Source organism: Rhodococcus sp. 14C212, assembly GCF_011058195.1.
Lineage (GTDB): Bacteria > Actinomycetota > Actinomycetes > Mycobacteriales > Mycobacteriaceae > Rhodococcus > Rhodococcus aetherivorans.
On the sequence record NZ_JAALEH010000045.1, the window covers coordinates 1 to 44,372 of the forward strand.

Annotated in this window: 34 protein-coding genes; 16 read left to right on the forward strand and 18 right to left on the reverse strand. The window is 70.9% G+C overall.

What is annotated here, in order from left to right:
* Window positions 1-518: 518 nt before the first annotated feature.
* Together G6038_RS18815 and G6038_RS18820 are read right to left on the reverse strand one after the other, a co-directional pair.
* Complete coding sequence (locus tag G6038_RS18815) at window positions 519-884, reverse strand: Lsr2 family protein (RefSeq protein ID WP_165039315.1); 366 nt, start codon at window positions 882-884, stop codon at window positions 519-521.
* Window positions 885-1,051: 167 nt separating this feature from the next.
* Window positions 1,052-1,330 carry a hypothetical protein gene (locus tag G6038_RS18820; protein WP_346772858.1) on the reverse strand — a complete coding sequence of 93 codons (279 nt, stop codon included), beginning with the start codon at window positions 1,328-1,330 and terminating at the stop codon, window positions 1,052-1,054.
* Window positions 1,331-1,506: 176 nt separating this feature from the next.
* Here G6038_RS18820 and G6038_RS18825 point away from each other — a divergent pair, with 176 nt between their 5' ends.
* The 5 genes from G6038_RS18825 to G6038_RS18845 all read left to right on the forward strand — a co-directional run bounded on the left by G6038_RS18825 (window position 1,507) and on the right by G6038_RS18845 (window position 14,273).
* Window positions 1,507-2,523, forward strand: coding sequence for an ABC transporter substrate-binding protein (locus G6038_RS18825; protein WP_165039316.1), 1,017 nt, complete (start codon window positions 1,507-1,509; stop codon window positions 2,521-2,523).
* A 75-nt stretch (window positions 2,524-2,598) separates the two neighbouring features.
* Window positions 2,599-11,967 carry a non-ribosomal peptide synthetase gene (locus tag G6038_RS18830; protein ID WP_165039317.1) on the forward strand — a complete coding sequence of 3,123 codons (9,369 nt, stop codon included), beginning with the start codon at window positions 2,599-2,601 and terminating at the stop codon, window positions 11,965-11,967.
* A gap of 4 nt (window positions 11,968-11,971) precedes the next feature.
* Window positions 11,972-12,211 (forward strand): phosphopantetheine-binding protein, encoded by a 240-nt coding sequence (locus G6038_RS18835; RefSeq protein ID WP_165039318.1) that lies wholly within the window; start codon window positions 11,972-11,974, stop codon window positions 12,209-12,211.
* Between the two features lie 7 nt (window positions 12,212-12,218).
* Complete coding sequence (gene entS / locus G6038_RS18840) at window positions 12,219-13,469, forward strand: enterobactin transporter EntS (protein ID WP_165039319.1); 1,251 nt, start codon at window positions 12,219-12,221, stop codon at window positions 13,467-13,469.
* 240 nt (window positions 13,470-13,709) lie between these two features.
* On the forward strand, window positions 13,710-14,273 hold the full coding sequence (locus G6038_RS18845) for a dihydrofolate reductase family protein (RefSeq protein WP_165039320.1): 564 nt from the start codon (window positions 13,710-13,712) through the stop codon (window positions 14,271-14,273).
* A gap of 419 nt (window positions 14,274-14,692) precedes the next feature.
* On the opposite strand, the gene G6038_RS18850 is transcribed toward G6038_RS18845, so the two are convergent.
* Window positions 14,693-14,836 carry a hypothetical protein gene (locus tag G6038_RS18850; RefSeq protein ID WP_165039321.1) on the reverse strand — a complete coding sequence of 48 codons (144 nt, stop codon included), beginning with the start codon at window positions 14,834-14,836 and terminating at the stop codon, window positions 14,693-14,695.
* A 500-nt stretch (window positions 14,837-15,336) separates the two neighbouring features.
* Between G6038_RS18850 and G6038_RS18855 the strand changes: the two genes are divergently transcribed.
* The 5 genes from G6038_RS18855 to G6038_RS18875 all read left to right on the forward strand — a co-directional run bounded on the left by G6038_RS18855 (window position 15,337) and on the right by G6038_RS18875 (window position 19,136).
* Window positions 15,337-15,768 carry an SRPBCC domain-containing protein gene (locus tag G6038_RS18855; RefSeq protein WP_165039322.1) on the forward strand — a complete coding sequence of 144 codons (432 nt, stop codon included), beginning with the start codon at window positions 15,337-15,339 and terminating at the stop codon, window positions 15,766-15,768.
* Window positions 15,765-16,088, forward strand: coding sequence for a metalloregulator ArsR/SmtB family transcription factor (locus G6038_RS18860; protein WP_165039323.1), 324 nt, complete (start codon window positions 15,765-15,767; stop codon window positions 16,086-16,088). The genes G6038_RS18855 and G6038_RS18860 overlap by 4 nt, the downstream gene beginning before the upstream one ends.
* 193 nt (window positions 16,089-16,281) lie before the next feature.
* On the forward strand, window positions 16,282-17,847 hold the full coding sequence (locus G6038_RS18865; RefSeq protein WP_165039324.1) for an alpha/beta hydrolase: 1,566 nt from the start codon (window positions 16,282-16,284) through the stop codon (window positions 17,845-17,847).
* 185 nt (window positions 17,848-18,032) lie between these two features.
* Entirely contained in the window at window positions 18,033-18,266 is a 234-nt protein-coding gene (locus tag G6038_RS18870; protein WP_165039325.1) for a hypothetical protein, read from the forward strand.
* 177 nt (window positions 18,267-18,443) lie between these two features.
* Window positions 18,444-19,136 carry a GTP pyrophosphokinase family protein gene (locus G6038_RS18875; protein ID WP_165039345.1) on the forward strand — a complete coding sequence of 231 codons (693 nt, stop codon included), beginning with the start codon at window positions 18,444-18,446 and terminating at the stop codon, window positions 19,134-19,136.
* A 152-nt stretch (window positions 19,137-19,288) separates the two neighbouring features.
* On the opposite strand, the gene G6038_RS18880 is transcribed toward G6038_RS18875, so the two are convergent.
* The gene (locus G6038_RS18880; RefSeq protein WP_165039326.1) at window positions 19,289-20,119 is read right to left on the reverse strand and encodes a siderophore-interacting protein; all 831 of its coding nucleotides are present in this window, start codon (window positions 20,117-20,119) and stop codon (window positions 19,289-19,291) included.
* A gap of 29 nt (window positions 20,120-20,148) precedes the next feature.
* Entirely contained in the window at window positions 20,149-21,585 is a 1,437-nt protein-coding gene (locus G6038_RS18885) for an MFS transporter (RefSeq protein WP_165039327.1), read from the reverse strand.
* 109 nt (window positions 21,586-21,694) lie between these two features.
* Here G6038_RS18885 and G6038_RS18890 point away from each other — a divergent pair, with 109 nt between their 5' ends.
* A complete protein-coding gene (locus G6038_RS18890; RefSeq protein ID WP_165039328.1) occupies window positions 21,695-22,588 on the forward strand; it encodes a phosphoribosylaminoimidazolesuccinocarboxamide synthase in 894 nt (297 codons plus the stop codon).
* On the forward strand, window positions 22,585-24,726 hold the full coding sequence (locus tag G6038_RS18895) for a S9 family peptidase (RefSeq protein ID WP_165039329.1): 2,142 nt from the start codon (window positions 22,585-22,587) through the stop codon (window positions 24,724-24,726). Before G6038_RS18890 ends, G6038_RS18895 begins: the two co-directional genes overlap by 4 nt.
* Window positions 24,727-24,811: 85 nt before the next feature.
* Here the strand turns inward: G6038_RS18895 and G6038_RS18900 are convergent, their stop codons facing one another.
* Together G6038_RS18900 and G6038_RS18905 are read right to left on the reverse strand one after the other, a co-directional pair.
* Entirely contained in the window at window positions 24,812-25,501 is a 690-nt protein-coding gene (locus tag G6038_RS18900) for a response regulator (RefSeq protein ID WP_165039330.1), read from the reverse strand.
* Window positions 25,498-27,054: a sensor histidine kinase gene (locus tag G6038_RS18905; RefSeq protein ID WP_165039346.1), complete on the reverse strand. Its 1,557-nt coding sequence runs from the start codon at window positions 27,052-27,054 to the stop codon at window positions 25,498-25,500. The genes G6038_RS18900 and G6038_RS18905 overlap by 4 nt, the downstream gene beginning before the upstream one ends.
* Window positions 27,055-27,246: 192 nt before the next feature.
* On the opposite strand from G6038_RS18905, the gene G6038_RS18910 reads away from it, so the two are divergent.
* The gene (locus G6038_RS18910; RefSeq protein ID WP_165039331.1) at window positions 27,247-28,653 is read left to right on the forward strand and encodes a cation:dicarboxylase symporter family transporter; all 1,407 of its coding nucleotides are present in this window, start codon (window positions 27,247-27,249) and stop codon (window positions 28,651-28,653) included.
* 46 nt (window positions 28,654-28,699) lie between these two features.
* Here G6038_RS18910 and G6038_RS18915 read toward each other — a convergent pair whose 3' ends face one another.
* From G6038_RS18915 to G6038_RS18940, 6 genes are all read right to left on the reverse strand, one after another.
* Entirely contained in the window at window positions 28,700-29,788 is a 1,089-nt protein-coding gene (locus G6038_RS18915; RefSeq protein WP_165039332.1) for a nucleoside hydrolase, read from the reverse strand.
* 132 nt (window positions 29,789-29,920) lie between these two features.
* A complete protein-coding gene (locus tag G6038_RS18920) occupies window positions 29,921-30,526 on the reverse strand; it encodes a TetR family transcriptional regulator (RefSeq protein WP_165039333.1) in 606 nt (201 codons plus the stop codon).
* Between the two features lie 94 nt (window positions 30,527-30,620).
* Window positions 30,621-31,538: a LysR substrate-binding domain-containing protein gene (locus tag G6038_RS18925; protein ID WP_165039334.1), complete on the reverse strand. Its 918-nt coding sequence runs from the start codon at window positions 31,536-31,538 to the stop codon at window positions 30,621-30,623.
* Window positions 31,539-31,548: 10 nt separating this feature from the next.
* Window positions 31,549-33,138: an alkyl hydroperoxide reductase subunit F gene (gene ahpF / locus G6038_RS18930; RefSeq protein WP_165039335.1), complete on the reverse strand. Its 1,590-nt coding sequence runs from the start codon at window positions 33,136-33,138 to the stop codon at window positions 31,549-31,551.
* Between the two features lie 136 nt (window positions 33,139-33,274).
* Window positions 33,275-33,838, reverse strand: a complete 564-nt coding sequence (gene ahpC / locus G6038_RS18935; RefSeq protein ID WP_165039336.1) for an alkyl hydroperoxide reductase subunit C — start codon at window positions 33,836-33,838, stop codon at window positions 33,275-33,277.
* Between the two features lie 197 nt (window positions 33,839-34,035).
* Window positions 34,036-35,112 carry an alkene reductase gene (locus G6038_RS18940; RefSeq protein WP_165039337.1) on the reverse strand — a complete coding sequence of 359 codons (1,077 nt, stop codon included), beginning with the start codon at window positions 35,110-35,112 and terminating at the stop codon, window positions 34,036-34,038.
* 113 nt (window positions 35,113-35,225) lie between these two features.
* Between G6038_RS18940 and G6038_RS18945 the strand changes: the two genes are divergently transcribed.
* Window positions 35,226-35,972 carry a Mut7-C RNAse domain-containing protein gene (locus G6038_RS18945; RefSeq protein WP_165039338.1) on the forward strand — a complete coding sequence of 249 codons (747 nt, stop codon included), beginning with the start codon at window positions 35,226-35,228 and terminating at the stop codon, window positions 35,970-35,972.
* 5 nt (window positions 35,973-35,977) lie between these two features.
* Here G6038_RS18945 and G6038_RS18950 read toward each other — a convergent pair whose 3' ends face one another.
* On the reverse strand, window positions 35,978-36,682 hold the full coding sequence (locus tag G6038_RS18950; protein ID WP_206025113.1) for a GAF and ANTAR domain-containing protein: 705 nt from the start codon (window positions 36,680-36,682) through the stop codon (window positions 35,978-35,980).
* A gap of 201 nt (window positions 36,683-36,883) precedes the next feature.
* On the opposite strand from G6038_RS18950, the gene G6038_RS18955 reads away from it, so the two are divergent.
* Window positions 36,884-38,995, forward strand: a complete 2,112-nt coding sequence (locus tag G6038_RS18955) for an NAD(+) synthase (protein ID WP_165039340.1) — start codon at window positions 36,884-36,886, stop codon at window positions 38,993-38,995.
* Here the strand turns inward: G6038_RS18955 and G6038_RS18960 are convergent.
* From G6038_RS18960 to G6038_RS18970, 3 genes are all read right to left on the reverse strand, one after another.
* A complete protein-coding gene (locus G6038_RS18960) occupies window positions 38,992-40,224 on the reverse strand; it encodes an aminotransferase class I/II-fold pyridoxal phosphate-dependent enzyme (RefSeq protein ID WP_165039341.1) in 1,233 nt (410 codons plus the stop codon). The two genes, G6038_RS18955 and G6038_RS18960, sit on opposite strands and share 4 nt — an antisense overlap.
* Before the next feature lie 243 nt (window positions 40,225-40,467).
* Window positions 40,468-41,136: an NAD(P)H-binding protein gene (locus G6038_RS18965; protein ID WP_165039342.1), complete on the reverse strand. Its 669-nt coding sequence runs from the start codon at window positions 41,134-41,136 to the stop codon at window positions 40,468-40,470.
* Complete coding sequence (locus G6038_RS18970; RefSeq protein WP_346772859.1) at window positions 41,133-42,056, reverse strand: EamA family transporter; 924 nt, start codon at window positions 42,054-42,056, stop codon at window positions 41,133-41,135. Before G6038_RS18970 ends, G6038_RS18965 begins: the two co-directional genes overlap by 4 nt.
* A 78-nt stretch (window positions 42,057-42,134) precedes the next feature.
* On the opposite strand from G6038_RS18970, the gene G6038_RS18975 reads away from it, so the two are divergent.
* Window positions 42,135-43,016 (forward strand): LysR substrate-binding domain-containing protein, encoded by an 882-nt coding sequence (locus tag G6038_RS18975; RefSeq protein WP_165039343.1) that lies wholly within the window; start codon window positions 42,135-42,137, stop codon window positions 43,014-43,016.
* 385 nt (window positions 43,017-43,401) lie between these two features.
* On the opposite strand, the gene G6038_RS18980 is transcribed toward G6038_RS18975, so the two are convergent.
* Window positions 43,402-43,998 carry a maleylpyruvate isomerase family mycothiol-dependent enzyme gene (locus tag G6038_RS18980; protein ID WP_165039344.1) on the reverse strand — a complete coding sequence of 199 codons (597 nt, stop codon included), beginning with the start codon at window positions 43,996-43,998 and terminating at the stop codon, window positions 43,402-43,404.
* Window positions 43,999-44,372: the final 374 nt, after the last annotated feature.

Genomic DNA, 44,372 nt, shown 5'->3' on the forward strand with positions numbered 1-44,372 from the left:
GGGGCGCGGGTGGTGCTGCGCACCCGCCCCGCCGCGGCGCGGGTGGTGACCTGGATTTCCGGTGTCGCGATGATCGGAATCGGTGCGGTACTGCTGATCCAGCGGGTGGTCGGATAGGCCTCGGCGACAGCACGCGTTCACGTGCGGTCCGGAACGGCGCGTGCGCGCGCCGCCGACCATTCCCGGGGAAACGGCGCCTGCAGCGTGCCCGTCGTCTTCTCGGAGTGACAGATCGAGCGAGAGCCTACAGTTGCAGGTTCCGAGACGTGTTGTCACTCTCCGAATTTCGCGTCACTCGCATCTGATCGAGACCAGGACGTTCGGCGCGCGTGATCTACGAACGCTACCGGCGCATTCGCGATGACTCGGACCGACACCTCCCATAGCGCGCTCACCCGAGGGTGCAGTGGACACGTGCTAATCGACAGCCCGCGGTTGTCCCGCGGACAGCGGGTGTCCATGGGCCCTGTTCACGGCGGCCGGAGAGTCTGCAGGGTGGAGTCACTCGGCGACGGCGGTCAGCGGTGGGCCGCTTCGAACTGGTCGATGACGTGCTGGGGGATGCGGCCGCGGTCGGAGACTTTGTAGCCGTGTGTCTTGGCCCAGGCGCGGATGGCGGCGAGTTGTTCTTTCGCGCCTGCGACGGTCTTGCGGCGCTTACGGGGTCCGGTGGTGGGGGGCCGGCGGGTCGCGTCGCGCTTTTGGCGCTGGGCGATGGTGATCCAGTGAGTGAGGTCTTGGCGGAAGGCGTCGGCGTTGGCCGGCCGCAGGTCGAGTTCGTAGGTGACTCCGTCGACGGTGAATTCGAAAGTTTGCGCCAGGCCGTCGTCGATCGGTTTGCCGTCGAGATCGTCGTAATAGGTGACAATGGTGCGTAGTGCCACAATCCCCGTCCTTTCCTATCCATCGTATCCACTTGTCACCGTATCGATATCCGACTCTCTTACTCGAACAGCCGGTGCCAGTGCACATCCTGGATCCTGTCAGGGGTGCAGTACGGGCCGGGGAAGAGACGTCGGTATCGACAGGGACGAATGGACTGTCCACGATGTTAGTCCACTCCGGTCTCGGCGTGCGGTATGTCCGATGTGGTGGGGCACGCACTGTGCGTTCCGGTCGGTTCGGTGTGCCGCGGCGGCGAGGCCGGAGTGTGGGATCGGGTGGTGCGGAGCGCGCGGCGGCACTGGTCGAACATCGCGGCGCGGTGCTCGGCGCCGGCGATCGTCCGGCGCTGCCGGTGGGCGACGTCGCGGCCGCTCCAGCGGGTGGTGTCGATGCCGGCAAAGGTGAGCGCGTCGCAGATCGTGCCGATGTGGTGGTGCGGTGTCAAGGCCGGTGCTGTGGCGACGAGGGTGGCGGGGGAGCTGAGGGCCCAGACGGACGCGGCGCGGTGTCGGGGGGCGCAGTGGTCCAGAGACGTAGCGCTTGGCGCGCACACTGAGTTCGGTTAGCCTAACCAATCAGGTCCGGGCGGGTGCCCGGCGAACAGACATGTGGGAGTACGCGATGCGGGTTGAGGGACGGGGCCGGCTGCGCCGCGCAGCGGTGTTCGGCGCGACGGCGATGCTGGCCGTGGGCCTGGTGGGGTGCGGCAGCGACAGTGGCTCCGGCGAGGAGCCGGCCGCGGACGCCACGCGCACGTTCGAGGCGCAGAACGGGCCGATCGAGATCCCGTCCGATCCGCAGCGCATCGTCGCTTGCGGCTACGCGGTGCTGCCGCTGCTCCAGGCCGACGCGAATCTCGCCGCCGCCTGCGAATGGACCCGCGAGCTGGACAACATGGACGCGGAGACCAAGGCCGCGTACGAGGCCCTGCCCAAGGTGGCGCCGGACGGAGCCGTGAGCGAACTCGACTACGAGGCCGTCGCCGCCGCCGCGCCCGACCTGATCATCATGGGCGTGCCCGCGCGCGTGCAGTCGCAGCTCGACACGGCCAAGCTCGAGGCCCTCGCTCCGGTGGTCTTCCTCGGCCTGACCAACCCCGGTGACTGGCGCGGCCTCGGTGAGCAGTACGCCGACGCCGCGAACGTGTCCGACGCCTACGGCGAATACAAGGAGCAGTACGAGGCACGCGCCGCGGAGATCGCGGGGAAGTACCGCGCCACCCTCGGGAACCTGACCTTCACCGGCGTCTGCAACGTGTGCGGCACCGAGCCCGGTGAGTTCTTCCGCGAGTACGCCTCGTCGTACACCACCAACCTGTTCGAGGACCTCGACCTGCAGTTCCCCGGTCGGCCCGCCAACCCCGAGGACGTGCACGGCGAGTACCTCTCCGTCGAGGAGATCGGCCGGAATCTCGGGAACGTCGACGTCATCGTCTACGGCGTCGAGGCCGACGGCTCGGTCTTGCCCGAGCTGCAGGAGCTGATGGCCTCCCCGCTGTGGCAGTCCCTGCCCGCCGTCCAGGCCGGAAATCTGGTTCCGGTCAAGCATTCCCACGCCGCCACCTACGAGACCGCGCTGCTCGCACTCGATTCCATCGACGAGGCGCTCGCCGCGCTGCCCGCGAACCGGCAGCAGTAGCCCTCCCGGCACCCACGGCCCCCGCGTCGGTGACCGGGGGCCGTGCTCGTCGCACACCCGCTCCGATAGGCAGACATGACCCGCACCTCCGCGCTCGAAGACATCGTTCCCCTCTCGCCGCTGCAGCAGGGCCTGCTCTACCTCAGCACCGTCGCCGCCCCGGACGACGACACCCGCGCCGCCGGAGCCGCCGAACCGGACGCCTACACGGTGCAGTCCGTGCTGCGCCTGACCGGACGGGTGGACGAGGACACCCTGCGGACCTCTGCGCAGGCGCTGCTGGACCGGCACCCCGCCCTGCGCACGTGCTTCCGCCCGCGCAAGGACGGCCGCACCGCCGGGCTCGTCGTGCGCGGTGTCGAAGCCTCCTGGCGCAGCGTCGAGCTGACCGGTCTCGCGGTGGACGTCGCGGAGCGTCACCTCGCGGACCTGCTCGCCGAGGATCTGCACGACTGGTTCGACCTCACCCGGCCACCGTTGATCCGCTGGTTGTTCGTGCGGCTCGGGCCCGACGACGTGCGGCTGGTGCTCACCGCCCACCACATCGTCGTCGACGGCTGGTCCACCCCGATCCTGGTGCGCGAACTCCTCGAGATCTACGCCGCGGGCGGTGCCGCCACCGGTCTGGTTCCGGTCCGGCCCTACCGCGACTACCTCGCCTGGCTCGGCAGGCAGGACCACGACGCCGCCCGCGCGCTGTGGCGCGAGTCCCTCGACGGACTCACCGAGCCGAGCCTCGTCGCCCCGCCCGGCGCCACCCGCGCCACCACGCCGACCGCCGCCGTCGCCGTCGAGGTGCCGGCCGGACTCGGCGACCGGCTCACCGGCCTCGCCCGCGACGCCGGAGTCACCCTCAACACCGTCCTGCAGACCGGCTGGGCGCTGCTGCTGTCCGGGCTGCTCGGCCGCGACGACGTCGTCTTCGGCGCCACCGTCTCCGGGCGACCGCCGGAACTGACCGGCGTCGAATCCATGGTCGGCTTGTTCATCAACACCGTGCCCGTGCGGGTGCGCCTGGACCCCCGCGCCACCGTCGCCGAGCTGCTGCGGCGCGTGCAGCTGGCGCAGTCCCGCACCGTCGACCACCAGTACCTCGGCCTCGCCGAGGTGCAGCGCGAGGTGGGACTGGGGGAGCTGTTCGACACCCTCACCGTCTTCGAGAGCTATCCCGTGGACCGGGACGCGCTCGACCGTGCCCAGCGCGCGGGTGGGGTCACGATCGCCGCCGTCGAGGGCCGCGACGCCACCAACTATCCGCTCGTGCTCACCGCGGGCGTCGCCGGCACCCTCGTCATGACCCTGGACTACCGGCCCGGTGTGTTCACAGCGGACGACGCCGCCGCCCTCGCCGACCGCCTCGTCCACATCCTCGACACCCTCGCCGCCGCACCGGACCGCCCGGCCGCCGCGTTGGACCTGCTCACCGGCACCGAACGCGCTCGCGTCCTCGGCGCGTGGTCCGTCGCGCCGGCCGCGCCCTCGGACGGCACCGTCGCGGCGCTGCCTGCCTCGGCGGGTCCGGACACCCTCGCGGTGGTGTGCGGCGCCGAGGAGCGCACCTTCGCGGAGCTCGGGGCGAACTCGGCGCGGCTCGCGCGCCTGCTGATCGGGCTCGGTGTCGGGCCCGACGTGCTCGTGGGCCTGGCCCTGCCACGCTCTGCCGCCACCGTGGAGGCCGTCCTCGCGGTGCTCGCCGCCGGGGGTGCCTACCTGCCGCTCGACCCGTCGTACCCGGCGGAGCGGTTGGCGCACATGGTCGCCGACGCCCGTCCCGGCGTCGTGCTCACCACCGGCGCCGTCGCCGCGGAACTCGGAGCGTGCCTCCCGGGCAGTGGTGCGCACGTCGTCGTGCTGGACGATCCGGACGTGCAGGCCCGGCTCGCCGCGCTGCCCACCGCCGCGGTCACCGACGCCGACCGTCGCCGGCCGCTCCGCCCCGGCCACACCGCGTACGTCGTCTACACCTCCGGCTCCACCGGTCTCCCCAAGGGCGTCGTCGTCACCCACGCCAATCTCGCCGATCTCCTTGCCGCACAACGAGAGACGATCATGCGGTCGGCGTCGGGCGCGTGGCGGGTGCTGCTCACCTACCCGTTCGCCTTCGACTCGGCCGTCGCCGCCCTGACCTGGCTGCTGTCCGGGCACACCCTGCACGTGCTGCCCGACGAGCACCGCAGCGACACCGCGTTCGTCGTCGACTACGTGCGGACCCACCGCATCGATCATGTCGACTGCGTGCCCGTGCTGATGAGCGGGCTGCTCGACGCCGGTCTGCTCGACGGGGACCGCCACCGGCCCGCCAAGGTCACCGTCGGCGGCGAGGCCGTCGGGTCGGCGCTGTGGCAGCGGCTCCGCGCCGCGGACGGCGTCGAGGCCTACAACTGCTACGGCCCCACCGAATGCACCGTCGACGCCGCATACACCCGCATCGGCGGCGACACCGTCACCATCGGCGGCCCGACCCCCGGCACCCGGCTGTACGTGCTGGACCGGTGGTTGCGACCGGCACCGCCCGGTGTGGCCGGGGAACTCTACGTCGCCGGCGGCGGTCTCGCCCGCGGCTACCTGGGACAGCCCGGCCGGACGGGGGAGCGGTTCGTCGCCGACCCGTTCACCGGGGACCGGATGTACCGCACCGGCGACATCGTGCGGTGGCTACCGGACCCAATCGACACCGTGCGGTGGCTACCGGACCCAATCGACACCGTGCGGTGGCTGCCGGACCCAATCGACACTGTGCGGTGGCTGCCGGACCCAATCGACACTGTGCGGTGGCTGCCGGACCCGGTCGACACCGAACGCGGTGCCCTCGAATACGTGGGCCGCGACGACGACCAGGTCAAGATCCGCGGGTTCCGCGTCGAACTCGGCGAGATCGAGGCCGCGCTGGGTGCCGTGCCGGGGGTGCGTGCCGCCGTCGTCGTCGCGCACACCGATGCCCGCGACGTGCGACGCCTGGTCGGCTACGTCACCGGAACGGCCGAGCCCGTCACCGTTCGCACCGCCGTCGCCGCCCACCTGCCCGAGTACATGATGCCGGCCGCGATCCTGCGCGTTCCGGAACTGCCGACCACCGCGAACGGCAAAGTGGACCGGAAGGCCCTGCCCGAGCCGGACTTCGGTGCCCTCGCCGGATCCGGTGCGCCCCGCACCGCGACGGAGGCGGCGCTGTGCTCCGCGTTCGCGGAGGTCCTCGGCCTCGACCGCGTCGGCGTCGACGACGACTTCTTCACCCTCGGCGGCGATTCCATCGTCTCGATCCAGCTGGTGTCCCGCGCCCGCGCCGCCGAGGTCCGGATCACCGCGCGCCAGGTGTTCGAACTGCGGACCGTCGCCGCGCTCGCCGCGACCTGCGACGCCGACACCGGGGACGAGCAGCCGGCGCGGCCCGCCGTCGCGGCCACCGGCCCGGTGCCGCTCACCCCGATCGTGCGCGAAATCCTCGACCACGGAGGGGATCTGCGGCGCTTCACGCAGGCCCGCCTGCTGATCGCTCCGCCCGGGCTCACCGAGGCGCACCTCGTCGCGGCCGTCGACGCACTGCTGCGCACCCACCCCATGCTCCGCTCGCGCCTCACCGTCGCCGACGGAGACGCGGACTGGGTGGTGCCCGAGGGTATTCCGGACGCCGCGGCGGCGGTGCGCCGGGTCGACGCGGCCGGTCTCGACGACCCGCGGTGGCGTGCGCTGTTCGAGGCCGAACGCGACCGCGCGCTGGCGGACCTCGACCCCGCGGCCGGGCGGATGATCCGCGTGGTGCTCCTCGACGTCGGCCCCGAGGCGACGGGCCGCGTGTTCGTCGCCGTGCACCACCTCGTCGTCGACGGTGTGTCGTGGCGGATCCTCGTGCCCGACCTCGCGGCCGCCGTCGATCGGGCGCGACGTGGCGCCACGCCGGACCTCGAGCCGGCCGGCACCTCCTTCCGGGACTGGGCGCTCGGGCTCACGGAAGCCGCCACGTCCGAACGCATTACGCAATCTCTGCCGCGCTGGCAGGAGATCGCCGGGACCACCGAACCGCCGCTGGGCGCCCGCCCGCTGGATCCGGCGCGCGACACCGTCGCCACCGCGCGCTCGCGCGAGGTTCGGGTACCCGTGGCGGTCACCGAGCAGATCCTCACGACCGTGCCCGCCGCGTACCGGGCGGGCGTCGCGGATGTGCTGCTCACCGCCCTCGCTCTGGCCGTGACGTCGGTGCGCGGCGGCGACGTGCTGCGCGTGCACCTCGAGGGCCACGGCCGCGCCGAGCACGCCGTGCCCGGCGTCGACCTCACCCGCACCGTCGGCTGGTTCACCACCCTGTACCCCGCCGTGCTCGACGTGTCCGGAATCGACCCGCACGACGCCCTCGCCGCAGTCGGCACCGCTCTCGCCCAGGTCAAGGAGTCGCTGCGGGCGCTGCCCGACGACGGCATCGGATTCGGGCTGCTGCGCCGGCTCGCTCCCGAGGGAACGCGGCACTTCCCGGGGTACCGGGCCCCCGACGTGATGTTCAACTACCTCGGCCGGATGACGCTCGGGGAGAACACAGGTCAGGCGTGGTCCGCCGCGCCGGAGGCGGGCGTCCTCGGCGGTGCCGTCGATCCCGGCACACCCCTCGACCACGTCCTCGACGTCAACGCCGTCACCGAGGACGGCCCCCGCGGCCCCGAGATCGTCTGCGAATTCACGGCGGCGGGCGTCCTCGACGAGGAGACTGTCGCCCTCGTCGCCGACCGGTGGGTGGAGGCGCTCGCCGCGCTGGCCCGGCACGCCGGCACCCCCGGCGCCGGCGGACCCACTCCGTCGGACCTGACCTTCCGGGGCCTGTCGCTGCCCGAACTCGCCTCGCTCACCACCGAACTCGGCCCGATCGACGACGTCGTGCCGCTCACGCCGCTGCAACGCGGCATGCTCTTCCTCGCCGGCCTCGACGACGGCACCGGCACCGACGTGTACTCGATGCAGACCGTCCTCGATCTGCGCGGCGATCTCGACCGGGACACGTTGCGGCGCAGCGTCGTCGCGCTGCTGGACCGGCACGCGACCCTGCGCACCGGATTCCGCACCACCGCGGCGGGCGACCCGATCGGCGTCGTCCTCCGGGACCCCGGCCTGCGGTGGACGGACGTCGATCTCACTCACGACCCCACCCCCGTGGCCGAATGTCACACCGCTTCGGTCGGATCGACGCGATGTGACATTCGGCCCGTCGAGGAGCGCAGCGACGACCTCGTCGCCGGGGACCGCGCCACCCGGTTCGACGTCGCGGCCGCGCCACTGGTGCGGTTCACCCTCGTGCGCGTCGCACCGGACCGGCACCGGCTGATCTTCGCCGCCCACCACCTGCTGCTCGACGGCTGGTCGTCGCCGCTGCTGATGCAGGAACTGTTCACCCTCTACGGGGCGGGCGCCGACCCGGCGTCGCTGCCCGCGGTCCGTCCGTTCACCGACTACCTCGTGTGGCTGGGCGACCGCGACACCGACGAGGGGTTGCGCCGCTGGACCGAGGCGCTCACCGGCGTCGAGGAACCCACACTGCTCGCCCCCGCCGGCTCGTCGCTCGACGCCACGCTGCCCGCCGAACTCTCCGTGCCGGTGCCGGCCGGCCTGGCCGCGCGGCTGCAGCGCCGCTGCCGCGACCTCGGCGTTACCGCGAACACCGCGGTGCAGGCCGCGTGGGCGGTGCTCCTCGGCGCCCGGCTCGACCGCACCGACGTGACCTTCGGCGCCGTCGTCTCCGGACGCGTCCCGGACGTCCCCGGCATCGAGACGATGATCGGCCTGTTCATCAACACCGTGCCCGTGCGCGTCGCGCTGCGCCCCGGCGAGCCCGCCGACGAACTGCTCCGGCGAGTCCAGGACGAGCAGAACCGGCTCCTGGACCACCAGTACGTCGGCCTCGCCGACGTCCAGCGCGCCGTCGGCGTCGGCGAGCTGTTCGACACCCTCATCGTGTTCGAGAGCTACCCGATCGACACCGACGCCCTCACCCGCGCACAGCGTTCCGGTGGTCTCGACGTCACCGACGTCCGCGGCCACGACGCCACCAACTTCCCGCTGGTGCTCGTCGTCGCCCTCGATAGCGAGCTCGCCCTCACCCTCGAGTACCAGCGGGCGTTGTTCACCGGCACCGAGGCCGGTGAGCTCGGCCGCCAGCTCGTGCGCCTCCTCGACCAGTTCGCCGGGGAACGGTCGCTGTGCGTCGCCCGGCTCGACGTCCTCGGTCCGGCCGAGCGAGGGCGGTTGCCCGAACTCTCGTCGACCGCCCCGGCCCCGCCGAACGGGCACCGCACCGTGCCCGACCTGCTCGCGGCGCAGATCGCCCGCACCCCGGACGCAGTCGCCGTCGTGTGCGGCGCCGTGCGGCTCACCTTCGCCCAGCTCGGCGCCGCGTCGGCACGTCTGGCACGACGGCTGATCGACGAGGGCGTCGGGCCCGAGACACTGGTGGCCCTGGCCCTGCCGCGCTCGGCGGACATAATGGTCGCGCTCTGCGCCGTGCACGCCGCCGGGGGCGCCTACGTGCCGATGGACCCGTCGTACCCCACGGACCGCCTCGCGCACATGGTCGGCGACGCGCGGCCGCGGGTCGTGCTCACGAGCGGCGCCGTCGCGCAGACGCTGCGACCGGTACTCGGTGGAGTGCCGGTGCTCGACCTCGACGACGAGACGGTCCGTGCCGACCTCGGGGCCCGCCCGGCCGCGCCCGTCACCGACCACGAGCGCACCGCGCCGCTGCGGCCGGAACACCCCGTGTACGTCATCTACACGTCCGGCTCCACCGGGTTGCCGAAGGGCGTGGCGGTCACCCACGCGAACCTGCTCAACCTGTTCGACAGCCACCGCGCCGACCTGTACGTGCCCACCGTGGCGGCGGCGGGCCGGACGAGCGTGGGCGTCGGGCACGCCTGGTCGTTCGGGTTCGACGCCTCGTGGCAGCCGATGCTGTGGCTGCTCGACGGCCACGCCGTGCACGTGTTCGACGAGGACACCGTGCGCGACCCCGAGGCGATGGTCGGCTACGTCGCCGAACACACACTCGACTTCCTCGAGGTCACCCCGTCGTTCCTCGACCGCATGGTCGCCGCCGGGCTGTTCGCCGGCGGACATCAGCCCGCCACTGTCGGATTCGGGGGCGAGGCCGTCAACCCGGCGCTGTGGCGGCGGTTGCGCGAGCTGACCGACGGACGTGCCTTCAACCTCTACGGGCCCACCGAGTGCACCGTCGACTCGCTCGTCGGACAGGTCACCGACGCCGACACCCCGTGCCTGGGCCGGGCCGTGCACGGCGCCGCCGCCTACGTCCTCGACCGGATGCTGCGCCCCGTGCCGGTCGGCGTCGCGGGTGAGCTGTACGTCGCCGGGGCCGGCGTGGCCCGCGGGTATCTCGGCCGTCCCGACCTGACCGGCACCCGTTTCCTGCCCGACCCGTTCGGTCCGCCGGGAACCCGCATGTACCGCACCGGCGACGTCGTGCGCCGGGTCCCGGCCGGCGACGGCCGGGTCACCCTCGAGTTCCTCGGCCGCGGCGACGACCAGGTCAAGATCCGCGGCTTCCGGGTCGAGCTCGGCGAGGTCGAGGCGGCCCTGACCGCGGTGCGCGGGGTGCGCGACGCCGTCGCCGTCGCCCACTCCGACGACCGCGGCGTACGCCGGCTCGTCGGCTACGTCGTGCCCGACGGCGACGTAGACCCGGCAGTCGTGCGGGCCGTGCTCGCCGAGCGGCTTCCGGACTTCCTGGTGCCGGCCGCGGTGCTCGTCCTGGCCGCATTCCCCGTCACCGCCAACGGCAAGGTGGACCGGAAGGCGCTGCCGGAGCCGGACTTCGGTGCGCTCGTCGGCTCGGGTGAGCCGCGCACCGAGCGGGAGGCGGTGCTGGCGGAGGTGGCCGCCGAGGTGCTCGGTCTCGACCGGGTGGGCATCGACGACGACTTCTTCGCCCTCGGCGGCGACTCGATCGTCTCCATCCAGTTCGTCTCCCGCGCCCGGGCCGCCGGGCTCCGGCTCACGGCCCGGCAGGTGTTCGAGCTGCGCACCGTCGCGGCCCTGGCCGCGGTCGACGAGTCGGACACGGCCCCGGCGGCGGTGCCCGCGGTCGCCGCGACGGGCGACGTGCCGATCACCCCGATCGTGTGGGAGGCCCTCGCGTGGGACGGCGACCTCGCGCGGTTCTCGCAGGCGCGGTTGCTCGTCGCGCCCGTCGGCCTCACCGTGGACACGCTCGGGAAGGCCGTCGCCGCGCTGCTCGACACCCATCCGATGCTGCGGTCCCGGTTCGCCGTCGCCGACGGCCGACCCCGCTGGACCGTCCCCGAGGACGCACCGGGCATCGAGACACTGGTGCGCCGCGTCGAGGTCGACGACGAGCGGTGGGCGGACCGGTTCGCCGACGAACGCGAAATCGCCTACGGCGCCCTCGATCCGGAATCCGGAGTGATGGTGCAGGCGATCTGGTTCGACTTCGGGCCGCACCGTCCCGGTCGCGTGTTCGTCGCCGTGCACCACCTGGTGATCGACGGTGTGTCGTGGCGGATCCTCGTGCCCGATCTCGCCGACGCCGTCGAACAGGCCGGACGCGGCGAGACCGTCGCGCTGACGTCGCCCGGCACGTCCTTCCGGGCGTGGGCGACCGGCCTCGCGGAGGCCGCGCGCTCCGAGCGGATCAGGGCCTCGCTGCCCGCCTGGCAACCCGCGGTCGACGCGGTCGAACCACCCCTCGGCGTCCGGGCCCTCGACCCGGCACGCGACACGGTCTCGGCGCTGCGCTCGACGCACGTGCGGGTCCCCGTGCCGGTCACCGAGGACGTCCTCGCCTCCGGGGCCGTGAACGACGCCCTGCTCGCGGCACTCGCCGTGGCGGTCGCCTCGGTTCGCGGCGGCGACGTCGTGCGCGTCGAACTCGAGGGTCACGGCCGCGAGGAACAGGTCGTGCCCGGAGTCGACGTCGCGCGCACCGTCGGGTGGTTCACGTCGATGTTCCCGGTCGCGCTCAACCTGGCCGGTCTCGACCCCGAGGACGCCCTTACCGGCGCGGCCGCCGCGCACGAGGCGCGCGCACGAGTCGCGCACGCGCTGAACGCCGTGCCCGACAACGGCATCGGCTTCGGACTGCTGCACCGCCTCGCGCCGGACCACGCCTTCGACCGCTATCGGCGGCCCCAGGTGGTGTTCAACTACCTCGGCCGGATGACGCTCGGCGAGGACACCGGCGCCCCGTGGTCGGGCGCACCCGAAGCCGTCGCGCTCGGCGGTTCCGTCGACCCGGCCACGCCGCTCGACCATGTTCTGCACGTCGACGCCGTCGTCGAGGACACCCCGGAGGGTCCCGTGCTCGACTGCGAATTCGCCGCCCCCGCCGAGGTGCTCGACGAGCACACCGTCGCCGTCGTGGCCCGGCGCTGGGTCCAGGCCCTCACCGCGGCTGCCCGCATCCCCGAACCCGTTGCACCCGAGAAGGAGTGACCTCATGTCAGCACAGTCCGGCATCCTGGACCGCGAGACGATCCGCACCGATATCGCACGGCTCCTCGAGATCGAGGCCGACGAACTCGACCCCGCGCTCAGCCTCGTCGACCAGGGCCTCGACTCGGTGCGCCTGATGGCGCTCGTGGAGCAGTGGCGCGGCGCCGGCGCGGATGTCGACTTCGTCTCGCTGGCCACCGAACCGCAGCTCGAGGCGTGGTACGACCTGCTCGCCCCGCGGTGACCCGGCCGTGGCCCTGATCGACAAGCTGGTCCTCGACGTCGACCCCCTGCGCACCAGCCGCGAATTCCGCTACATCTTCACCGCCCGGGTCGTGTCGCTGTTCGGTATCGGCTTCCTCGTCGTCGCCGTGCCGCTGCAGGTGTACCGGCTCACCGGGTCCACCGCGCAGGTCGCCGCCGTGTCGGCGGTGCTCGGCGTGACCACGTTCGCCGCCACGTTCGTCGGCGGGGTGCTCGCCGACCGCTACGATCGCCGGCGCGTCATCGCCGTAGCCCGGGGCACCGCGGGCGTGGCGTTCGCGGTGCTCGCGCTCAACGCGTTTCTGCCCGACCCGAAGATGTGGGTCGTCTATGTGGCGGCGGTGATCGACGGCGTATGCGGCGGCATCTCCGCGACCGCGCTCATGGCCGTCACCCCCAGCCTGCTGCCCCGGGAGAAGATGGCGGCGGCCGGTGCGCTCATGGCCCTCACCGGCGACCTGGGCGCGATGGTCGGACCCGCACTCGGCGGGGTCGTCATCGCCGCCGGCGGAGTCGGCGCGGCCTACGCTCTCGCGGCATTCGCCACCGCCGTGACCACGTTCTGCATCACCCGGCTGCCGTCGCTGCCGCCGATGCACGTCGCCGACGAGTCGCCGCTGCGCTCGGTGATCAGCGGCTTCCGCTACGCGGCGGGGAACCGTGTCATCGGCGGCGTGCTCGTCTGCGGATTCGTGACGATGCTGCTCGCCGGCTGGTCGGTGCTCGTCCCCGAGTACGCCACCGAGGTGCTCGGCGCGGGACCGTCGGTGGTGGGGTTGCTCTACACCGCCCCGGCGGTCGGCGCGGTGATCGGCTCGCTCACCAGTGGCTGGACCGGTCGCCTCCGCCGGTCCGGGCAGGTGGTCTTCCTGCTCATGGCCGTCTCCGCGGCCGGGCTCGTCGGGGCGGGCCTCACCGCGACCGTCGCGGTGACGCTGCTGGGCCTGGCCGCGCACGGCTTCGGCGACGCGCTCACCGACATCGTCCGGTACGCGACGGTCCAGAAGCACACCCCCGACGAGTACCGCGGGCGCATCGCCGCGGTGTGGGCGGCGCAGGTCACCGCCGGTGCCTCCGTCGGCGCGGTGGTCGCGGGCGCGGTGGCGACGCTGGTGCCGATCTCGGCGGCGCTGCCCGCGTACGGTGCCGTCGGGCTGGTGATCACCACGCTGCTGTGGGCCACCTTGCGCACGCTGCGCCGGCTCGACGAGGGGACCTCGCTCGAGCGCGTCGCCTGAGCTTGCCCGAACGCCGCGGGCCGGTTCCGCCGAGTCGAACACGATGACCCTGCGGAGGTTCTTGCCGGGGTGCGAGGGCATGCTCGTCGCCACACCGGCCTGCCCGGCACCGCGGTCTCCGAACGCGGACCGTGAGCCCGCCCGCGCGCCGCGATGAATTCGGGCGACCCGGCCGGTCTGTATCCACGACACTACAACCGGCCCACACGGGGCGGGCGGACGACGAGAAGCGAGGATGTCATGGGTAAGGTCACGGTCACCGAGTTCGTCTCGGCGGACGGCGTCATGGAGAACCCCGCGTGGACGTTCCCGTACTGGAACGACACGATCGCCGCGTTCAAGGACGCCGAACTGAACGAGGCGGACGCGTTGCTCCTCGGCCGCACCACCTATCAGGAGTTCGCTGCCGTCTGGCCCGATCATCCCGGGGAGGACGACGCCTCCAAGGCGCAGATGAACGACATCCCCAAGCATGTGGCCACGACCACGCTCACCGAACTGGAATGGAACGCCACCCGCATCGAGGGGGACGTCGCACAGGGGATTCGTGCCCTCGAGGCCGAGAAGAACCTGCTGGTCATGGGCAGCGGCAGCCTTGTGGGTTTCCTGCGCCGCCACTCTCTCGTCGACGAGTACCGGCTCGCCGTCTACCCGGTGCTGGTCGGTTCCGGCCGGCGCCTGTTCGACCCCGCTGACGTGCAGGCGACCCTCGACCTCCGCGACTGCACGGTGCTCGACAACGGTGTCCTGCTGCTCGTCTACACCGTGGTCTCCGACGCCGTAACCCTTCCGGACTTCGACTGAGGCCCGTACCCGGATCGGGCCCGGCCGAGCGGCCGTCGCCGGTCGTCTCGCGCAGCCACGGCGGTATTCGATGGTTCAGCGCGAACCTCGTGATCGGTGTGGTGCTCAGACGTGGGCATGGCCCATAGCTCGGCAAGGGAGGAACGGCGCGGGCGGGTCACCATGTAAGCGATATTGTCGGCAATGTCCTCAGGGTGCAGCGGCTCGGGGATGGCGGGCGAGGCGGCGAGTTCGTTCTTGATTTTCTCGTTGTTGTGCGAGACGGGCTCGGTGTGGACCGTCCCAGGTTCGAGCACGCCAGACCTTTCTCCCGAGTTCGTTCAGAAGTGATCGCTCCGGACTCCGACGTCGTAAGCAGATCCTCGCGACCGCCGGGCCGCTTTTCAGTCATCAGAACCCGCGCCACTCGTCGCCGAAAGTCACAGGTCTCCACCTGGACTCTGCGCGGTTCCGAAGTCGTCGATCACGTCGCCCGTCGTCGCGAGATCGTCGAGGTCGCCCGGAAGGTGATCGCCGAACGAGGACTCGACGGGACCGACATGCGTGACCTGTCGCGCGTGCATGTTCGGCAACAGTGCACTCTCGCAGTACTTCCCGACGAAGAACGACCTCCTGCGCAGATGGCTGCCGTTCCGATCCCCGTGCGCCTACCCCCGAGGTCCAGCGGCAGATCGTCAGCTGCGCAAGCCCGGGACTACGGCACCTGGTTCGCCACCTCGTGGGGCGCTCACGCCTGGGCCGCGAAGCGCGGCGCGTTCGATGCGGCCTGCCGGAGGGCGCCGGCCGCGTCATAGTCGAGATCGGTTGCGGGACCGGCCGGCTCGCGTGCCCCGTGCCCGGCGCGCTGGCCGTGTGCTCGGGGTGGACCTGTCGGCGGGCATGCCGGCCGACGCGGCCGGCCGGGTCGTGCGCGCCGACGCCGCCCGCCTGCCCGTGCCCGATGCCGTTGCCGATGCTGCCGTCACCGTCGCGGGGACCCGATTTGTGCAACTGGGGGGTTGCAGTCGGGGAAGAAAGGTGCAACCCTGGAGTTGCACAATCCCTACCCGGACTGGAGGCAATCATGGCCCCGCTCGACATCACCCGCACCATCGACATCGCGGCACCGGCCACCAAGGTGTGGTCCGCCCTGACCGAACCCGAACTGATCGCGCAATGGTTCGGCGACAGAATCGAATTCGACGCATCGCCCGGAGGTACCGGCACGTTCGGCTGGACGGGCCACGACGCCGGTCCCTTCCGGGTGCTGGTCGAACACGTGGACGAGCCGAAGACACTGATCTACCGCTGGGCACGTGACGCGAACGTGGACCCGGTACCGGGCAACTCCACAGTGGTGCGGTTCGACCTGGCCGAGACCGACGGCGGCACCCGGCTGACCATGGTGGAGACCGGCTTCGAGGAACTCGGCGACCCGCAGTCGGCCCACGACGACAATGTCGACGGCTGGCGTGCCGAACTCGGCGATCTGGTGGAGTTCCTGGAATCCCGGTGAACGATGTACCGAAGGGTGTTCCGGCGGTGCTCGCGGTCCTGGCCGACGAGACCCGCTGGAACATCCTCGCCGCGATCGGCGCCGAGGACCTGTCCGCCAGTGCACTCGCGGGGCGGCTGCCGGTCAGTCGTCAGGCGATCGCCAAGCACCTGACCGTGCTGGCCGACGCCGGGCTCGTGGAGTCGGTTCGGATCGGACGGGAGATCCGCTACCGGGCGGTCGGTGCCCGGCTCGGCGAACTGGCCGGCGAGCTGGAATCGATCGGACGGCAGTGGGACCGCCGGCTCGAAGCGATCAAGCGCATCGCCGAACGGCCCTAGCCGCACGGGCGGCCGGAGCGCGGCGATGCCCGAGCGGCGGCGCGCTTGGCGAGGACAGTGGAGCGCCGTCCCGAGGGGTCGGCCATCGACACCCTCGGGGTGGTGGTGCCGGTCGCCGCCGGCACCGACCCTGTAGTGGTCCGAGGAGAGATTCGCCTCTCCGATCGAGTACCACTGGAGGGCAGGTCGATTCATGGCGGCGAGTGGAGAGCGCAGGACCCGGGACCGGGTCCTGCGGTTCGTGACCGCAACGGGAGCGGCGACGGCACTGATCGTGGGCGGGTTCACGTCTCCGGTCGGCGCGGCCGGCTTCGCCTCGGCGGCGGGGGAGATCCCGCCGGGTCTCGAGCCCTTCTACACCCAGCAGCTCCGGTGGGGCTCGTGCGACGGCTACAGCACCGACGGATCGGACCTGGCCGGGGCCGGGCTCGAGTGCGCGCGGGTGACCGTGCCGATCGATTACGAGAACCCCCAGGGCGATACCGCGCAGATCGCCCTGTCCCGATCACGGGCGACGGGGGAGAAGGTCGGGTCACTGCTCGTCAACCCGGGTGGACCGGGAGCGTCCGGCCTCGGGATGGCCGTCGTCGGCGCCGGCACCGAGCTCGCCGAGCGGTTCGACGTCGTCGGATTCGACCCGCGCGGCATCGGTGCGTCGACACCGCAGATCGACTGCCTGACGCCCGAGGAGACCGACGCGTGGCGGCAGGACCCCGCGGTGGACATGACCCCCGAGGGGATCGCCCGGGCGGAGCAGAACCGCCGGGAGTACGCGGCGCGCTGCGCCGAACGAACGGGCACCGACGTGCTGGCGCACGTGGGCACCCGCGACGTGGTGCGGGACATGGACGTCATCCGGGCCGCTCTCGGCGACCCGAAGCTGAACTACCTCGGCTACTCCTACGGAACCCGGCTCGGTTCGGCCTACGCGGAGGCGTTTCCCGGCAACGTCCGGGCGATGGTGCTCGACGGGGCGCTCGATCCTCAGCAGGACCCGGTCGAGGAGGCGGTGCGGCAGGCCGCCGGTTTCCAGCAGGCTTTCGACGCGTTCGCCACGGAGTGCGCGACCCGCGAGGACTGCCCCCTCGGCACCGATCCCGCGGTCGCAGTCGAGCGGTTCCGCTCGCTGGTCGGTCCCCTGATCGACCGGCCCGCCGCGACAGAGGATCCGCGGGGGCTGAGCTACCCGAACGCGATCAGCGGAGTCATCGCGACCCTGTACTCGCCGGAGGGCTGGGAATACCTGCGGGACGGGCTCGCCGAACTGGCGCAGGGCCGGGGCGACACACTGCTGGTGCTGGCCGACATGTACGAGGGCCGGTTCGCCGACGGCTCGTACTCGAACTCCGCCGAGGCGATGGCAGCGGTGCGGTGCGTCGACGACGCCGCCGTGACCGACCCGGCCGTGGCCGGCGAACTCGACACCCGGTCCCGGCAGGCGGCCCCGTTCCTCGACGACGGCCGCGGCACCGGCAACGCGCCGCTCGGTGCGTGCGCCTTCTGGCCCGTGCCGCCGACGGGAGATCGGCACGCCGTGGAGGTCGACGGCCTGCCCCCGATCGTCGTCGTCTCCACCACCGAGGATCCGGCGACGCCGTATCAGGCGGGTGTGGACCTGGCGAAGCAATTGGACGCGGTGCTCGTCACGTACCGCGGAACCCAGCACGGCGTGGTGCTGAGCGGCCAGTGGTGCGTCGACCTGCCCGTCGCGCGCTACCTCGTCGATCTCGCTGTGCCGGAGGGGGATACGACATGCTGAGCCGTACCGGAGCCGACCGGTCGTGACGGGCGTTCAGGGCGCCCCGGCGGCCACCGGGGGCGCGCATCGCGAATTCGGATCCGAACGGCAGGGTTTCACAAGCCTGCTGCCAGCTGCGCGAGTCAGTGTCGAGTCGTCCAACGGGCGGGGAACCACCTCGCCCCCGACGAGAGGACTGCGAAGTCGTGAAGGTTCTGAACACGAAGCTGGGCAAGGTCGCGGCGACCGGGACGATCGCGTTGGCCGCAGTGGGCGTCGGCGCCGGCGTCGCGAGCGCCGCACCCGATTCGTCCCCGGTTCAGCAGCAACATCAACAGCAGCCGTCGCCGCAGCACCAGCCGGCCCCGCAGCATCAGCAGCCCGGGCCGCAGGATCACGGGTTCTGGCTGTTCGACCGGTGGGTGCCGCTGCCGTGGTGACGACTGCGCTCGTCCATCCCGGCTGAGGACGCGCAGCGACCGTGCCGTCCCGGTGCGGTCGCTGCGTGCCGCCCTCGCGCTCGTCACCGCGGCTCCGAGTCGGCGCTGGGCCGCACCTCGGCCGACCTGGCAGACTCGATCGGGAAGGCGATGAGGAGACAGACGGTGACGGAAACGGTGGACGGCGCTGACGACGTGCAGCTGAGACAACCACGAATCGAGCCGGCGCAGCTCGACCTGGACCCACCGCAGATCGCGCTCCAACGGGAGTTCCGCCGCGTCCTGATGGTCTACAAGTTCGGCATCGACGAGATGATGACCAAGATCAACATCCTGCGGGAGGAGTTCGGCTTCGCCCACGACCACAACCCGATCGAGCACGTCAAGTCGCGGCTGAAGACCCCGGAATCGGTCGTCGAGAAGGCCGTCCGCAAGAACCTGCCGCTCACCCTCGACGCGATCCGCGAGAACATCTACGACATCGCCGGCATCCGCATCACCTGCAGTTTCATCTCCGACGTCTACCGGATCTTCGACCTGATCGCCGGGCAGCACGACGTCCGGATCGTCCAGGTCAAGGACTACATCGCGCATCCGAAGCCCAACGGGTACCGGAGCCTGCACGCGATCGTCGAGGTCCCCGTGTTCATGTCCGACCGGGTGCGGCCGGTGTTCGTCGAACTGCAGATCCGCACCGTCGCGATGGACTTCTGGGCCAGTCTCGAACACAAGATCTTCTACAAGTACGACAAGGCGGTACCCGTCGAACTGCTCGACGAACTCCGGGCAGCGGCCGCGACCGCCCGCGACCTCGACATCCGGATGGAGGCCCTGCACGACCAGGTGCACGGGCCCGACGCGTCGCCCTGACCGTCCTGCGGCCGAGCGAATGTATCGCCCGCTACCGCTGAGGAGATGGACGATACATTCGCTCGGCCCGAGTCACGGCCGCTCGGCCCGAGTCACGGCCGCTCGGCCCGAGTCACGGCCGCTCGGCCCGAGTCACGGCCGCTCGGCCCGGCTCAGGCGTCGTGCTCGGTGAAGTCCCGGTCGTGATCGGTGGTGCGGCCGTACCCGGTCTCGGTCATGCCGTGCCGCCAGTAGCCGATGACGAGGGTGGACCTGCGGTCGAAGCCCGCCTCGTTCCGCAGGTACCTGCGCATCCGCAGCACTGTCGCGGATTCGGCCGAGACCCACGCGAACCGCTTCAACTCGCCCTCGGGGATCGGCACGGCGGTCGCCGCGTCGGCCAGGTGTGTGGTGGTGCCCGCGGGGGCCCCGTCGCGGTGCACCCAGCGGATCTCGATGTCGGCGGGGGAGCGCAGGTCCTGCTGCTCACCCTCGTCGGCGACCTCGACGACGGCGGTCCCGCGGGCGCCCTCTGGTAGGCGTTCGAGCATGCGGCCGATCGCGGGCAGCGCCGTCTCGTCGCCGACGATCAGGTACCAGTCGGCCGGGGGCGCGACGATTCCGCCGCCGCCGGCCGCCGCGATGCGGTCGCCGGGACGGGCCCGCTCGACCCAGGCGCCGGCCAGCCCTTCGTCGCCGTGCCGGACGAAGTCGATGGCCATCTCGGCTGCTGCGGGATCGAGCCGCCGCACGGTGTAGGTGCGGACCTGCGCCTTGAGCGTGGGATCGGGCCACTCGAGGCGACGGCCGCCGGTGTTGACCGGCAGGTCGAGGTCGCCGTTCTCCCGCGGGAAGATCAGTTTGATGTTGGGGACGCGGGTCGGGTCGCTCGTGTAGACCTCGACCCCGCGGCCGGCGAACGTGACGCGGCGCATGCGGGGGGTGATGTCCTCGACCTTCGCGACTTCGATGACGCTGGGCAGCAGCCCGTCTTCGTTCGACATGACCCACACATTAGGTGAGGCTTTCCAACCTAAGGGGTGTCGGGTGGTTCGGCGGGCCGGTTCGGCATCGTCGCGGCCGTCACGGCCAGGCCCACTGCGGCCACGAAGAGGGCGACGAACACCGGCCCCACCGCGCCGGCGAGCCGCTCCGGCTCCAATGGGGCCGACCCGGCGCCCCCGTGCGCGGCCAGCGCCGAGTTCGCCAGCGCGCCGAACACCGCGACCCCGACCGCGCTGCCGATCGATCGGGCGAACGAATACGCCCCCGTCACCACGCCCCGCTCGGCCCACGTCACGCTCGACTGCGCCGAGATCAGCGCCGGGCTCGCGATCAGGCCCATCCCGAGACCGACCAGCACGCAGCACACCGCGACCTGCCACACCGGCGACCGCTCGTCGAGCAGCGTCAGCAGACCGGTGCCGGCCAGCACCGGCACGGACCCGATCATCGCGGTGTTGCGGAACCCGATCCGCAGGTAGAACCAGCCGGAACGAGCCGCCGCGAGCGGCCAGCCGATCGTCATCGTCGACAGGGTGAATCCCGCGACCAGTGCCGTCGTGCCCAGCGACCCCTGCACGTACGCGGGCACGTAGGAGGTCAGCCCGAGCACCACCGCGCCGACGAGGGCAGCGACCGCGCTGCTGGTCACCACCACACGACGGGCGAACACCCACGGCGGCAGGATCGGCTCCGGCGCACGCCGCTCGACCCACACGAACAGCAGCAACAGCGCCGCACCGGCCGCGAACACTCCGGCGCTCGGCGCCGACGCCCACGCCCACGCCTGCCCGCCCTCGAGCAGGCCCAGGATCAGCAGACCCGAACCCGCGGCGAGCGTCGCCGCGCCGGCCCGGTCCACCCGCCGCCGGGCGCCCGAGGGCCGTGGCTCGGCGAACGCCCGCAGCAGCACCCCCGCGGCCAGCGCACACAGCGGCAGGTTGACCCAGAAGATCCACCGCCACGACACATAGTCGGAGAACACACCGCCCACGGCGGGGCCGACGATCGCTGACATGCCCCACACGCTCGCGAGGTAGCCCTGCGCCTTCGCACGCTCGGCGACGGTGTAGATGTCGCCGGCGATGGTCTGTGCCATCGGCAGCACGGCCCCCGCCCCGAGACCCTGCACCGCGCGGAACGCGATCAGTGCCGGCATGCTCCACGCCAGCGCGCACAGCGCCGAGCCCAGCGCGAACAGCGCGATGCCGAACACCAGCACGGGTTTGCGCCCGTACACGTCCGACACCTTGCCGTACACCGGCACGAGCACGGCCTGCGTGAGCAGGTAACTCGAGAACAGCCACGGGAACTGCGTGAAGCCGCCGAGGTCCGCGACGATGGTCGGGACGGCGGTGGCCAGGATGGTGCTCTCGAGGGCGACGAGCGCGGTGGCGAGCATCAGAGCCGCGAGAATCGGTCCGCGTTCCGAGCGCAGACCCACGTCGATCCGGGGTGCGGCCGACATCACGCTCCTGTTCGGGGTGGGGTTCCGGTCACGATCATTGTCATAGTGAACGATCCGGCGATCGGACGGGGGTGCGGTGCAGGTCGGCGCGGCGCACTAGGGTGGCAGCGTGCGTCCATCACTCCAGTCCTACCCCCACCTCGCCGGCGGCAAGGTCCGGGACCTGTATGTCATAGACGACGAGCACCTGCTCCTCGTGGCCAGCGACCGGATCTCGGCATACGACCACGTGCTCGACACCCCGATCCCCGACAAGGGCCGGGTGCTCACCGCGATGAGCGTGTTCTTCTTCAACCTGCTCGAGGTGAACCACCACCTCGCCGGGGAGCCCGACGACGAACGCATCCCCGCTGAGGTCCTCGGCCGCGCCCTCGTCGTCAAACGGCTGAAGATGGTGCCGATCGAGTGCGTTGCCCGCGGCTTCCTCACCGGGTCGGGCCTGCTCGACTACCGGAAGACCGGCGCAGTGTGCGGCGTCCTGCTGCCCGAGGGCCTCGTGGAGGCCAGTCGGCTGCCGGATCCGATCTTCACCCCGGCGAGCAAGGCCGAACTCGGCGACCACGACGAGAACATCTCCTTCGAGGAGGTCGCCGACAAGGTCGGCGTGGATCTCGCCGTGAAGCTGCGCGAGGACACCCTCGACATCTACGGCCGTGCCGCGATGTACGCGGCGGACAAGGGCATCCTGCTCGCCGACACGAAGTTCGAGTTCGGCCTCGACGACGCCGGCAACCTCGTCCTCGCTGACGAAGTGCTCACCCCCGATTCGTCACGATACTGGCCCGCCGAGGGCTACGAGCCCGGCAAGGTGCAGCCCAGCTTCGACAAGCAGTTCGTGCGCAACTGGCTGACGAGCCCCGAGTCCGGCTGGGACCGTGCGTCCGACACACCGCCGCCGCCGCTGCCGCAGCACATCGTCGACGCCACCCGTGAGCGCTACATCGAAGCCTACGAACGGATCTCGGGCCTGTCGTTCGCCGACTGGTTGGGGCCGAGCGCATGACCCCGCCGATCGCCAAGCGGGTCCCGTCCGAGCGGGTCCATCACGGACACACCTTCGTCGATGAGTACGAGTGGCTCCGCGACAAGGAGAATTCCGAGGTCATCGCCCATCTCGAGGCCGAGAACGCGTGGACCGAGAAGCAGACCGCGCATCTGGCGCCGCTGCGGGAGCGGATCTTCGAGGAGATCAAGTCCCGCACGCAGGAAACCGACATGTCGGTCCCCACCCGCATGGGGAACTGGTGGTACTACGCCCGTACCGTCGAGGGTAAGCAGTACAGCATTCAGTGCCGCTGCCCGATCGCCGACCCCGACGACTGGAATCCGCCTGAGCTGGCACCGGGTGTGGAACTGCCCGGCGAGCAGGTGCTGCTCGACGGCAACGTCGAGGCGGCCGGGCACGAGTTCTTCTCCCTCGGCGCGTTCTCGATCAGCCACGACGGGACGCTGCTCGCGTACTCGGTCGACGTCGTCGGCGACGAGCGCTACACGCTGCGGTTCAAGAACCTCGGCACCGGCGAGCTGCTCGCCGACGAGATCCCCGGGACCGCGCCCGGCGCGACGTGGGCGATCGACCACAGTCACATCTTCTACCTCACCGTGGACGAGTCGTGGCGGCCGGACACCGTGTGGCGGCACCGTCTCGGCACGTCCCACACCGAGGACGTCAAGGTCTTCCACGAGCCCGACGAGCGGTACTGGGTGTCGGTGGGTACCACCCGCAGCGAGAAGTACCTGATGATCTGGGTGGGATCCAAGATCACCACCGAAGGCTGGGTGCTCGAATCCGCGGATCCGACCGGCGAATTCCGGGTGCTGCTGCCGCGCCGCGAGGGCGTCGAGTACGGCGCCGAGCATGCCGTCATCGGCGGCGAGGACCGGTTCCTGGTCATGCACAACGACGTCGTCGAGGTGGTGAACGACGCGACGGGGGAGATCACTCGCGAGAAGGCGGAGAACTTCGTCCTCGCCGAGGCGCCCGTGGACGATCCGTCGGCGCTGCGCACTCTCATCGGGCACCGGCACGACGTGCGTCTCGAGGACGTCGACGCGTTCGCCGGGCACCTCGTTCTCGGATACCGGCGGGAGGCGCTGACCCGGCTCGCGGTGTGGCCGCTGACCGCCGACGGCTACGGCGAGCTGACCGAACTCGAGTTCGACGAGGAACTCTTCGCCGTCGGTCCGGGTGCGAACCCGGAATGGCAGCAGCCGATGCTGCGGCTCGGCTTCACGTCGTTCATCACCCCCAGCCGGGTCTACGACTACGTCGTGGATTCGGGAGAGTTGTTGCTGCGCAAGGCCCAGCCGGTGCTCGGCGACTTCGACCCGGCGGCCTACGAGCAGCGCCGGGACTGGGCGGTGGCCGAGGACGGCACCCGCATCCCGCTGTCGATCGTGACCCGCAAGGGCACGCCCGAGAATTCGCCGGCACTGCTCTACGGTTACGGCTCGTACGAGGCCAGCATCGACCCCGGTTTCTCGGTGGCGCGGCTGTCGCTCCTCGACCGGGGCATGGTCTTCGCGGTGGCGCACGTGCGGGGCGGTGGCGAGATGGGCCGGCACTGGTACGAGAACGGCAAGACGCTGGCGAAGAAGAACACCTTCACCGACTTCGTCGCGTGCGCCCGGCACCTGATCGACACGGGTGTCACCGGCCCGGACCGGCTCGTCGCCGACGGCGGCAGCGCGGGCGGCCTGTTGATGGGCGCAGTGGCGAACCTGGCGCCGGAGCTGTTCGCCGGGGTCCTCGCGAACGTGCCGTTCGTCGACCCGCTCACGTCGATCCTCGACCCGTCGCTGCCGCTGACGGTGATCGAGTGGGACGAGTGGGGCAACCCCCTCGACAACCCCGAGGTGTACGAGTACATGCGCTCGTACAGCCCGTACGAGAACGTCGAGGCGAAGGACTACCCGGCGATCCTCGCGATCACCAGCCTCAACGACACCCGGGTGCTCTACGTCGAGCCGGCCAAGTGGGTGGCCAAGCTGCGTGCGACGAAGACCGGCGACTCTCCGCTGCTGCTCAAGACGGAGATGAGTGCCGGCCACGGGGGCGTGTCCGGACGGTACGAGAAGTGGCGCGAGGTGGCCTTCGAGTTCGCATGGGTGCTCGAGACCTCCGGGGCGTACCGCGGTTGAGAACCGCTGGGGCCGAATGTCACATCCATTCGATGTAATCGACACGGTGTGACATTCGGCCACAACGGCCACCGCGTGCCGCCGTTCAGCGCGGCGCGTAGCGGATCTGCGGACGGCCGGCGCGGCCGTACTCGGTGTGCCGGGAGGCGACGCCGTCGTCGGCCAGGCGCTCCAGATACCGCCACGCCGTCACGCGCGACACGCCCACCGCGCTGCCCACCTCGGCGGCCGTCAGGGGGCGCGACGCGTCCCGCAGACACCGGGCCACCGCATCGAGGGTTTGCGGCGCAACGCCTTTCGGGGACGAGGCGCGCGGATCGGAGGTCCGCAGCGCAGCCATCGCCCGGTCGATGTCGTGCTGGCCGGTGGCCGTGCCCGAGGCGCCGAGCGCGTTGCGGTAGGCCAGGTAGTGGTCGAGCTTGTCGCTCAGGGCCGCGAAGGTGAACGGCTTGAGCAGATACAGCACGATGCCCCGGGCGACGGCGGTGCGGACGACCTCGAGGTCGCGGGCGGAGGTGACGGCGATGATGTCCGGGCTCGGTCGGATCCCGCTCATCGCGGCAGCCACGTCGAGGCCGCTCATGTCGGGCAGGCCGATGTCCAGCAACACCAGATCCACCGGCTCGGCGGTCCGCGCGGCGTCGGCGACGGCACGCAGCGCGGCCTGCCCGGTGTTGGCGACGGCGACGACCGTGAACTGCGGCAGCCGATCGACGTAGGCGCGGTGGGCGTCGGCGATGCGGGGCTCGTCCTCCACGACGAGGACGCGAATCATTTTGCGCCGCCCGCGTGCTCGGCCTGCATGGGGATCTCCGCGACGACCATCGAACCCAGCGACGGCTCGGTCCGCAGGGTGCCGCGGTGCCGCGCCACCACCTGCGCGACGAGGGCCAGGCCCAGGCCGTGGTGGTCCGCCTTCGTGGAGTAGCCCCGCGCCATGGCACGAGCGAGGGTTTCCGGCGACATCCCCGGCCCGCTGTCCGCCACTTCGACGATCATGTTCGAATCATCCTGCCGTATCGTCACTTCCACCCAGGGGTCATCGACGGCCCGCGCGGCGTCGATGGCGTTGTCCACCAGGTTGCCGACGAGTGTCACCAGATCGCGGGTGCCGAGCGGCGTCGCGCCCAGGGCGGTGTCGTCGGTGACGGTCAGCTCCACGCCGCGCTCGGCGGCGTCGTTGATCTTCCCCAGCAGCAGGGCGACCAGCGCGGGTTCCTGCACCGACGCGGTGAGCCGGTCGATGAGCTGCTGCGACAGGCGCAGCTCCTCCGTCGCGAACGCGACCGCCTCCTCGGGGCGTCCCAGTTCGACCATCGTGACGATGGTGTGCAGCCGGTTCGCCGACTCGTGCGCCTGCGCGCGCAGCGCGTCGGCGAAGCCGCGCACCGAGTCCAGTTCGCCCAGCACTCGCCGCAATTCGGTGCGATCCCGCAACGTCATCACCGTGGCGATCCGTCGGCCCTCCCACTGCACCGGGCTGCGGTCGACGACCAGGACGCGGTCCTCGGTGAGAAGTACGTCGCCGCGGGCGTCCGGGTCCGAGCCGGCCACCCGCAGCGCCTCGGGCAGATCCTCCGTCGTTACCGGGCCGTCGCCGAGGCCGAGCAGGCGCCGCGCCTCGTCGTTGACGACCTCCACGCGTGCGGGCTCGTCGGTGCCGAGCACGATCAGGCCCTCGCCGATCGCGTGGAGGACCGCGTCGTGGTGCTCGTAGAGCCGGCGCAGCTCGTCCGGTGCGAGTCCGAGGGTCTGGCGGCGCAGGCGCCGGCTGACGAGCACGGCGCCGGCGGCCGCGACGGCCAGGGCCGCGGCCGACAGGCCCAGGAGGGCGGGCAGCCCGCGGGCGAACTGGTCGGCGACCTTCGCGCGGGTGACTCCGACGGCGACCAGACCGACGACGCGTTCGTCGTCGAGGATCGGCGTCACCGCCCGGATGGACGGGCCGAGCGACCCGGCGTACGTCTCGGTGAACGCGGTGCCGGCGAGGGCCGGTTCGATGTTGCCGCTGAACGGCAGACCGATCATCGCGGGGTCGGTGTGGGTGTACCGGGTCCGGTCCGGCGCCATCACGACGATGAAGTCGGTGCCCGTCGCCTCCCGGATCCGTTCGGTGCGCGGTTGCAGCACCGCAGTCGGGTCCGGCGTACGCAACGCCGCGGCCGTCGAATCGGAGCCGGCCAGGGATTCGGCGATGGCGAGCACGGTGCGGCGGGTGGCGTCGTCGCTGTCGCGGCGCTCGTCGATCCCGACGAGGACGGTACCTGCGGCGATGACCAGGGCGAGCACTGCCAGCTGCAGCACCAGCAGCTGACGTGCCACGCTCATCGACGGCCGGTGCGCGGTCGGCGGCACGGACGTACTCCTTCCGGATGCCGGTGGTCCGCCTCGTGAGCGCGACGTCACCTGAACGAAATGAACGCAATCTTCACCGGGTGAGTCTGCGCTACCACCATTTCTATCAGGAACGTGACCGCGATCACGAAGTCCCCCGAAACGTCCCATCCGAGAGGATCCGCCATGAGCACGTCCACAGACTCCCGGGCATCCGGTGCCACCCCACCGGCGAAGCGCAGAGACCGGACGCACTGGCTCTACGTCGGTGTCATCGTGGCGGTGGTGGCCGGCGTCCTCGTCGGCTGGCTCGCCCCGGACGTCGCAAAGTCGTTCGGCGTCCTTGGCACGATGTTCGTCGATCTCATCAAGATGATGATCAGCCCGGTCATCTTCTGCACGATCGTCCTCGGCATCGGCTCGGTGCGGGCCGCCGCCAGCGTCGGCAAGGTCGGCGGCCTGGCGATGGTGTACTTCCTCGGCATGTCCACCGTCGCGCTCGGTATCGGACTGGCGGTGGGTAACCTGCTCGATCCGGGCAGCGGCCTGAACCTCTCTCCGGAGGCCGCCGGCACCGGCGCCGCGCTGGCCGACAAGGCCCACGCCGCGGGCGGGACCATGGACTTCATCGCGTCGATCATCCCGACGTCGCTGCTGTCGGCGCTGACCGAGGGCAGCGTGCTGCAGACCCTTTTCGTCGCACTGCTGGTCGGCTTCGCGCTGCAGGCCCTCGGAAAGACCGGCGAGCCGGTCCTGCGTGGCATCGGCTACCTGCAGAAGCTCGTGTTCAAGATCCTGTCGATGATCCTGTGGCTCGCTCCGATCGGTGCCTTCGGCGCCATCGCCAACGTGGTCGGGCAGACCGGTCTCGGCGCGGTCGTCCAGCTCGGCACCCTCATGATCGGGTTCTACCTCACGTGCGTGCTGTTCGTGTTCGGTGTGCTGGGCTCCCTGCTGCGCATGGTGTCCGGGGTGTCGATCTTCAAGCTGGTCAAGTACCTGGCCCGCGAGTACCTGCTGATCTTCGCGACGTCCTCGTCCGAGTCCGCGCTGCCCCGGCTCATCGCGAAGATGGAGCACGTCGGTGTCGAGCGCACCACCGTCGGCGTCGTCGTTCCCACCGGCTACTCGTTCAACCTGGACGGCACCGCCATCTACCTGACGATGGCTTCGCTCTTCATCGCCGATGCGCTCGGTTCGCCGCTGTCCCTGGCCGAGCAGCTCTCCCTGCTGGTGTTCATGATCGTCGCCTCGAAGGGCGCGGCCGGAGTGAGCGGCGCGGGCCTGGCCACGCTCGCCGGCGGCCTGCAGAGCCACCGCCCGGAGCTGCTCGACGGCGTCGGCCTCATCGTCGGCATCGACCGGTTCATGTCCGAGGCGCGCGCGGTCACCAACTTCTCCGGCAATGCCGTCGCCACCCTGCTGGTGGGAACGTGGACCGGCACCGTCGACCGCGGCCGCGTCCGCGACGTCCTCGCCGGCCGCATCCCGTTCGACGAGGAGACGATGGTCGACGACGGCCACGGTCCGGCCGCCGAGCCGAAGCCGGTCGTCGCCGCCGAGCCGGAAGAGAAGGTCCTGGCACGCGCCTGACCTTCCTCCACGAAATCCCTTGTGGCCGAATGTCACACCGCTTCGATCAGATCGAACCGGTGTGACATTCGGCCACAGACGTGTGCCGTCGGCTACCCACTCGGGACAGGGCCCCGGCGTGGGTGCCGACCCGGTCGACGAGGTGATCGAAGAAGGCCTGCGGGTCGGTGGCGACGACGATCTCGGCGTTCGGTTGCCGGCCCCACATGCCGGACCAGTCGGCGACCGTGGTGCCGCGGGTGAGCCGGCCGTCGAGTTCGACGTCGACCGTCGCCGGGCGGGTGGTGAACGGCACCGTTCCCAGGGCGACCGCCGCCGCGAACGGATCGTGGACGTGCGCCAGGAAACCCTGATCCTGATCGCGGTGGAATTCCATGTAGAAGCGCAGCGCATCGGACAGGTGCCGCACGACCGGGTTGGACGCCTCCGAGCGCCGTCCGCGCGGATCGTCCGGCGAGAGCACTTCGGTCGGCGAGCTTCCGGCCGCCTCGGCGATCCGGCGGACGTGCTCGGGATGCATGGCGATCGACTCGGTCGTGTCGAGGGAGCACACAATCGGCCGGCGGTCGGGCGCCACCGCGGAGAACGCGTCGAACACCGCCTTCGCGGCCTCGGGGTCCACCGCGACGTTCCACTCGGAGGTGGGTGTGGTGTTGCCCGGGTAGTTGAATGCCCCGCCCATCATGACCAGACGACGCAACCGGTGGGGGAGTTCCGGATCGAGCCGGACGGCCAGTGCGAGATTGGTGAGCGGACCGGTGACGAGCCCGACGAGTTCGCCGGGGTGGGCGCGGGTCAGCTCCACCCATGCCTCGGCGGCGCTGCGGCCCGACGGGCCGTGTCCGGGGGCGGGCAGGTCGGCGTAACCGACGCCGCGCGGGCCGTGCGTGTCCTCGGTGGTCATCAGCGGCGCGACGAGCGGGGCCTCGGATCCGGCGGCGACCTCGATGTCCGGGCGGCCGCACACCTGCAGCCACGCCAGGTTGTTCGCGGTGACCTGCTGGACGGGCACGTTCCCCGCGGTGGAGAGCACCGCGACGATCTCCGCTTCCGGGCTCGCCAGCAGATAGAGCAGGGCGAGAGCATCGTCGATGCCGGTGTCGACGTCGGCGACGAGGCGGGTGGGTTCGGGCACCCGCCCATCCTGCAGTACGCGGCCGCGGCCCGGAACGGCCGGGGCGTGCCACACCCACGTGGATGCCGACCACCCCGCGGACGGCCGGTCGATCGCGGATCCGGACCGGCGCGGGCAGGGGCGAGTGCGGTCTCAGCCGACGATGCGCCGCAACTCCTCGCGGCAGCGGCGGTAGACCTCCACCGGCTCCTCGACCTCGCCCGCGAGGGTGAGTTCGCCCCAACGCTCCCAGCTCGTGCGCCACACGGCCACGGCCGTCTCGGCAATCAGCAGGATCGTCGCCGGGTCGTAGTGCGGAACCTGTTCGGTGAGGCGGGCCCGCAGGCGGGACGTGAGGACCTGCTCCTGCGACGCGGCGAGCGCCTGCAGGTCGGGCTCTTTCGCCAGCAGGCGCGCGACGCGACGGTGTTCCTCCAGGTCGGGGTCGGTCGCCCGGCTCATCACCGCCTCCGCGGCGGCCTCGACGCTGCTCAGGACGGCGGCGGGATCCGGGCCGGAGACCTCCAGCGCGTCGATCACCAGGAGCAGGCGGCGCTGTCCGGGCAGGGCCGCCTGCTCCTTGGAGGTGAAGTACCGGAAGAAGGTGCGGGCCGAGATGCCGACCCGGTCGGAGATCTGCTGGACGGTGGTCTCGCGGACGCCCTGTTCCTCGAACAACTCGAGGGCGGCCCGGTGGATTTCCTGGTGGGTGTCCAGGCAGCGCCGGGTCCGCAGATCGCGGGGGATGTCGACGTTCATGCGGTCCTTCCTCAGCCGGTGTCCTGCGATTATGACCACCCCTGTCGATGCCGGCATGCGTGCGGCAACCCGGCCGTCGCCTGGGGGTGTCGGCTCAGGAGGGCGGCGTCGTGTCGACCAGACCGGCGGGGAGCTGGCGGAACATCTCGGCGAGCTGTGGCAGGAAGTCGCGGAAGCCGCTGCTCTTGCGCCAGAACATGCCGATGCGGCGATGTGGGACAGGATCTTCGAAGCGGAGCAGCCGGATGTCCGGTGGCTGGGTGACCGGGGTGGTGACGGCCAGGCGGGGCAACAGTGTCACCCCTACCCCGGCGATCACCATCTGCCGCAGGGTCTCCAGGCTCGTCGCCCGGAAGCCGTTGCGTTCGGCGGCTCCGGTCAGCCGGCACACCTCGAGGGCTTGGTCCCGCAGGCAGTGACCGTCCTCGAGCAGCAGAAGGCTCTCGTCCGCGATCACCGACATGGGGGCAGGTTCGACCGTGGCGGCCAGCGGGTGCGTGGCCGGGACGGCGAGCACGAAGTCCTCGGAGAACAGGTACTCCTGATGCAGGTGTTCGTCGTTGACCGGGAGCGCCAGCACGGCGACGTCGAGGTCGCCGCCGCGGAGCCGCTCGAGGAGGTCCTCGGTCTTCTCCTCGATCAACAGCAGTTCGAGATCGGGGAACCTCGCCCGCACCTTCGGTACGACATGGGGGAGCAGGTACGGCGCGAGGGTCGGGAACAGGCCGATGCGAAGCGTGCCCGACTCCGGATCGGAGGACTGCCGGGCGATCTCGCGAATGTTCGCGGTCTCGCTCAGAATGATCCGGGCCCGCTCCACGATCTGCCTGCCCGCGTCGGTCAGGGTGATCTGACGCGGGCTCCGCTCGACGAGTTCGACGCCGAGTTCCTGTTCGAGCTTGCGGATCTGGGTCGACAGCGTCGGCTGACTGACGTAGCAGGCCTCCGCCGCCCGGCCGAAGTGGCGGTGATGCGCCACCGCGGCCAGGTACTCGAGATCACGCAGGTTCACGAGGGACGAACTATCGGACGACCGCGGCGACCGAGTCCTCGGCCGGGGCGCTGGTGCGGATGAGATGGTCGAACGCGCCGAGCGCTGCCGTCGCTCCGGCGCCGGCGGCGATGACGATCTGCTTGTACGGCACCGTGGTGCAGTCGCCTGCGGCGAACACGCCGGGCACCGAGGTCTGGCCGCGGTCGTCGACGACGATCTCGCCGCGCGGCGACAGCTCGACCGTCCCGGTGAGCCACTCGGTGTTCGGCAGCAGGCCGATCTGGACGAAGATGCCCTCGAGTTCGAGTGTGTGCGCGGTCTCGGTGGTGCGGTCCTGGTAGGTCAGGCCGGTGACCTTGTGGCCGTCGCCGAGCACCTCGGTGGTCAGCGCGCTGACGACGATGTCGACGTTCGGCAGGCTGCGCAGCTTGCGCTGCAGCACCTCGTCGGCGCGCAGCACCGAGTCGAACTCGATGAGTGTGACGTGCGCGACGACGCCGGCGAGATCGATCGCGGCCTCGACGCCGGAGTTGCCCCCGCCGATCACGGCGACGCGCTTGCCCTTGAACAGCGGTCCGTCGCAGTGCGGGCAGTAGGTCACGCCCTTGTTCCGGTACTCGGTCTCGCCGGGCACGTTCATAGAACGCCACCGTGCACCCGTGGACAGGACCACGCTGCGGGCGAGCAGGGAGGCGCCGCTCTCGAGTTCGACCTCGACGAGGCCGCCCTCGGTCGCAGGCACGAGCTTCGCCGCGCGCTGCACGTTCATGATGTCGACGTCGTACTGGCGGACGTGGTTGTCGAGTGCCGCGCCGAGCTTGGGGCCTTCGGTGTAGGGCACCGAGACGAAATTCTCGATCGCCATTGTGTCGAGCACCTGGCCACCGAAGCGCTCGGCGACGACACCGGTGCGAATGCCCTTGCGGGCGGCGTAGATCGCGGCCGCGGCGCCGGCCGGGCCGCCGCCGACGACGAGCACGTCGAACGGGTCCTTCTCGTCGATCGCGGCCGCCGCCCGGTCCGCGGCGCCGGTGTCGAGCTTGCCGATGATCTGCTCGAGGCTCATGCGGCCCGAGTCGAACAGCTCGCCGTTGAGGTACACCGTCGGCACGGCCATCACCTGACGTCCGTCGACCTCGTCCTGGAACAGGGCGCCGTCGATCGCGACGTGCTTGATGCGCGGGTTGAGCACGCACATCAGGTTCAGGGCCTGCACGACGTCGGGGCAGTTCTGGCAGGACAACGAGAAGTAGGTCTCGAAGTGCAGCTCGCCGTCCAGGTCCCGAACCTGCTGCTGCAGCTCCTCGGACTCCTTCGACGGATAACCGCCGACCTGGAGCAGGGCAAGCGCGAGCGAGGTGAACTCGTGGCCCAGCGGGATGCCGGCGAAGCGGACCTCGATGTCGGTGCCGACGCGGCGCACTGCGAAGGACGGGCGGCGCGCGTCGTCGTCGCGACGCTCGTAGGTGACCTTGTCCGACATCGCCGCGATCTCGGTGAGCAGTTCGGCGAGTTCGGCGGACTTGGGTCCGTCGTCGAGGGAGGACACGAGCTCGATCGGCAGGGTCAGCCGCTCGAGGAGGGACTTCAGTTGGCCGGCAAGCGAGGCTTCGAGCATAGGGATCTACTCCATCGACGGGGGGACGGTGAGTGGGAGAAAGGCACTGCGCCAAGTGGTTCGGCGCTCCGGGGTGGCGCGGGGTCCGGCGGACCGGACCCCGCGCCGCGCTACCGGGGTGTCGAATCCGGGTGCGTCAGATCTTGCCCACGAGGTCCAGCGACGGGGCGAGGGTGTCGTCGCCCTCTTCCCACTTGGCCGGGCAGACCTCGCCCGGGTGCGACCGGACGTACTGGGCGGCCTTGACCTTGCGGACGAGTTCGGCGGCGTTGCGGCCGATGCCCTCCGCGGTGATCTCCATGAACTGGATGATGCCGTCCGGGTCGACGAGGAAGGTGCCGCGGTCGGCCAGGCCCTCGTTCTCACGCAGCACCTCGAAGTCGGTGCTGATCTGCAGGGTCGGGTCGCCGATCATGGCGTACTTGATCTTGCCGATGGTCTCGGACGAGTCGTGCCACGCCTTGTGCGTGAAGTGGGTGTCGGTGGAGACCGAGAAGACCTCGACGCCGAGCTTCTGCAGCTCCTCGTAGTGGTCGGCAAGGTCGCCGAGCTCCGTCGGGCAGACGAAGGTGAAGTCGGCCGGGTAGAAGAAGAAGATCGCCCACTTGCCCTTGATGTCCTCGTCGGACACGGAGACGAAGCCGCCCTCCTGGTAGGCGGTCGCGGAGAAGGGCTTGATCTGCTTGTTGATCAGGGCCACGTTGAACCTCTGTTCGGTCGATATGGGTTTCTGACGTTGTGAACACTAACGACTTTCGATAGATAATGCCAATCGACCGGTCCGATTCGATTGATAGTCTGCATCTATCGGTATGATTGGTCGCGCCCGTCACCGCACCATGAAGACGGCGAGAGTCGTTCTCTCCGCTGCCGAGCGGAGCCGGTGCGGCACGAGGCTCAGCCCGCCTGCAGGAACGGGTAGTCGGTGTAGCCCTCGGCGCCCGGCGAGTAGAACAACGCCGGCCGCAGCTCGTTCTCCGGGTGCTCGCCGTGCCAGCGCTCGACCAGATCGGGATTGGCGATGAGCGCCCGGCCCACCGCCACGGCGTCGGCATGGGCGGCCTCGATCAGCTGCACCGCCTCCGCACGGGTAGTCGGGGACGCGAAGCCGCTGTTGGCGATCAGCCTGCCGCGGAACCGCCGGCGCAACTCCTGCACCAGCTCACCGGCCGGGTCCTCGTGCAGCACGGACAGGTAGGCCAGATTCAGCGGGCGCACCTGCTCGAGCAGGGTGCCGTAGGTGGCCAGGACGTCGTCCCGGTCGGTTTCGTAGGCGTCCTGGATGTTGTGCTCCGGCGAGATCCGCAGCCCGACCCGGCCGGCACCGACGGCCGATGCCACCGCCGTGACCACCTCCACGACGAAACGGGCCCGGTTCTCCGGCGAGCCGCCGTACTCGTCGGCGCGCTGATTGGCGGCCGGGGAGAGGAATTCGTGCAGCAGGTAGCCGTTGGCGCCGTGGATCTCCACGCCGTCCAGCCCGGCCTCGATCGCGCGGCGGGCCGCGGCGACGAAGTCCCCGATGATCGCCCGCGCCTCCTCGGTGGTCAGCGCGTGCGGCACCGGGTACGGCTGCTTGCCCTTCTCCGTGTGCCCCACACCGTCGATCGCGATCGCGCTCGGGGCGACGACCCGCCGGCCGCCGTTCACGTCGGGGTGCGTGACCCGGCCGCCGTGCATCACCTGCAGCACGATGCGGCCGCCGCGGTCGTGCACCGCCTCGGCCACCCGCCGCCAGCCGGCGACCTGCTCGCCGGTGACGATCCCCGGCTGGCCGACGAAGGCCTGCGATTCGTGGTTCAGATAGGTGCCCTCGGCGATGATCAGCCCGGCACTCGCCCGCTGCCGGTAGTGCTCGACCACCAGGTCTCCGGGGACGCCGGAGGAGCCGGACCGCAGCCGGGTCAGTGGGGCCATGACAACGCGATTGGCGAGTTCGAGGTCTCCGAGGGTGACGGGTGTGAACAAATCCATGTCGGGCGCAACCGGGCTGGCGTACCCGCGATTCCCGAACGTAACCGACTGCGACCGGCGTCACGCTCGCCGCGACGGTTGTGCCGGGTCACGCTGCGCGCGAAGATGGTCCGATGACCGGCCACGTCGAGGTCCGGGCGTACGCCGAGCTGAACGACTTCGTGGCGCCCGAGTCGCGGGGCATCGCGGTGCGGCGGCCGTTCCGCGCGCATCAGACGGTCAAGGACGTCGTCGAGGCGATGGGCATACCGCACACCGAGGTCGATCTGATCGTGGTCGACGGCGAGCCGGTGGACTTCGCGTACCGGCCGCACGCGGGCGCCCGCATAGCGGTCTATCCCTTGTTCGAGGCGCTCGACATCGAGCCGATCACCCGGCTGCGGCCGGTTCCACTGCGCGACCCCCGATTCGTGGTCGACGTCAACCTGGGCCGGCTGGCGCGCCTGCTCCGGCTGCTGGGGTTCGACGTGATCTGGACCTCCGACATGGACGACGCGGAACTGGCGCGGATCGGGCGTGCGGATCAGCGGATCCTGCTGACCCGCGACCGGGGACTGCTCGAGCGCCGGGAGATCACCCACGGGCTGTTCGTGCACGCCGACCGCCCGCTCGAGCAGATCGTCGAGGTCGTCCGCCGACTCGATCTCGCGGCGCGGTTCGCCCCGCTCACCCGGTGCCTGCGCTGTAACGGCCGGCTCGTCCCGGTGCCCAAGGACGAGGTGCTCGATCAGCTCGAGCCGCTCACCCGCCGCTTCTACGACGAGTTCGCCCGGTGCACGGACTGCGGACGCATCTACTGGGCCGGGTCGCATCACCGGAAGCTGGTCGCCCTCGTCCGGGAGATCGGCGCGGAGGTCTGACGCCCTCAGATCCGCAGGCCGACCTCGACGATCGCCTGCGCGACGGCGCGCACCGGAGCCTGATGACGGCGCGCGTAGGCGCGGATCAGCTCGAACGCCGCGGCCGGCGTGACGCCGCGGGCCTGGGCGGTGACGCCCTTGGCCTGCTCGACGACGATGCGGGCGTCGAGCGCGGTCTGCAGCTGCGCGGAGAGCTGCTCCTGCTGGCGCAGCTTGTCCGAGTTGACGATGTAACCGGTGGCCATGTCGGCGAACACCTGCGCGGCGGCGAGCTCGTCGTCGGCCCATTCCCGGGGCGCGCGGCAGTAGAGGTCCAGGGCGCCGACCTTGACCTCGCCGAGCTGCATCGGGACGCCGGCGACGGCGGCGATCTCCAGCCGCCGCGCCTCGGCGGCGAATTCCGGCCACAGATCGTCGCGGCGGCGGACATCCGGAACGGCGATGGTCTCGCCGTGCGCGAAGGCGTGCGCGCACGGTCCGGCGGCGAATCGTTCCTGGCACCGCTCCATCGCCTCGATCCGTTCGCCGGCGGCGGTGACGAACCGGAGCCGGCCGTCGACGTGCAGAGTCACTCCCGCTCCCGACAGCTCGAGCACGGTGGTCACCTTGCGGACGACTGCGTCGAGGGCGGCGTCGACCTCGTACGGGGTGAGGAGGCGCTGCGCGAACTTCGACAGCGCGGCGACGAATTCCTTGTGCCGGTAGGCCATCACCACCCCCTGTACCGCGCGGACGGGCCCGGTTTCCGTCGTCTGTACCGAGTGTTCCCCGAAACGCCGAGACAATGCCGCGAAAGTCCGGATCCGGCCCGCTCGACGTCGCCGAGTGGCGTCGAGCGGCCGGATCCCTAGGATTCGATCACGCGATCTGGGCGCCGCGAGGGCGTGGGTGACGGAGAAGGAGGCTGCGCGATGACCGACGAAGCCGGCGCTCGGGATGTCCCCGTCCCCGCGGCGAGACCCGAGTTCCGGTCCAGCTACCGCCACGGCTTCCTGCGGGTCGCGGCCTGCGCGACGCCGACGACGATCGTCGATCCGGCGGCGAATGCGGCGGCGGTGCTGCGGGCCGCCCGGGTCTGCCATGACGACGGGGTCGGGCTGGCGGTGTTTCCCGAGCTGACGCTGACCGGGTACTCGGTCGAAGACCTGTCGATGCAGGACACCGTGCTGGAGGCGGCCGAGCGGGCACTGGCGGAGATCGTCGCCGGCTCGGCCGGCCTGCTGCCCGTCCTGCTGGTGGGCCTGCCGCTGCGGCACCGGCACCGGATCTACAACGCTGTCGCGGTCGTCCACCGCGGGCGGGTTCTGGGGGTCGCCCCCAAGTCGTATCTGCCGACGTATCGGGAGTTCTACGAGCGCCGCCAGATCGCGCCGGGGGACGACGCGCGCGGCACGGTCCGGGTCGCCGGTCACGACGCACCGTTCGGTCCCGATCTGCTGTTCGAGGCCACCGACGTTCCCGGCCTGGTGCTCCACGTGGAGATCTGCGAGGACATGTGGGTCCCCATCCCGCCCAGCGCGGAGGCCGCCCTGGCCGGCGCGACGGTGCTGGCGAACCTGTCGGGCAGCCCCATCACCGTCGGCCGCGCCGAGGACCGGCACCTGCTGGCTCGTTCGGCGTCGTCGCGGTGCCTGGCCGCCTACGTGTACTGCGCGGCGGGAGCGGGGGAGTCCACCACCGACCTGTCCTGGGACGGGCAGGCGATGGTGTACGAGAACGGAATGCTGCTCGCCGAGACCGAGCGGTTCCCGCGCGGCGAACAGCACGCGGTGGCCGACGTCGACCTGGAACTGCTGCGCAACGAGCGCACCCGCATGGGCACCTTCGACGACAACCGGCGTCATCACGCGGCCCGCCTCGACGCGTTCCGCCGCATCGCGTTCACCCTCGCGCCTCCGCTCACCGACATCGGGCTGCGGCGCCGGGTGGAGCGATACCCCTTCGTGCCGTCCGACCCGGGCCGCCTCGAGCACGACTGCTACGAGGCGTACAACATCCAGGTCGCCGGGCTCGAGCAGCGCCTGCATGCGCTGAGTGGTCCGAAGCGCGGCGGTCCGAAGGTCGTCATCGGCGTGTCGGGCGGACTGGACTCCACGCACGCGCTCATCGTCGCCGTCAAGGCGATGGACCGTCTCGGCCGTCCGCGCGAGGACGTGCTCGCCTTCACCCTCCCGGGGTTCGCGACGAGCGAGCGGACCCGGGAGAACGCCCGCCGGCTGTGCCGCGCGCTCGGGGTGACGCTCGAGGAAATCGACATCACCCGTGCCGCGCGCGTGATGCTGGAGGATCTGGGTCACCCGTTCGCGCGCGGGGAACGGGTCTACGACATCACGTTCGAGAACATTCAAGCCGGGCTGCGCACCGACTATCTGTTCCGGGCCGCGAACCAGCGCGGCGGCTTGGTACTCGGGACGGGTGACCTGTCGGAGATCGCGCTCGGCTGGTCGACCTACGGCGTCGGCGACCAGATGTCGCACTACAACGTCAACGCCGGGGTGCCGAAGACACTCATCCAGCATCTGATCCGCTGGGTCGTCTCGTCCGGGCAGTTCGACGACGAGGTCGGCGCCACCCTCGAGGCCGTGCTGGGCACCGAGATCAGTCCCGAGCTCGTCCCGGTCGAGGAGGGGGAGACGCCGCAGAGCACCCAGGCCACGATCGGTCCCTACGACCTGCACGATTTCTTCCTGTTCCAGGTGCTGCGCTTCGGATTCCGGCCGTCGAAGATCGCCTACCTCGCATGGCAGGCCTGGCACGAGGCCGGCGCCGGGGACTGGCCGCCCGGCCATCCCGAGCATGCCCGCCGCGGGTACGACCTGCCCGAGATCCGGCGGTGGCTGGGCGTGTTCGTCCAGCGGTTCTTCGCCTTCAGCCAGTTCAAGCGGTCCGCGATGCCGAACGGGCCGAAGGTCGCCGCCGGTGGGTCCCTCTCACCGCGCGGGGACTGGCGTGCGCCCTCCGACGCGTCCGCGCGCATCTGGCTCGACGAACTCGACCGGGAGGTGCCGGAGGACCGGGGCTAGGTTCCGAGGACTTCCGTCAGCGGTGAGACGGCTCGTCGCCCGCGCATCGCCGCCGAGATGCCGTCGAGGATGTGCTCGAGGACAGCCGCCGACGTGGCGAAGTTGAGCCGCACGAATCCCGCTGCCGCGCTTCCGAAGGGTGTGCCGCCGTCGACCAGCACCCGACCGAGGTCCCGGATCCGGCGGATCGGATCGTCGACGGCTGCGGCCGAGACATCGACCCAGCTGAGGTAGGTGGCTTCCGGCAGATGGTGGCGGGCTTCCGGCAGGTACTCGCGCAGGACCGTGTCGACACGTCGCCGGTTGCGGTCGAGCACCCGTAGCAGCGTGTCCTGCCAGCTCTGACCGCGTTGCCATGCGGCCAGTGTGCCGAGCACCGCCGGGGTCGATACGGTTCCGTACAGGTCGGGCGGTTCGCCGTCCCGCATGGCGAGTAACTGCTTCGACCCGTAATGCGCGACGGCGCAGCGCAGTCCGGCGATGTTGAACGCCTTTCCGGCCGACGTGACGGTGATCGTCCGAGCTGCCGCCTCCGGACTGATCGACGCGAACGGGATGTGCCGGTGCGGCGCGTAGATCAGCTCCGCATGAATCTCGTCGCTGACGACGAGAAGGTCGAACTCGACGGCCAGCTCGGCGATGCGGGTGAGTTCGGAACGGGTGTGGACGCGTCCGGTCGGGTTGTGCGGATCGACCAGGACGAGCACTTTCGGGCGCGCGGCGGCGAGCGACGCCCTGAGCGCATCGAAGTCGAGCCGCCACCCGTCCTGGGTGTCGGCGAACGGGAACTCGACCGTCCTGCGGCCCATGGCCGCGATGGTGGCCAGGAAGGGCGGATAGTTCGGAGTCTGGATCACGACGGCGTCACCGCGCCCGGTGTGCAGGTGCAGGATCAGTTGCAGGGCCTGGATGAGATCGGTCTGCTCCCGGACGTCGGCGGGGTCGATCGTCCATCCGTATCGGGCCTGCATCCGCCGGGCGAACTCCGCCCGCAGCGGGGTGCCGCCGAGCCAATCGGGGTAGCCGAGTTCTCCCGACCGGGCCGAGTCGCACAGCGCGTCCCGGATCTCGGGGGCGATCGGGAAGTCCATGTCGGCCACCCAGGCCGGCAGGGCGCCCACGCGGACGGCACGTGCCCACTTGACGCCGGTGCGACGGACGAGATCGCCGATCTCGATGTCGTCGAATCCGGGATACCGGGCCTCCGATGCCGGAGGCAATCCGGTCATCGGACGGCCCCGGAACGGAGGTCCCCCGAGCGGTCCATGCAGTGAGTGTGCCCCGCGCCGCGTACCGGACGGAAGCGAACCCGAAACCCGATCCGTCCTCGTCCGCAACTGCCCGTGCACTCCGCGAGTCGTTGATCGAAGCGCGAAAGCGCCCGGCTGCCGTGCCGACTGCCGCCACCCGACCACTGGACAGACTGACCTGGCGGGCCTGTGTCCCCGTCGCGTGGGAGTCGAGCGCTGCGGTCACGTGGCCGGTGATGTGGCGGCGTGAACATTCGAGTTCTGCGCAACGGTGAAGTGCCGGTCGGTGCCGGGGCGCTCGATTTCGTCCAGGGCGGCCACGGCGAGGTCCTCGGCGGTGATGCGTGAGGTGCCGTCCGGCTCGGTGAGCAGGGTGGTGGTTCCCCGTCGGTACCTGCCGGTGCGGGTGCCGGGTTCGAGGATCGCGGGCGGGCTGAGGTAGGTCCAGCGGTGGTTCGGGTGCTGGGCGCAGGTGCGGAGCTGGGTGGTACTGGCCTCGGCGATCGCTCGCCATTCGGTCGGCACGTAGTCCGGATCGTCGATGACCAACAGGTCGTCCTGGTGAGGTGAGCGTAGGGGTCCGGCCCCGCCGATGACGAGTAGACGGGCCCCGGCGCGGGCCGTGGCGTCCAGCACTGCGGTCGTGAGGGGCGCTATCGTCTGCTCCTGGCCGGGAGCGGCACGGACGACGAGGATCGCGGCGTGGGCGTCGGCGAGTGCGGCAGCGAGTTGCCCGGGTGCGACGGCATCGACGGCGAGGGGAGTGACGCCGGGGTCCGGGGGTGTGCCGGGGTGCCGGGCGGCGGCGGTGACGCGGTGCCCGCGGGAGGCGGCTTCGGTGACGAGGCGCGAGCCGACCATGCCGGTGGCGCCGATGACGGTGATGTTCACGACGGAAGTCCTTTCCTCGTACGGGGTCGAGGGACGATCTGCCCCGCGCCCAGCGCCGTGACGGCGAGCGCGAAGCCGACAAGTTGGAGTGCGCCGAGGGTTTCGCCGGCCACAAGGACACCGAGGGCGGCGGCCACGAGGGGGGAGAGCAGCCCGAGCAGCGCGGTCGCGGTGACCGGCAGGGTGCGCAGGCCGTGGAACCAGAGGGTGTAGGCCAGAAGACCACCGATGATGCCGAGCCAGAGGTAGCCCGCCACGGCAGGGGCGCCGATCCGGCTGGGAATCCCCTCGAGCAGCAGCGTCGGGGCAAGCAGGACCAGGCCGCCGGCGGTGAGCTGCCAGGCTGCGAAGCCGATCGCGCCGACTCCGTCGGGCCGGCCCCACCGTGCGGTGAGAACGACGCCGATTCCCATTGCGGCGGCACCGGCCAGACCTGCGACGATGCCGACGGGGTCGAACATCGCTCCGGGGCCCGGCACCACCAGCCCCACCCCGATCACGCCGATGACGCCCCAGCTCAGGCGCCGGAGCGAGAGGCGTTCGGACAGAACGATCACGGCGAGGACGGCGACGATGATCGGCTGGGTCGCCCCGAGCGTGGCGGCCACTCCGCCGGGCAGTCGTTCCGCGGCGAGGAACAGCAGCGGGAAGAACAGGCCGATGTTCAAGGTGCCCAGCACTGCGGCCTTCCACCACCATGCCCCGCGCGGAAGCGTGCGGGAGAGCAGGAGGGCGAGTACACCTGCGGGCAGAGCGCGCACGAGTGCGGCGAACAGGGGGTGGTCAGGGGGTAGCAGTTCGGTGGTGACGAGATAGGTGGTACCCCACACCGCCGGGGCCACGGCGGTCATCGCAGTCAGCGCCGCACGGTTCGTCACCGGGCCGGGCGACGTGGGCGGGACCGTTGTCGTCGTAGTCACCCCACCACTGTCGTGCCCTTGGTTCGATGAGTCCAACACATGCTTTGCATCGCAACGATCGTGCTGCACGATAAATACATGGATTTGCAGCAACTGCGGTACGTGCTCGCCGTGGCCGAGAAGCGGAACTTCACCCGAGCGGCCGAGCAGTGCTTCGTCGTCCAGTCGGCGCTCAGTCACCAGATCAAGGCGCTCGAACAGGAGCTGGGCGTGCCGCTGTTCGCCCGGACCAGCCGCCGGGTCGAACTCACCGAGGCCGGGGCGGCGTTCCTGCCCGCTGCGCGGGCGAGTGTGGAAGCCGCCGAGCGTGCCGCTGCCGACGCGGCCGCGACCGTAGGGCAGATTCGGGGCACGCTGACGATCGGTGTCATCCCCACCGTGACCGCGATCGACATTCCCGCTGTGTTGGGCGAATTCCACCGCGCCCACCCGGCGGTGCGCATCGCGCTACGACACGGCGGCAGCGACGAACTCATGACCGCGATCCGGGCGGGCGACGTCGACGTCGCCGTGCTGGGCCTGCCCGACGCGACCACCCCCCACCGTGTCCGGTCCGTCGAGTTGGCCCGCGAACGTCTCGTCGTCGTACTCGCCGCCGATCATCGACTGGCGGGGCGGCGCCGTCTGCGCCTGCGCGATCTGACCGAGGAGACCTTCGCGGATTTCCCTGCCGGCACCCAGGGACGCGCACAGAGCGACCTCGCCTTCGATGCCGCCGGCCTGCGGCGCGAGGTGACCTTCGAATCGATGTCCACCGCGCTGATCCTCGACCTCGTGAAACAGGGCCTCGCCGTCGCGCTCCTGCCCCCGGCATTCGTCCCCTCGAACCCGGACCTGGTCACGGTACCCGTGGCCGACGGGCCGACCCGAGTCGAATACCTCGCCTGGAGCGACTTCAATCCCGCCCCCGCCGCGGTGGCATTCCTGGACGCGCTGCACTCCCGAATGTCATCGAATTGACGTTATTCCCAAACGATTCCGATGCAACCATCGCCCTGAGTGGCTGAGACCGGTCAACGAGGATCCGGCGCCGGAGGTGATCGACGATCTTCGGCATCCGCCGATTTCACGGTACGGTCCACTTGCGAAGGGGCGCGGTATGTCCGTATCGAAAACCAGGCCGAGGGGACGGCTCATGCCGACCAGCGCGGGCACCCATGAGGGGCGCATCGACAGTGCGGCCCCGGGAGGGGGCAGACCGCGCGAAGGCGGTGCTCCCGTTCGGCACCGTCGAGACCTGGCCGAACACGACCCACTCCCTGCCAATGCGGGTTGCCGACCCGCTCGAGGACCGACTCGAGGAGTTCTGGGCCGACCACGAGGAGTAGCGCGGTTGGTGGGTGGGTCAGCCACGGCGTAAGGCGCGGCCATCGGGCAGGGTTCGGCCGCTCAGAAGCGCCACCAGGCGGCCGCTGTCGGCCCGCACCACCTCGCCGCTTCCCCAGCTCCAGTCGGTGTCGTCAGCCTCGAGCCGGACCCCGGTCAGGTCGATCCCGAACAATGCGCCGTTCGCGGCGGTGAGCTGGTCGAGGACGGCAACCACGGCCTCGACCGGCGCAACCGTCGGCCGGTCGAGCGCGACCGTGACGTCGAGGGAGTGGATCACCGCATGGCTGAGCGCACCGGCCGCCCCGCCACCCGGCGGCTGCCACTCGTGCAGCAGCGGCGACCGGAGGTGGGCCAGGTGTTCGGCGACCGGCAGGGAGGCGTCGCGGGCGGCCACGGTGTCGGACAGCAGGGTGAAGTCGCCGCCCGCCGCCGCCATCTCGGCTCCGAACTGCTCGGGTGTGAGCCGCGCCGGCATCGTTACGTGCGCGACCACGTGGCGGACCTGCCACTTCTCGCAGAGCGACGGGGCGTCCCAGGTCTCGGCGGGCGCGGAGGCGAGAAAGTCGGCGAGGCCGTCGTACGTCGGCGGTACCCCGGACTGCAGGTTGGTCACGGTCGGTCCCCTTTCGGTCGTTTGGGCAAGGTGCTCCTCGAACCTGTCGAGGGAGGTGAGGAAGCCGGCGCGGCCTCGGGTGAGCGCTTCGGCAGCTGATGCACTGAGTTCCTCCCCGCACTGTCGATGACGGTGATGCGGAGGTTGAGACTCCACGGGTCGGACAAACTCATCGGTGGGAATCGTCACTCATCCGCATGCGGATCACGGTCACCGCCGTCTCGCACCGCGCCGACGCCTGTCGAACCTGAGCGGACCGCTCACGGTGCCCACGCCGGGTCGCGCAATTCCAGCACGAGGGCATTATCTTCACCTGCACGCCGGGTCGAGCCGAGTCCCCCGGGCACCCAACCGGACCGCGCTGTGCTACGGCG

Coding starts and splice junctions, on each gene's coding strand:
- G6038_RS18850 (WP_165039321.1), bottom strand. CDS start 14,836: ATGCACGCGCGACAGGTCACGCATGTCGGTCCCGTCGAGTCCTCGTTC.
- G6038_RS18950 (WP_206025113.1), bottom strand. CDS start 36,682: ATGGCCTACCGGCACAAGGAATTCGTCGCCGCGCTGTCGAAGTTCGCG.
- G6038_RS18835 (WP_165039318.1), top strand. CDS start 11,972: ATGTCAGCACAGTCCGGCATCCTGGACCGCGAGACGATCCGCACCGAT.
- G6038_RS18845 (WP_165039320.1), top strand. CDS start 13,710: ATGGGTAAGGTCACGGTCACCGAGTTCGTCTCGGCGGACGGCGTCATG.
- G6038_RS18960 (WP_165039341.1), bottom strand. CDS start 40,224: ATGACCGGATTGCCTCCGGCATCGGAGGCCCGGTATCCCGGATTCGAC.
- G6038_RS18865 (WP_165039324.1), top strand. CDS start 16,282: ATGGCGGCGAGTGGAGAGCGCAGGACCCGGGACCGGGTCCTGCGGTTC.
- G6038_RS18920 (WP_165039333.1), bottom strand. CDS start 30,526: ATGAACGTCGACATCCCCCGCGATCTGCGGACCCGGCGCTGCCTGGAC.
- G6038_RS18940 (WP_165039337.1), bottom strand. CDS start 35,112: ATGGATTTGTTCACACCCGTCACCCTCGGAGACCTCGAACTCGCCAAT.
- G6038_RS18880 (WP_165039326.1), bottom strand. CDS start 20,119: ATGTCGAACGAAGACGGGCTGCTGCCCAGCGTCATCGAAGTCGCGAAG.
- G6038_RS18975 (WP_165039343.1), top strand. CDS start 42,135: ATGGATTTGCAGCAACTGCGGTACGTGCTCGCCGTGGCCGAGAAGCGG.
- G6038_RS18830 (WP_165039317.1), top strand. CDS start 2,599: ATGACCCGCACCTCCGCGCTCGAAGACATCGTTCCCCTCTCGCCGCTG.
- G6038_RS18895 (WP_165039329.1), top strand. CDS start 22,585: ATGACCCCGCCGATCGCCAAGCGGGTCCCGTCCGAGCGGGTCCATCAC.
- G6038_RS18900 (WP_165039330.1), bottom strand. CDS start 25,501: ATGATTCGCGTCCTCGTCGTGGAGGACGAGCCCCGCATCGCCGACGCC.
- G6038_RS18910 (WP_165039331.1), top strand. CDS start 27,247: ATGAGCACGTCCACAGACTCCCGGGCATCCGGTGCCACCCCACCGGCG.
- G6038_RS18905 (WP_165039346.1), bottom strand. CDS start 27,054: ATGAGCGTGGCACGTCAGCTGCTGGTGCTGCAGCTGGCAGTGCTCGCC.
- G6038_RS18945 (WP_165039338.1), top strand. CDS start 35,226: ATGACCGGCCACGTCGAGGTCCGGGCGTACGCCGAGCTGAACGACTTC.
- ahpF (WP_165039335.1), bottom strand. CDS start 33,138: ATGCTCGAAGCCTCGCTTGCCGGCCAACTGAAGTCCCTCCTCGAGCGG.
- G6038_RS18955 (WP_165039340.1), top strand. CDS start 36,884: ATGACCGACGAAGCCGGCGCTCGGGATGTCCCCGTCCCCGCGGCGAGA.
- G6038_RS18855 (WP_165039322.1), top strand. CDS start 15,337: ATGGCCCCGCTCGACATCACCCGCACCATCGACATCGCGGCACCGGCC.
- G6038_RS18885 (WP_165039327.1), bottom strand. CDS start 21,585: ATGTCGGCCGCACCCCGGATCGACGTGGGTCTGCGCTCGGAACGCGGA.
- G6038_RS18825 (WP_165039316.1), top strand. CDS start 1,507: ATGCGGGTTGAGGGACGGGGCCGGCTGCGCCGCGCAGCGGTGTTCGGC.